Source organism: Flavobacterium psychrolimnae, assembly GCF_003312425.1.
GTDB lineage: Bacteria > Bacteroidota > Bacteroidia > Flavobacteriales > Flavobacteriaceae > Flavobacterium > Flavobacterium psychrolimnae.
In genome coordinates this window covers 115,343-173,013 of record NZ_QNUX01000005.1, presented here as the reverse complement: position 1 = coordinate 173,013, position 57,671 = coordinate 115,343, and the positions used below count along the sequence as shown (strand labels likewise).

At 33.5% G+C, this 57,671-nt stretch carries 61 protein-coding genes (2 of these 61 running past the window's edge); 33 read left to right on the top strand and 28 right to left on the bottom strand.

Annotated features, from left to right (window positions below; genetic code table 11):
* The 6 genes from DR980_RS07295 to DR980_RS07270 form a co-directional block, all read left to right on the top strand.
* Positions 1–481, top strand: partial view of a glucoamylase family protein gene (locus tag DR980_RS07295; protein ID WP_113634567.1) — the end only. It extends 902 nt beyond the left edge of the window; 481 of the gene's 1,383 nt are visible here — the last part of the coding sequence; its start codon lies off the left edge, out of view; the stop codon is at positions 479–481.
* Positions 482–536: 55 nt separating this feature from the next.
* Positions 537–1,523, top strand: a complete 987-nt coding sequence (locus tag DR980_RS07290) for a LamG domain-containing protein (RefSeq protein WP_146779226.1) — start codon at positions 537–539, stop codon at positions 1,521–1,523.
* Positions 1,524–1,587: 64 nt separating this feature from the next.
* On the top strand, positions 1,588–2,301 hold the full coding sequence (locus tag DR980_RS07285) for a carboxylesterase family protein (protein ID WP_113634565.1): 714 nt from the start codon (positions 1,588–1,590) through the stop codon (positions 2,299–2,301).
* A complete protein-coding gene (gene bglX / locus DR980_RS07280; protein WP_113634564.1) occupies positions 2,291–4,591 on the top strand; it encodes a beta-glucosidase BglX in 2,301 nt (766 codons plus the stop codon). Before DR980_RS07285 ends, bglX begins: the two co-directional genes overlap by 11 nt.
* A gap of 144 nt (positions 4,592–4,735) precedes the next feature.
* The gene (locus DR980_RS07275; RefSeq protein ID WP_113634563.1) at positions 4,736–6,832 is read left to right on the top strand and encodes a glycoside hydrolase family 97 protein; all 2,097 of its coding nucleotides are present in this window, start codon (positions 4,736–4,738) and stop codon (positions 6,830–6,832) included.
* Positions 6,833–6,973: 141 nt separating this feature from the next.
* The gene (locus tag DR980_RS07270) at positions 6,974–8,353 is read left to right on the top strand and encodes a M28 family peptidase (RefSeq protein WP_113634632.1); all 1,380 of its coding nucleotides are present in this window, start codon (positions 6,974–6,976) and stop codon (positions 8,351–8,353) included.
* Positions 8,354–8,384: 31 nt separating this feature from the next.
* On the opposite strand, the gene DR980_RS07265 is transcribed toward DR980_RS07270, so the two are convergent.
* The 4 genes from DR980_RS07265 to DR980_RS07250 all read right to left on the bottom strand — a co-directional run bounded on the left by DR980_RS07265 (position 8,385) and on the right by DR980_RS07250 (position 12,037).
* Positions 8,385–9,479, bottom strand: a complete 1,095-nt coding sequence (locus DR980_RS07265) for a PAS domain-containing sensor histidine kinase (protein WP_113634562.1) — start codon at positions 9,477–9,479, stop codon at positions 8,385–8,387.
* Between the two features lie 214 nt (positions 9,480–9,693).
* The gene (locus tag DR980_RS07260; RefSeq protein ID WP_113634561.1) at positions 9,694–10,539 is read right to left on the bottom strand and encodes a hypothetical protein; all 846 of its coding nucleotides are present in this window, start codon (positions 10,537–10,539) and stop codon (positions 9,694–9,696) included.
* Positions 10,540–10,557: 18 nt separating this feature from the next.
* A complete protein-coding gene (gene kdsA, locus DR980_RS07255; protein ID WP_113634560.1) occupies positions 10,558–11,376 on the bottom strand; it encodes a 3-deoxy-8-phosphooctulonate synthase in 819 nt (272 codons plus the stop codon).
* Positions 11,377–11,587: 211 nt separating this feature from the next.
* Positions 11,588–12,037 carry a 2-dehydro-3-deoxyphosphooctonate aldolase gene (locus DR980_RS07250; protein WP_113634559.1) on the bottom strand — a complete coding sequence of 150 codons (450 nt, stop codon included), beginning with the start codon at positions 12,035–12,037 and terminating at the stop codon, positions 11,588–11,590.
* A gap of 439 nt (positions 12,038–12,476) precedes the next feature.
* Here DR980_RS07250 and DR980_RS07245 point away from each other — a divergent pair, with 439 nt between their 5' ends.
* Both DR980_RS07245 and DR980_RS07240 read left to right on the top strand, forming a co-directional pair.
* Entirely contained in the window at positions 12,477–13,037 is a 561-nt protein-coding gene (locus tag DR980_RS07245) for a YeeE/YedE family protein (protein ID WP_113634630.1), read from the top strand.
* Positions 13,038–13,073: 36 nt separating this feature from the next.
* Entirely contained in the window at positions 13,074–13,490 is a 417-nt protein-coding gene (locus DR980_RS07240) for a DUF6691 family protein (protein ID WP_113634558.1), read from the top strand.
* 44 nt (positions 13,491–13,534) lie between these two features.
* Here the strand turns inward: DR980_RS07240 and DR980_RS07235 are convergent, their stop codons facing one another.
* From DR980_RS07235 to prmA, 4 genes are all read right to left on the bottom strand, one after another.
* Positions 13,535–14,206 carry a lysoplasmalogenase gene (locus DR980_RS07235; protein ID WP_113634557.1) on the bottom strand — a complete coding sequence of 224 codons (672 nt, stop codon included), beginning with the start codon at positions 14,204–14,206 and terminating at the stop codon, positions 13,535–13,537.
* Between the two features lie 9 nt (positions 14,207–14,215).
* Positions 14,216–15,487 carry a sterol desaturase family protein gene (locus DR980_RS07230; RefSeq protein ID WP_113634556.1) on the bottom strand — a complete coding sequence of 424 codons (1,272 nt, stop codon included), beginning with the start codon at positions 15,485–15,487 and terminating at the stop codon, positions 14,216–14,218.
* Between the two features lie 92 nt (positions 15,488–15,579).
* Positions 15,580–15,855, bottom strand: a complete 276-nt coding sequence (locus tag DR980_RS07225; RefSeq protein ID WP_113634555.1) for an ATP-dependent Clp protease adaptor ClpS — start codon at positions 15,853–15,855, stop codon at positions 15,580–15,582.
* A 44-nt stretch (positions 15,856–15,899) separates the two neighbouring features.
* Positions 15,900–16,733, bottom strand: a complete 834-nt coding sequence (gene prmA / locus DR980_RS07220) for a 50S ribosomal protein L11 methyltransferase (protein WP_113634554.1) — start codon at positions 16,731–16,733, stop codon at positions 15,900–15,902.
* Between the two features lie 95 nt (positions 16,734–16,828).
* Between prmA and DR980_RS07215 the strand changes: the two genes are divergently transcribed.
* Complete coding sequence (locus DR980_RS07215; protein WP_113634553.1) at positions 16,829–18,052, top strand: porin; 1,224 nt, start codon at positions 16,829–16,831, stop codon at positions 18,050–18,052.
* A gap of 55 nt (positions 18,053–18,107) precedes the next feature.
* On the opposite strand, the gene tpiA is transcribed toward DR980_RS07215, so the two are convergent.
* The 4 genes from tpiA to DR980_RS07195 form a co-directional block, all read right to left on the bottom strand.
* Positions 18,108–18,860, bottom strand: coding sequence for a triose-phosphate isomerase (gene tpiA / locus DR980_RS07210; protein ID WP_113634552.1), 753 nt, complete (start codon positions 18,858–18,860; stop codon positions 18,108–18,110).
* A 68-nt stretch (positions 18,861–18,928) separates the two neighbouring features.
* Complete coding sequence (locus tag DR980_RS07205) at positions 18,929–19,426, bottom strand: TlpA family protein disulfide reductase (protein WP_113634551.1); 498 nt, start codon at positions 19,424–19,426, stop codon at positions 18,929–18,931.
* A 230-nt stretch (positions 19,427–19,656) separates the two neighbouring features.
* Positions 19,657–20,757, bottom strand: a complete 1,101-nt coding sequence (locus DR980_RS07200; protein WP_113634550.1) for a BT_3928 family protein — start codon at positions 20,755–20,757, stop codon at positions 19,657–19,659.
* Positions 20,758–20,775: 18 nt separating this feature from the next.
* The gene (locus DR980_RS07195) at positions 20,776–21,321 is read right to left on the bottom strand and encodes a DUF1599 domain-containing protein (RefSeq protein WP_113634628.1); all 546 of its coding nucleotides are present in this window, start codon (positions 21,319–21,321) and stop codon (positions 20,776–20,778) included.
* A 168-nt stretch (positions 21,322–21,489) separates the two neighbouring features.
* On the opposite strand from DR980_RS07195, the gene folP reads away from it, so the two are divergent.
* The gene (folP, locus tag DR980_RS07190; RefSeq protein ID WP_113634549.1) at positions 21,490–22,314 is read left to right on the top strand and encodes a dihydropteroate synthase; all 825 of its coding nucleotides are present in this window, start codon (positions 21,490–21,492) and stop codon (positions 22,312–22,314) included.
* 2 nt (positions 22,315–22,316) lie between these two features.
* Positions 22,317–22,949 (top strand): hypothetical protein, encoded by a 633-nt coding sequence (locus DR980_RS07185; RefSeq protein ID WP_113634548.1) that lies wholly within the window; start codon positions 22,317–22,319, stop codon positions 22,947–22,949.
* A 43-nt stretch (positions 22,950–22,992) separates the two neighbouring features.
* Here DR980_RS07185 and rlmH read toward each other — a convergent pair whose 3' ends face one another.
* The 5 genes from rlmH to DR980_RS07160 form a co-directional block, all read right to left on the bottom strand.
* Complete coding sequence (gene rlmH / locus DR980_RS07180; RefSeq protein ID WP_113634547.1) at positions 22,993–23,466, bottom strand: 23S rRNA (pseudouridine(1915)-N(3))-methyltransferase RlmH; 474 nt, start codon at positions 23,464–23,466, stop codon at positions 22,993–22,995.
* A 94-nt stretch (positions 23,467–23,560) separates the two neighbouring features.
* Positions 23,561–23,881, bottom strand: coding sequence for a type II toxin-antitoxin system PemK/MazF family toxin (locus DR980_RS07175; RefSeq protein WP_113634546.1), 321 nt, complete (start codon positions 23,879–23,881; stop codon positions 23,561–23,563).
* Positions 23,881–24,105: a hypothetical protein gene (locus DR980_RS07170; RefSeq protein WP_113634545.1), complete on the bottom strand. Its 225-nt coding sequence runs from the start codon at positions 24,103–24,105 to the stop codon at positions 23,881–23,883. The genes DR980_RS07175 and DR980_RS07170 overlap by 1 nt, the downstream gene beginning before the upstream one ends.
* 101 nt (positions 24,106–24,206) lie before the next feature.
* Positions 24,207–24,698, bottom strand: coding sequence for a CIA30 family protein (locus DR980_RS07165; RefSeq protein ID WP_113634544.1), 492 nt, complete (start codon positions 24,696–24,698; stop codon positions 24,207–24,209).
* A 153-nt stretch (positions 24,699–24,851) separates the two neighbouring features.
* Positions 24,852–25,283, bottom strand: coding sequence for a hypothetical protein (locus DR980_RS07160; protein ID WP_113634543.1), 432 nt, complete (start codon positions 25,281–25,283; stop codon positions 24,852–24,854).
* Between the two features lie 285 nt (positions 25,284–25,568).
* Here DR980_RS07160 and nadC point away from each other — a divergent pair, with 285 nt between their 5' ends.
* The 4 genes from nadC (at position 25,569) to priA (ending at position 30,431) form a co-directional block, all read left to right on the top strand.
* The gene (gene nadC, locus DR980_RS07155) at positions 25,569–26,426 is read left to right on the top strand and encodes a carboxylating nicotinate-nucleotide diphosphorylase (protein WP_113634542.1); all 858 of its coding nucleotides are present in this window, start codon (positions 25,569–25,571) and stop codon (positions 26,424–26,426) included.
* Positions 26,423–27,331, top strand: coding sequence for a YihY/virulence factor BrkB family protein (locus tag DR980_RS07150; RefSeq protein WP_113634541.1), 909 nt, complete (start codon positions 26,423–26,425; stop codon positions 27,329–27,331). The genes nadC and DR980_RS07150 overlap by 4 nt, the downstream gene beginning before the upstream one ends.
* Before the next feature lie 120 nt (positions 27,332–27,451).
* Positions 27,452–27,880, top strand: a complete 429-nt coding sequence (locus tag DR980_RS07145; protein WP_113634540.1) for a DUF2147 domain-containing protein — start codon at positions 27,452–27,454, stop codon at positions 27,878–27,880.
* An 85-nt stretch (positions 27,881–27,965) separates the two neighbouring features.
* On the top strand, positions 27,966–30,431 hold the full coding sequence (priA, locus tag DR980_RS07140; RefSeq protein WP_113634539.1) for a replication restart helicase PriA: 2,466 nt from the start codon (positions 27,966–27,968) through the stop codon (positions 30,429–30,431).
* A 7-nt stretch (positions 30,432–30,438) separates the two neighbouring features.
* Here priA and DR980_RS07135 read toward each other — a convergent pair whose 3' ends face one another.
* Entirely contained in the window at positions 30,439–31,134 is a 696-nt protein-coding gene (locus tag DR980_RS07135; RefSeq protein ID WP_113634538.1) for a LytR/AlgR family response regulator transcription factor, read from the bottom strand.
* A gap of 165 nt (positions 31,135–31,299) precedes the next feature.
* Between DR980_RS07135 and rpsF the strand changes: the two genes are divergently transcribed.
* From rpsF to DR980_RS16325, 6 genes are all read left to right on the top strand, one after another.
* Complete coding sequence (gene rpsF, locus DR980_RS07130) at positions 31,300–31,641, top strand: 30S ribosomal protein S6 (protein WP_035671622.1); 342 nt, start codon at positions 31,300–31,302, stop codon at positions 31,639–31,641.
* A 5-nt stretch (positions 31,642–31,646) separates the two neighbouring features.
* Positions 31,647–31,943, top strand: a complete 297-nt coding sequence (gene rpsR, locus DR980_RS07125) for a 30S ribosomal protein S18 (RefSeq protein WP_007138295.1) — start codon at positions 31,647–31,649, stop codon at positions 31,941–31,943.
* A gap of 65 nt (positions 31,944–32,008) precedes the next feature.
* Positions 32,009–32,452 carry a 50S ribosomal protein L9 gene (gene rplI, locus DR980_RS07120; protein WP_113634537.1) on the top strand — a complete coding sequence of 148 codons (444 nt, stop codon included), beginning with the start codon at positions 32,009–32,011 and terminating at the stop codon, positions 32,450–32,452.
* Positions 32,453–32,588: 136 nt separating this feature from the next.
* Positions 32,589–33,062 carry a DUF6495 family protein gene (locus DR980_RS07115; RefSeq protein WP_113634536.1) on the top strand — a complete coding sequence of 158 codons (474 nt, stop codon included), beginning with the start codon at positions 32,589–32,591 and terminating at the stop codon, positions 33,060–33,062.
* Between the two features lie 75 nt (positions 33,063–33,137).
* The gene (gene ligA / locus DR980_RS07110) at positions 33,138–35,156 is read left to right on the top strand and encodes an NAD-dependent DNA ligase LigA (protein ID WP_113634535.1); all 2,019 of its coding nucleotides are present in this window, start codon (positions 33,138–33,140) and stop codon (positions 35,154–35,156) included.
* Positions 35,157–35,577: 421 nt separating this feature from the next.
* The gene (locus DR980_RS16325; protein ID WP_167400543.1) at positions 35,578–35,865 is read left to right on the top strand and encodes a hypothetical protein; all 288 of its coding nucleotides are present in this window, start codon (positions 35,578–35,580) and stop codon (positions 35,863–35,865) included.
* Between the two features lie 32 nt (positions 35,866–35,897).
* On the opposite strand, the gene DR980_RS07100 is transcribed toward DR980_RS16325, so the two are convergent.
* Both DR980_RS07100 and DR980_RS07095 read right to left on the bottom strand, forming a co-directional pair.
* Complete coding sequence (locus tag DR980_RS07100) at positions 35,898–36,809, bottom strand: bifunctional metallophosphatase/5'-nucleotidase (protein WP_113634533.1); 912 nt, start codon at positions 36,807–36,809, stop codon at positions 35,898–35,900.
* 140 nt (positions 36,810–36,949) lie between these two features.
* Positions 36,950–37,729, bottom strand: coding sequence for a 5'-nucleotidase C-terminal domain-containing protein (locus DR980_RS07095; RefSeq protein WP_113634532.1), 780 nt, complete (start codon positions 37,727–37,729; stop codon positions 36,950–36,952).
* Positions 37,730–37,776: 47 nt separating this feature from the next.
* On the opposite strand from DR980_RS07095, the gene DR980_RS07090 reads away from it, so the two are divergent.
* From DR980_RS07090 to DR980_RS07035, 12 genes are all read left to right on the top strand, one after another.
* A complete protein-coding gene (locus DR980_RS07090) occupies positions 37,777–38,295 on the top strand; it encodes a DUF6913 domain-containing protein (protein ID WP_113634531.1) in 519 nt (172 codons plus the stop codon).
* A gap of 7 nt (positions 38,296–38,302) precedes the next feature.
* A complete protein-coding gene (dapA, locus tag DR980_RS07085) occupies positions 38,303–39,190 on the top strand; it encodes a 4-hydroxy-tetrahydrodipicolinate synthase (RefSeq protein ID WP_113634530.1) in 888 nt (295 codons plus the stop codon).
* Between the two features lie 128 nt (positions 39,191–39,318).
* Positions 39,319–40,113, top strand: a complete 795-nt coding sequence (locus tag DR980_RS07080) for an outer membrane protein assembly factor BamD (RefSeq protein ID WP_113634626.1) — start codon at positions 39,319–39,321, stop codon at positions 40,111–40,113.
* A gap of 8 nt (positions 40,114–40,121) precedes the next feature.
* The gene (locus DR980_RS07075; protein ID WP_035671643.1) at positions 40,122–40,439 is read left to right on the top strand and encodes a DNA-directed RNA polymerase subunit omega; all 318 of its coding nucleotides are present in this window, start codon (positions 40,122–40,124) and stop codon (positions 40,437–40,439) included.
* A gap of 8 nt (positions 40,440–40,447) precedes the next feature.
* Positions 40,448–41,665: a bifunctional phosphopantothenoylcysteine decarboxylase/phosphopantothenate--cysteine ligase CoaBC gene (gene coaBC / locus DR980_RS07070; RefSeq protein ID WP_113634529.1), complete on the top strand. Its 1,218-nt coding sequence runs from the start codon at positions 40,448–40,450 to the stop codon at positions 41,663–41,665.
* A 63-nt stretch (positions 41,666–41,728) separates the two neighbouring features.
* On the top strand, positions 41,729–42,613 hold the full coding sequence (porD, locus tag DR980_RS07065) for a type IX secretion system protein PorD (protein ID WP_113634528.1): 885 nt from the start codon (positions 41,729–41,731) through the stop codon (positions 42,611–42,613).
* Positions 42,614–42,666: 53 nt separating this feature from the next.
* Positions 42,667–44,319 (top strand): DNA repair protein RecN, encoded by a 1,653-nt coding sequence (recN, locus tag DR980_RS07060; RefSeq protein ID WP_113634527.1) that lies wholly within the window; start codon positions 42,667–42,669, stop codon positions 44,317–44,319.
* Between the two features lie 95 nt (positions 44,320–44,414).
* On the top strand, positions 44,415–45,605 hold the full coding sequence (gene fabV, locus DR980_RS07055) for an enoyl-ACP reductase FabV (RefSeq protein WP_113634526.1): 1,191 nt from the start codon (positions 44,415–44,417) through the stop codon (positions 45,603–45,605).
* Between the two features lie 127 nt (positions 45,606–45,732).
* On the top strand, positions 45,733–46,734 hold the full coding sequence (locus DR980_RS07050; protein ID WP_113634525.1) for a glycosyltransferase: 1,002 nt from the start codon (positions 45,733–45,735) through the stop codon (positions 46,732–46,734).
* Position 46,735: 1 nt separating this feature from the next.
* The gene (gene coaE, locus DR980_RS07045) at positions 46,736–47,332 is read left to right on the top strand and encodes a dephospho-CoA kinase (RefSeq protein WP_113634524.1); all 597 of its coding nucleotides are present in this window, start codon (positions 46,736–46,738) and stop codon (positions 47,330–47,332) included.
* 59 nt (positions 47,333–47,391) lie between these two features.
* Complete coding sequence (locus DR980_RS07040) at positions 47,392–48,975, top strand: sensor histidine kinase (RefSeq protein WP_113634523.1); 1,584 nt, start codon at positions 47,392–47,394, stop codon at positions 48,973–48,975.
* 3 nt (positions 48,976–48,978) lie between these two features.
* Entirely contained in the window at positions 48,979–49,695 is a 717-nt protein-coding gene (locus tag DR980_RS07035; protein WP_113634522.1) for a response regulator transcription factor, read from the top strand.
* A 57-nt stretch (positions 49,696–49,752) separates the two neighbouring features.
* Here the strand turns inward: DR980_RS07035 and DR980_RS07030 are convergent, their stop codons facing one another.
* The 8 genes from DR980_RS07030 to DR980_RS06995 all read right to left on the bottom strand — a co-directional run.
* Positions 49,753–50,493 (bottom strand): acyl-[acyl-carrier-protein] thioesterase, encoded by a 741-nt coding sequence (locus tag DR980_RS07030; RefSeq protein ID WP_113634521.1) that lies wholly within the window; start codon positions 50,491–50,493, stop codon positions 49,753–49,755.
* 58 nt (positions 50,494–50,551) lie between these two features.
* Positions 50,552–51,469 carry a tRNA (adenosine(37)-N6)-dimethylallyltransferase MiaA gene (gene miaA, locus DR980_RS07025; protein ID WP_113634520.1) on the bottom strand — a complete coding sequence of 306 codons (918 nt, stop codon included), beginning with the start codon at positions 51,467–51,469 and terminating at the stop codon, positions 50,552–50,554.
* A gap of 161 nt (positions 51,470–51,630) precedes the next feature.
* Positions 51,631–52,461 carry an ion transporter gene (locus DR980_RS07020; RefSeq protein WP_113634519.1) on the bottom strand — a complete coding sequence of 277 codons (831 nt, stop codon included), beginning with the start codon at positions 52,459–52,461 and terminating at the stop codon, positions 51,631–51,633.
* A 24-nt stretch (positions 52,462–52,485) separates the two neighbouring features.
* Positions 52,486–53,847 carry an exonuclease domain-containing protein gene (locus DR980_RS07015; RefSeq protein ID WP_113634518.1) on the bottom strand — a complete coding sequence of 454 codons (1,362 nt, stop codon included), beginning with the start codon at positions 53,845–53,847 and terminating at the stop codon, positions 52,486–52,488.
* A 93-nt stretch (positions 53,848–53,940) separates the two neighbouring features.
* Positions 53,941–54,603, bottom strand: coding sequence for a YggS family pyridoxal phosphate-dependent enzyme (locus tag DR980_RS07010; protein ID WP_113634517.1), 663 nt, complete (start codon positions 54,601–54,603; stop codon positions 53,941–53,943).
* A 23-nt stretch (positions 54,604–54,626) separates the two neighbouring features.
* A complete protein-coding gene (locus tag DR980_RS07005) occupies positions 54,627–55,847 on the bottom strand; it encodes a DUF1015 domain-containing protein (RefSeq protein WP_113634516.1) in 1,221 nt (406 codons plus the stop codon).
* A gap of 73 nt (positions 55,848–55,920) precedes the next feature.
* Complete coding sequence (locus tag DR980_RS07000) at positions 55,921–56,808, bottom strand: 3-hydroxyacyl-CoA dehydrogenase family protein (RefSeq protein WP_113634515.1); 888 nt, start codon at positions 56,806–56,808, stop codon at positions 55,921–55,923.
* Between the two features lie 82 nt (positions 56,809–56,890).
* Positions 56,891–57,671, bottom strand: partial view of a Gfo/Idh/MocA family protein gene (locus DR980_RS06995; RefSeq protein WP_113634514.1) — the 3' portion only. It continues 185 nt past the right edge of the window; 781 of the gene's 966 nt are visible here — the last part of the coding sequence; its start codon lies beyond the right edge, outside the window — the gene reads right to left on this strand; its stop codon occupies positions 56,891–56,893.

Genomic DNA, 57,671 nt, shown 5'->3' with positions numbered 1-57,671 from the left:
TGCTAATTATTGGGAGTTGAATTCCAATCATACTAAAATCAATTACTTATATGCTGTGGCTAATCCAAAAAGTTTCAAAGGATATGGTGCTAATTATTGGGGATTGACAGCTTCGTATTCTCGTAATGGCGATGGCTCTATAGGTTATGATGCGCACATGCCAAGCAATGATAAAGGCGTTATTTCACCAACGGCTGCGATAAGCTCGATAGTGTATACTCCACTGGAAAGTAAAGCATTCATCCGTAATTTATATGAAAATTATAAAACGGAAACTTGGGGTGTAGCGGGATTTTATGACGCACACAGTCAGCATTATCAATGGACAGCACAACGTTATTTGGCGATAGACCAAGGACCAGAAATGGTTATGTTGGAGAATTATCGTACAGGTTTATTGTGGCAGTTGTTCATGAATGCTCCGGAGGTAAAACAAGGTTTGATTAATCTTGGTTTTCATTCTGGTAAATATGGTTTTTAACCAAATTCATCCAAAGAAATACTAATAATTATTTGTAATTAATAAAATATAAAACATGAAAAATAGTATAAAAATATTTTGTCTGACTACTGTGTTTTCAATGCAGTTATTGACAAGTTGCTCAGATAATGTCGACAGTAATGAGCCATTAGAATATCCTCCAATAGGTTCTTACAATACATCTGATGATGTAAATGCAGAAAATTTAGTTGCAAAATGGAGTTTCGACAATAGCATTGCTGATACAAAAGGCGGACTTACCGGAACTGGAAAAAATGTAGCTTATACCGAAGGGATTAAAGGACAGGCTTTTCAAGGGTCTAACGCACAGGAACGTTATGCAGTTTACAATAATGCAACTGCTGTGGGTGCGTTAAGTAGTTTTAGTTTCAGTTTTTGGATGAAATCCGGACAAACCGTTCCTGATGGTGGTGCTCCGGGACAAGGAAAAGGGATTCAAGGAATATTTTCTTTAGTAAATCCAGCGGGTTTTTGGGGAGGATTAAACTTGTTTCTGGAAAATCCTGATAATGCAAGACCTAATACTCTTCGTTTGAAAATGGGAATTGAAAATAAAAGAGTGGCTTGGGGAGGACAAGGTCCAATTTTTAATATTGACGGAGCAATTGATACTTGGATTCAAGTAGTTTTAACCTATGATGCTGTAACTTCGAGATACACCGTTTATAAAAACGGAGAAAAAGGAACAACCAGTATTTACGGAACACCTTATGGTCCTTTTACTGATGTAACTGGTTCTTGTGTTCTTTACGGCGATAATCCTGGTGGTCCTGACGGAAGCAATGGAAATCCTAACAACGCTCCTTTATACGGTGCATTGGTTTTTGCAACTCCAAATTTATCACAAGTAGTGATTGGATCTAATCAATTTAGTACTTCACCATCGTTAACAACTACACACGGAGACGAAGGTTGGGCTACTGATTATGCCGGATTGCTGGACGAAATGAGAATTTATAAATCAGCTTTAAACGCAAGCGAAGTAGTTGCTCTTTATAAATTGGAAAAAACAAACAGATAATAATTCATAAAGTAAAACAGATTGCTCCTTTTTAAAAGCAATCTGTTTTTTTAATTCTTTTCTAATGAATCCAAAGCTTATTTTTCTTTTCCTGATGGCAACCCAATTTTCGTTTTCACAAAATGATGTAATTGGTACCTTAAAAACCGAAATCGTTCAAAAACTTGAATTAGCGTACGCTTTACATATTCCGAAGATTACAAAAGATAAAAAGCCACTGATTGTTTTTCTTCATGGTTCTGGTGAAAAAGGAACCGATATCGAAAAAGTAAAAGAGCATGGGCCCTTCAAGTATTTAAAGAATCACGAATTAGACGCGTATGTTTTGGCACCGCAATGTCCGGAAAATGAATATTGGAATGAGGAAGTATTGTATCGTTTGATTTTAAAAATCCAGAAAGAAAATAACATAGACAGTAATAGAATTTATCTCACAGGTCTCAGTATGGGAGCTTGGGGCGCTTGGAATCTAGTTGTTGCACATCCTGAAACCTTTGCTGCTTTGGTGCCTATTGCAGGATATGTAGATAGAATTCCAATGATTGAAAATTGTAAAATCGCAACCATTCCAACTCGGATTTTTCATGGATTACTGGACGATGTCGTAAATGTAGAGTATTCGATTGCGATGTATAAAAAATTAAAAACCTGTAATACTAATGTGGCGTTGACAATTTTTGATGATGCCAATCACGACAGTTGGTCACGAGTATATGACAACCAAGAAATTTATGATTGGATGTTCAAACAAATAAAAAACAGACAAAATGAAAATTAAATTGATCATACTACTTTTTGGAATTTCGCTTTTTGGCTACAGTCAAAAAAAGACATCTAAAAAGGAGGTTAAAATTAAACCGAAAACAGAATTCGTAGCAGAGTTACTTTCGAAAATGACTTTGGAAGAGAAAATTGGACAATTAAATTTACCAACTTCAGGTGATATTACTACCGGTGCTGCCAGTAGTTCGAATGTGGCTAAGAATATCGAAGATGGTAAAGTAGGTGGTTTATTCAATATTAAATCAGTTCAGAAAATAAAAGAAGTACAGAAAATTGCTGTTGAAAAAAGCCGATTGAAAATTCCGTTACTTTTCGGTATGGATGTCATTCACGGTTACGAAACGACTTTTCCTATTCCACTGGGATTGTCAGCTACTTGGGACATGAAACTAATTGAACGCTCTGCCCAAATCGCCGCCAAAGAAGCAAGTGCCGATGGAATCAACTGGACGTTTTCGCCGATGGTGGATATTTCTCGTGATCCACGTTGGGGAAGAGTTTCTGAAGGTTCAGGTGAAGATCCGTTTTTGGGAAGCGAAATTGCAAAAGCAATGGTGAATGGCTACCAGCAAAATGATTTGTCAAAAAACAATACCATTTTATCGTGTGTAAAACATTTTGCTTTGTATGGCGCGCCAGAAGCTGGACGTGATTATAATACGGTAGATATGAGCCGAATAAAAATGTATAACGATTATTTTCCGCCTTACAAAGCGGCTATCGATGCAGGAGTGGGTTCAGTAATGGCGTCTTTCAATGAAATTGATGGAATTCCCGCTACTGGAAATAAATGGTTAATGACCGATGTTTTAAGAAAACAATGGGGATTTAAAGGTTTTGTCGTAACTGATTTTACCGGAATTCCGGAAATGATTGAACACGGAATGGGCGATTTGCAAACCGTTTCTGCATTGGCTTTGAATGCCGGAATTGAAATGGATATGGTGGGCGAGGGTTTCTTAACAACGTTAAAAAAATCAGTAGAAGAAGGTAAGGTAACTATTGAACAAATCGATAATGCAACCCGTCTTATTTTGAATGCGAAATATGATTTGGGATTGTTCCATGATCCGTACAAATATTGTGATGAAAATAGAGCGAAAACAGAAATTTTCACAAAAAACCACAGAGCCGAAGCACGAGCAATTGCAGCACAATCGTTAGTATTGTTAAAAAATAACAATCAGTTACTTCCTTTGAAAAAATCAGGGACGATTGCTTTAATCGGACCATTGGCTGATGCCAAAGAAAATATGGCAGGAACTTGGAGTGTGGCTACTAATATGGATAAATCCATTTCATTAGTAGCAGGAATCCAAGAAGTGGCTGGGAAGGATACGAAAGTGCTTTACGCCAAAGGGAGCAATTTGGATTATGATGCTGCTTTCGAAGAAAAAGCAACTATGTTTGGGAAAACCTTACACCGTGATACCAGAACTTCGGAAGAATTATTGGCAGAAGCCTTAAAAATTGCTAATCAATCGGATGTTATTGTAGCAGCTCTAGGTGAATCAGCAGAGATGTCTGGAGAAAGCAGCAGCAGAACGAACTTAGAGATTCCGCAAGCACAAAAAGACTTGTTACAAGCCTTATTAAAAACAGGAAAACCGGTTGTGTTAGTTTTATTTACAGGACGTCCGTTGGTTTTGGTGCAAGAAAACGAAACAGTTCCGGCTATTTTGAATACTTGGTTTGCAGGAAGTGAAGCGGGAAGTGCTATTGCTGATGTTTTGTTTGGAAATGAAAATCCTTCCGGAAAATTAACGGCTACGTTCCCAAGAAGCGTTGGTCAAGTACCTATTTATTACAATCAAAAAAATACGGGAAGACCGTTAGGGAATAAAGAAGGTAAGTTCGAAAAATTCAGATCTAATTATATCGACGAAAGAAATGAACCTTTATATCCGTTTGGTTTTGGATTGAGTTACACCACATTCGATTACTCGAATTTGAAAATTTCATCTGATAAAATGAACTTCAATGAAAAAGTAAAAGTAACAGTTGATATAACCAATACTGGGAATTATGAAGGTAAAGAAGTAGTTCAGTTGTACATAAGAGATGTAGTGGGTTCCGTTACAAGACCGCTAAAAGAGTTGAAAGGATTTCAGAAAATTGCCCTTAAAAAAGGAGAAAAACAAACGGTTACTTTTGAAATTTCTGTCGAAGAATTAAAATTTTATAATTCGGATTTACAGTTTATCGCAGAACCTGGTACTTTTCAGGTTTTTGTAGGTACGGATTCGAACACGGACACAAAAGTTAGTTTTGATTTGATTAAATAGATTTGGTTTGTTTATTTATGATCGGCCCTTCAGTATTTTTACTGAAGGGTTTTTTTTTAACAAAAAAACGGTATTTGTTAAAACTCATACAGTCTAAAACAGCTATTTTATTTACTTTTATCAATTCAAAAAAATCATCTAAAAATGAAGTATTTATTTTCTCTTTTTCTGCTCTTTCTTTTCAATTTTGGCAATGCCCAAAGTGTTCAGTCGCCATCGGGTAAAATTGCCTTAAATTTCAAATTAGGAACAAATGGTCAACCTTTTTATTCCGTAAATTACAAAAACAAAGCGGTCGTTTTAGAAAGTGCTTTAGGTATTAAGTTAAAGGAAAAACCAGCTTTAGATGCAAATTTTGAAATACTGACTTCAAAAACTTCAAGATTCAACGAATCTTGGAAACCAGTTTTAGGAGAACAAGCTAGTATTTTAAATCACTATAATGAACTTAATGTTTCGCTTATCAACAAGGAAACTAAGGTGAAAATGAATGTCATTTTTAGAGTTTTTGATGAAGGAGTTGCTTTCAGATATGATTTTCCAAAACAAGCGGAGTTGAATTATTTTATCATTTCTGATGAGGTTACCCAATTCAATTTAACTGAAAACAACAAAGTATTCTGGATTCCCGGAGATTTCGATAGCAATGAATACGAATACAACGAAACTAAATTTTCTGAAATTGATAATAGCAAAATCAATATGAACAACGGAATTGGAGTAAAATCGATTCCAGGGAAATACATGGTTCAAACACCTTTAATGATGAAAGCGCCATCAGGTTTGTATCTCAATATTTTTGAAGCTGCGGTTGTCAATTATCCAGTAATGCATTTGAATGCTGATGTTACAAATTATAAATTAAAAGCCGAATTAGTTCCGAATGCTATTGGTGACAAAGCCTATTTGCAAACGCCTTGCGTATCGCCTTGGAGAACCATAATGATTAGCGATGATGCGCGAGATATTGTGGCTTCTAAAATGATTTTGAACCTAAACGAACCGTCAAAATTAGAAGATACTTCTTGGATAAAACCCATGAAATATGTTGGAATTTGGTGGGAAATGCACGTAGGGAAATCTACTTGGGATTATGCCGGTTCTCAAAACGCCACTAATTTTGCTGATGCTCCAAAAGCGTCTGGAAAACACGGTGCTACTACCGAAAATACCAAACGATACATTGATTTTGCCGCAAAAAACGGTTTTGATGGTGTATTGGTAGAAGGTTGGAATGTAGGTTGGGAAGATTGGAATGGAAACTGGAAAGAGGAAGTTTTTGATTTTACAACGCCGTATCCGGATTTTGATATTGCTGCTCTTTCGGCTTACGCCAAAGAAAAAAACGTTAAAATGATTATGCATCATGAAACATCTGGTTCTGTTAGTAATTATGAAAGACATTTAGATCGCGCTTTTGATTTGATGAAAAAATACGAATATCCAGCAGTAAAATCTGGATATGTGGGTAAAATTATTCCGCGTGGCGAGTTTCATGATGGACAATCGATGGTGAATCATTTCAATTTTATAGTAAAACGCGCTGCGGATTATAAGATCATGATTAACTCTCATGAATCGTCAAGACTAACCGGTTTTGGAAGAACGTATCCTAATTATATCGCTGCCGAAGCGGCTCGTGGGAATGAATTCAATGCCTGGAGCGTTGGAAATCCACCAGCCCACGAAACCATTTTGCCTTTTACCAGACAATTGGGTGGACCTATGGATTACACGCCGGGAATTTTTGAAGTAAAGATGAGTTATTACGACAAAAACAAAACAGAACAGGTTCACACTACTCTTGCTAAACAATTGGCTTTGTATGTAACCATGTATTCGCCGTTGCAAATGGCGGCTGATTTATTAGAAAATTATGAAAAATACCCAGATGCTTTTCAATTTATCAAAGACGTTGAAATGGATTGGGATGAAAGTAAATATTTAGAAGCGGAACCAGGTGATTATGTTACAGTTGCCCGAAAAACAAAAGGAAAAGAAACTTGGTTTTTAGGAGCAATCACAGATGAGAATGCCAGAACATCAGAAATAAAGTTAGAATTTTTAACCAAAGGAAAAAAATACAAAGCTATCATTTATGAAGATGCTAAAAATGCTGATTGGAAAAACAATCCAATTGCTTATAAAATAAGAACGATGACGGTGACCAGCAAATCAAAAATTAAGTTGAATTTGGCTCCGGGTGGAGGAACGGCAATCAGTTTTGAACCGATAAAATAATAAGGATGTCCTGCAAGAACTTTAAACTTGCAGGATTTTTTTTTGAATCTAATATAAATTATTCGTTTGGAATTACGAAATTGCGACAGCAACCAAAACCAAAATTATAAAGAAGAATACCAAAAAAAGCCCAAATTTATTATGAAAAAATCATTTGTTTTAGCCGCACTTTTATTTGGTGGAATCACCGTATTTGCGCAAACTAAAGACGAACAAACTTTAAAGGAAATTTACAAATCTTCCTTAACTAATGCCAAATGTTATCCTTGGCTGGGTCATTTATCAAATACCATTGGTTCCCGATTATCAGGTTCTACAGGAGCAGAAAAAGCTGTTTTGTATACTAAAGCACAATTAGAAACGCTGGGGTTAGACAAAGTGTATCTTCAGGAAGTAATGGTGCCAAAATGGGTTCGTGGCGAAAAGGAAATCGGGTATTTACAATTGGGTAAACAAAAGATTGCTTTCCCAATTTGTGCCTTAGGAGGTTCTGTAGCAACGCCAAAAGCTGGATTGAATGCCAATGTGATAGAAGTAAAAAGTTTAGAAGAATTAGCCGCACTTGGTGAAGCAAAAGTAAAAGGAAAAATAGTTTTTTTTAACAGACCAATGAATCCTGAGTTTGTAGAAACATTTAAGGCCTACAGTGGTTGCGTGGACCAGAGATCATCAGGAGCTAGAGAGGCAGGAAAATTAGGTGCTTTGGCTGTGATTGTTCGTTCAATGAACTTAAGATTAGATGATTTTCCGCATACAGGTGCAACTAATTATGAAGACATTTCTAAAGAGCAACGCATTCCAGCAACTGCTATTAGTACCAACGGTGCCGAACTTTTGAGTAAAAGTTTGAAAGCCAATCCCAATGCAACTTTTTACTTGAAACAATCTTGTGAAACATTTGCTGATGTTTTATCCTATAACGTTGTTGGTGAAATGACTGGTTCTGAACATCCTGAAAGAATAATGGTTGTTGGAGGTCACCTTGATTCTTGGGATCTTGGAGATGGTTCTCATGACGATGGCGCTGGATGTGTCCAAAGTATGGAAGTATTGAATATATTCAAAAATATTGGATACAAGCCTAAAAACACATTGCGTGTGGTATTGTTTATGAACGAAGAAAATGGTGTTCGAGGCGGAAAAGAATATGAAACACAGTCCAGTAAAAAGAACGAAAACCATATTTTTGCTTTAGAAAGTGATTCGGGAGGGTTTTCTCCAAGAGGTTTTTCAATTGAAGCTGATGAAGCTAATTTCAACAAAATCAGTAGTTGGGCAACGTTATTCGAACCTTATTTAATTCATAAATTTGTAAAAGGACATTCCGGTGTTGACATTGGTCCATTGCAATCCAATCACATTGTAAAGGTAGGATTACAGCCAGATTCTCAGCGTTATTTTGATTATCATCATGCTGCCAATGACACTTTTGATGCTGTCAATAAAAGAGAGTTGGAACTAGGAGCGGCAGCAATGGCTTCTTTACTTTATTTGATAGATCAAAACGGTATTGCAAAATAAAAACATACTTATTCTTGAAGGTGCTAAATTCTCAATATTTAAAAGAAATTGTGAATGTAGCGCCTTCATTTATTTTACTCTCCACGGCGATTCTTCCGCCTAAACTAGTGATGTGATTGTAAACTAAATACAATCCAATACCATTGCTGTCTATGTTATTATGGAATTTTTCATACAGTCCAAAAATCTTATCTCGAACTATATCCATGTCAAAACCGAGTCCATTATCCGAAAAAATTAATTGATTTACTCCGTTGACTTTTCTGGATCGGATGGTAATAATGGGTGCTTGATGTGGTTTTGAATATTTAATGGAATTAGTGAGTAAATTCAAAAAAATACTTTTGATATACGCTTTGTTAAAAGTAACATTATCAAATGCAGAGAAGTCAATATTAATAACTGCTTTTGAATCGCGGACTAAAGAATTTATTGAAGTAAGCACTTCATTAAGGGATTGATTCAAATTTATTTCTTCAATTTGAGTGTTAATACTCTCGTTTTCTACTAATTGATCAATAGAATCATTTAAAGTTTGTTTTAAATTTTCACTGGTTAATTTAAGAATTTCTACTAACTCTAACGTTTCCGGATCATTGATTTTTGAAACATCAATAAGGTTGAAAACAGAAAGCATATTGTTTATGGGAGACTTTAAATCATGAGATGTTTTATGAGATAAAACAGTTAATTCTTTGTTGATTTGCGTCAAATTTGCAATGAGCAAATTACGCTCTTCTTCTATTCTTTTTTTATGGGTGATGTTTTTGGCAATTGCATACACTAATTTCTCCGACTCAACAGGCATTGATGTCCATGATAACCAGACAATTTCCCCGCTTTTAGTTAAATAGCGGTTTTCAAAATTCAAAAGCGGTTTGTTTTTATAAACTTGTTCTCTGGTTTCTATGGTAATTTGGAGGTCAGGTGTATAAACAAAGCTGCTGATTGGTCGAGAATATAATTCCTCTTCCGTAAAACCTAATAATTTTGAAACAGCCGGATTTATTCTTTTAAAAAAGCCATCAAATCCTGCAATACATATAAAATCAGCTGAGATATTAAAAAAATTATCAAAGTGATAGTCTGTTTTTAAAGAAGATATAGTGGTGTTGTTTTTGGTCATTTATAATTTTAAGGAATTATATTGTATTAAAATTAAGTAATTTGAAACAAGTAAATTCGATGGATAAATTTAACTAATTAAAATTTAAAAAAAAGGAAAAAAATCAAATAATCAAACAGTTGTTAATTTTATAGAATTTGATTTTTTTTAAAATCAAATTCACAAAAAAAGCTATCATAAATGACAGCTTATTTAATTTTTGATAGAGGATAAATTAAATTCTAAAAATTCCTCCGAAGGCAATTATTCTCTGAAAAAAGAAAAAATCTTGTGAGGCACTATCTTCGGTACTTTGTGTAGTTCGTATATCTTGCATGTTGATATAACCTCCTTTAAGTTCTCCTTGAATATAAAAGTGTTTGAAAAAAGTAACATTCAGTCCAGCTTTCAAAGAAGTTCCAAAACCGGAAACATGAAAATCATCATGACGTTCTTTTCCTAACAAGGTTGTGTTCGTTTTTGGATACAAAAGACCAAAACCAACTCCCTCAGTTAAATTGACTTGAATTTTATCAGTATTTTCAATTTTGAATAATGACGATATATCATCATGTCTTGAAAACTCAGTATTCACATAATTCAAACCATCGGTATGCTCATATTTCAGAAACTCTTCAGTCAAAAGCACTTGATTATTGGCTAATAGCTCATCGTAAGATCCAGGATTTGGATAATAGCCATTGATGTCCACAGCTTTGTTTTGAGCCATGACATATTTCATGTGATCCACACCAATAGCCACACTATAATGATCGCTTACAAAATATCCCATTCTAAAATTAGTTTGAGGAATAGTCATTCTGGATGGATTAATATAATCAACATGCCAACCTTTTGGTTTGTCATGCGCTGGAACATTTTCTAAGGTAAAGTTGTAATCTTTACCTCGAAAAGTGATGTCTGATTTGGAGTAACTGTCTCTGTTTCCTCCCCATGAAATAAAAAATTTCCCTTTGTTATGAGTGGTATATTTATTTTGAATTTCTGTAGTTTCCTGTGCAATTGTGTTATTGGTAAATAAAATAATAAGGAATGCGGAATATAATAAAAAATGTTTCAATGAATTTGGGGCCTAAATTTAAAATGTATTAATTGTTTTTCTAATGGCAACTAAATTAGTCATTAAGGATTCGAAATAATCTAAATGCAACATATTTGCACCATCGCTTTTTGCATTTGCAGGATCAAAATGGGTTTCAATAAAAATTCCATCTACGCCTACAGCAATACCAGCTTTGGCAATAGTTTCAATCATATCTGGTCTTCCTCCAGTTACACCAGCCGTTTGGTTGGGTTGTTGCAGCGAGTGCGTAACATCAAGAATAGTGGTAGCATATTGTTGCATGGTAGGTATTCCTCTAAAATCAACAATCATATCTTGGTAGCCAAACATCGTTCCTCTATCCGTAACCATCACGTTTTCATTGTGACAATCCAATACTTTTTGAACTGCATGTTTCATACTTTCCGGACTCATAAATTGTCCTTTTTTCAAGTTGACCACTTTTCCGGTGTTGGCAGCAGCCACGACTAAATCAGTTTGGCGCACTAAAAAAGCAGGGATTTGCAACACATCAACATATTGAGCAGCCATATCAGCATCTTCATTCGTATGAATATCCGTAACAGTTGGAACGTGAAAAGTCTCTGAAACTTTTCTTAAAATTTTCAATGCTTTTTCATCTCCAATTCCTGAAAAACTGTCAATTCTAGAGCGATTTGCTTTCTTGAACGAACCCTTAAAAACGAAAGGGATTTGTAAATTATCAGTAATACCAACTAGTTTTTCGGCAATTCGCATTGCCATTTCTTCCCCTTCAATGGCGCACGGCCCAGCTAGCAGAAAGAAATTACCACTATCAGTATATTTAATTTGTGGAATATGTTGTAGGTTCATAGTATGATTTTTTAAAGGTGCAAAGGTAGTTATGATTTACGATTTACGATTTACGATTTCCAAATAATTTGAGGCATTAACTTTTTTTTAGGAGCTGTTTCCTGTCTCGTCATTAGGACGAGATTACAATCTCCCTGAAAAACGGGAGGATTTCCACTTCCATCGGGGCTAGGGAATTGGTAAACATGGATGTTATGGGATTTTAAAGTGATTATTTTTTCAATGTAAGTCCCACTGGAACCATCAAAACTCCTTTTTCATAGATGTTTAAGTAGAGTAGTACTGGCTTTTTTTGCCCAGCCCACTTTATTTCAAATACCTCTAAAAATCCAGCGCCAAGTTCACTTCTTTTTGTTGGAAACGGACAACAGCTTTCTAATTTGGTAAACGTAATTTTTTCACCATTAGGTCCCGCCAACGCATTCAAAAACCGACCTTGATTGATTGTTTCGTTTTTAGTGTTGTTAAAGAAAATATTGATTGGATAATCTTTATCGTAACCATATTTTTTGTCTTTACTGTATTCAGTAATCACAAAAGTATTGTCTTTTGAAAGAGTAAGATTTGGCGCTTTATCATCTGTGTTTTTCAGAGTAGATTGTGTACTGGAGCAAGAAGCCATACTAATTAGTAAAGCAATAAAAAGGATCGATTTTTTCATATTTAAAATAAATTTATAAGGTCAAAATTCACTTAATTCTACAAATAACTGTATTTAATTGAATACATTTTTTTAAACATGTAAGACATATAAGTTTTTAATTTGAATAAAATCAAGTATAGTCAGTAGTTCATTTAAGCAAAGTCATTCAATCTTACAAAGAATATTTTTAACTTATATTGCTTTTAACTCTAATTTGACAAACAACCTTTTTAGCTTAAATGACTTATATGTTTAAAATTAAATACTTTTCATTTTAGAATATAGCGGTATAATTCAGATTGCAATTACAATACCAAGTAATTACAGAGGTACAAATATATACAGAAGTTTAGACCTAATGCGAGTTTCAGCAGTAATTTGGAGCCGTTTTTTACTGATTTTATAATTTCTCTTACTATCTCATAAAATGCTTCTTATCTTTGCACAAAAAAACAATATGGATATTATTTTTCAAACATGGTCTTGGTACGTTTCAGGTTTTTTAATCGGCTTGATTATGTTAGCACTTATATATTTTGGAAAGTCTTTCGGGATGTCTTCTAATTTGCGTTCGCTTTGTTCGATGGCCGGTTTAGGAAAACGAGTCGCTTTTTTTGATTTTGACTGGAAAGCGCAACGTTGGAATTTAGTAGTCGTTCTTGGTGCTATGCTTGGTGGTTTTGTTGCTGTTCATTTTATGAGTGATGCTTCAAATGTGGACATTAATCCTGAAACAATTGAGCAATTAACGACACTGGGTATTGATGCTCCAAACGGAAAATTAATGCCGGATGCTCTTTTTGGAACAGCTATTTTAGAATCTCCAAAAAGTATTTTAATACTGCTTATTGGCGGTGTTTTGATTGGTTTTGGCTCTCGTTATGCTGGTGGTTGTACTTCTGGACATGCCATTTCTGGGTTGAGTAATTTACAAATTCCTTCTTTGAAAGCGGTAATTGGATTCTTCATCGGTGGACTGATTATGGCGCATTTTTTATTGCCATTAATTGTAAATTAGGCAAGCAATCATCATTTAAAATTTAAAATAAAAAGCATGAAAAATATACTAAAATATCTATTGGTTGGATTTGTTTTCGGAATTGTCTTGACCAAATCAGAGGCCGTTTCTTGGTATCGCATTTATGAAATGTTCCAATTTCAGTCGTTTCACATGTACGGAATTATTTCTGTGGCTATCTTGACAGGAATTATTGGGATTCAAATCATAAAAAGAAATAAAATCAAAGACATCAAAGGAGAATCTATAGAAATTCCGGATAAAGAAAAAGGATCTGCACGTTACTGGATTGGCGGATTGTTTTTTGGTTTAGGTTGGGCATTGGTTGGTTCTTGTCCGGGACCAATATTCATCTTACTTGGTGCAGGTTTTTGGACTATTATTATAGTGCTTTTCGGAGCTCTTTTGGGAACTTATTTATATGGGTTATTGAAAAATAAATTACCTCATTAATCGAAAAACATCTGATCTCAATGTAGCATTTTCTCATGGAAATGCTACTTTTTTTTGTTTAATTTCAAAATACCAATAACAATCAAATATTGCGCAAGTAAATAAGTTGCCATAATCAGGAAGGAACTGTATTGCAACAGTGCATAAAATTTATCAAAGGCCAAAATACTGTCAGATGCTACAAAAACGATAGCGCCAATTAAAATGTATATGCTGGCAGGTTTATGCCAATTCATAAAGCCTTTCAATGCAAATAACAACATAATTGAAATTGTCAGCGCGTAAACAAAAACCGGAATTTTTAGGTCACCCAAACTTGGTAACAAAATCAGCATCATTACAATTAAATAAAAGGCAATTGCTGTAACTCCTATCCAGAAAATGATTTTACTTTTCTTTAAATAAATCTTTAATTGTTTGCTAAAAAGTATGATATAAAAAATATGCGAAAGTAAAAAAGCAATCAATCCTGCAATAAAATATAATTCTCCTTTATCAGTAAACATCAAAATAATATCACCAATCCACGACAAAGTCAAAGCTGTCAAAAGAACTTTTTTGGTGATGAATCTTTCATGTACATAAACTGCCAGAATTAAAAACGGCAATAAAAACGGTTTCAGAAACCAGGCGATTTCTTCTTTTCCAAAAAGAATTATCAAAAGATAGACTAGACTAAACCCGATGAAACTCTTTAATATTATGTTGCTTTTCATTTTTTATTTTTAAGATTGAGCTACAATCATTGTTTCTTTTTCAAAATTAATGGTGACAAAATATACCGTTACAGCCAACGATAACAGGAGATAACCGCCTATAATATAACTCGCAAAAGGAAAGAGTTGATTCATCCCAAACCAATCTCCAAAATAGAAAATTAGCCCAATTCCAAATACAAACCGGATACTTTCCCAAAACACAGAAATTTTTCGGGTGTCCATCAGTTCAGTGTAACTGTAAACGGTCAGGAAGATGAATGCTCCGTAAATAAAAACATTTGGCAAACCTATTAACGCGATTGAATTGTAAAGGTAACTAATAAGTAATAACGTAATTATTGCTTGAAATAAAGACCAGTACATCAGTTTTTTAGAATGTTGGACGCCGTATTTTTCAAAATCATAAACATTGGTGATTTTTGTAACGGGATATCTTTCTTCAAAATTTTCTGGACGCCAGCCTGTTGGTTTAAACCAAATAGTAAATTTGTCTTTCCAGTTTTCGGCACGCCAAGCATCTGTAATCAGCAGCCATAAATGTTGAAAATTAATCCGAATTGGATTCCAGGTTCTTGCTGGTCTTGTGATTCCAAAAACAGGAGGAACAGCTTCTAATTCCGCTTGAAAAGTGCCAAACAATTTATCCCAAATAATGAATATTTGTGAATGATTTTTGTCCATGTATTCAGGATTTATGGCATGATGAACCCTATGATGGGAGGGAGAAACGAGTATGTGTTCCAGAAAACCAATTTTCTTAATGTGCTTGGTATGATACCAGAATTGGAGGAATAAATGAATAGGAAGTGTTATTGCAATCACTTTGGAGGGAACTCCTAAAAGAGCTGCTGGAATCAATAAAAAGGTAAACAGATTGACAAAACTGGAAACGGGTTGGCGTAGGGCACAGGCCAAATTGAATTCCTCACTACTGTGATGAATCGCGTGTTTGTTCCATAAAAAATTAATTTGATGCGACAAACGATGACTCCAGTAGCCATAAAAATCTATCGCGATAAATCCAATAAAGTAGGTGAAAAAAGTAGCTTCAAGATCAAATAAAGCTATTTTAGAGGCAATCCAATCGTAAGAAACAAGCGTGATGCTAAGTCCTAAAACATCTTTTAGGGAATTTACCATTCCAGAACTTACGCTGGAAACAGAATCCATATTAGGTGAAGTATCTTCCCCTTTGTAATGCCCATATATTTTCTCGATGATAATCAATATCAAAAATATGGGCATTGCAAAAACTAAAAGTTTACCGTATTCTTCCATAAAAACACTTTTTATTATTCAAATATAGAATAAAAGAGAATGTTTTTGAATTATTCACAGTAATTTATTTCTAGTGGAAGTTTTTACTGTACTTAAATTATCTCCGCATTTAATCCTGCTTGTAATAATTGAGTGCATTGCGGTTTTAATTTATCATAAGGACCCGTTTTTACGGTACACTTTCCGTTGTAATGTACAATTAATGAACATTGTTCTGCTTGTTCCGGAGTGTGATCACAAACGCGAATGAAAGTTTCAATGACATGGTCAAAAGTGTTTACATCATCGTTGTAAACGACTATTTCATTGTCTAAACTAATTGATTCTTTTACACTTACTCTTTCTCTTACTTTTTCTTTAGTACTCATTTTGTAGGTTTTTGTACTTTCGTAATTAATAAAAAATAGTACTACTAATTTACATATTTTAAAGACACCCAATTGTTTCTTTCAAATTTTTTAACATACGTTAATCCTTTTTCAGTACAAGAAGCATCTATAAAAGGGATGTCTTCCTGATAGAAACCGCTTAAAAGTAGCGTTCCATTAGGATTTAAACTGTCTACATAACTTTGCATATCGTTCAACAAAATGTTTCTGTTTATGTTGGCAATAATCAAATCGTATTTTTTGCCTTCTAATAATGCTGCTTCACCTTCATAAACTGTTATGTGTTTACAATTATTGCGTTGTGCATTTTCAATTGAATTCAAATAACACCAGTTATCAATATCAATGGCGTCAATTGGTTGGGCTCCTTTCATCTCGGCAAGTATTGCTAAAATGGCAGTTCCGCAGCCCATATCCAGTGTTTTCATTCCGGTAACATCTATTTCTAATAAATGCTGAATCATCATGTGGGTTGTCTCGTGGTGACCTGTTCCAAAACTCATTTTTGGTTCGATGACAATATCAAATTCGGCATCTGTTTTTGGGTGAAAAGGGGCGCGTACATGACAATTTCCATCTACATCGATTGCTTCAAAATTCTTTTCCCATTCTTCATTCCAGTTTACCTGTTCGATTTCTTCAAATGTATAATCGATAGTAAATTCATCTGATTGTAAAATATGAATGTCATCAAGAATCATTTCATCCCATAAATCCTTTTGTACAAAAGCTGAAATCCCAGTTTCAGTTTCCGTAAAACTCTCAAATGCTCTTTCTCCCAGTTCTGCGATTAATATTTCAGAACCTAGTTCTTTAGGCTCAATAGTAAAATGGTACCCAATATATATGTTTGACATGCTTATTTTTTTTGCAAAGGTAACAATCACTATTTAAACGGCATTTGTAAATCAAATTTTATTTTACATTTGTAGCACTAACACACAACTACACAATGAAAAAAATCATTTTATTTTTTGTTTTTCTGCTCAGTATTGCCGGTAATGCTCAAGTTACTATAAAGCAAAATAAACAAGATAATGACTTAAAATTATCTGCACTTCCTTATTACAGTTTTGGTAAAGGGATTGGAATTACTTCTCCAGACAGTTTATACCAATTAAATATTCGGTTTCGAATGCAAAACAGAGTTACTTATACTGAAAATGAAGGTGAAGATGGCGTTTATGATGGACAAATCAGACGTTTGCGTTTGCGATTTGACGGATATGTGGGTTCACCAAAATTTTTATATGCAGTCCAATTATCATTTGCCCCGGGCGATGTGGGAGAAATTCAAGAAGGAGAAAATATTAATATTATTCGTGATGCGGTTGTTTTTTACAGACCTAATAAACATTGGAATATCAGTTTTGGGCAAACAAAATTACCAGGAAACCGTCAACGTGTAAATTCTTCAGGTGGTCTTCAATTAACGGATCGCTCAATTAATAACGCCAGATTTACAATTGATAGGGATTTTGGTTTCCAAGTTCATAATATGAATGAATTTCAAGATAAATTCTCCTATAATTTCAAAACGGCTGTTTCAACAGGTGAAGGACGTAATATAACAGGAAATGCTGATGCAGGAGTTGCTGTAACCGGAAAAGTGGAGTTATTACCCTTTGGAGCTTTTTCTAGGGACGGGACTTATTTTGAAGGTGATATTGTAAGAGAAAAAAAACCAAAACTACTGCTTTCCGGAGCTTTTCAGCAAAATAATCATGCCAAGAGAACGCAAGGACAATTAGGAAATGATTTGTTTGAGGAGCGAACTATGAAATCAGTGATGCTGGATGCTATGTTGAAATACAACGGATGGGCTGCCATGTCAAGTTACATGTCAAGAACTACTTCCAGGAATGCTGTTACCATTAATCCAGATGACATTACACAATCTAATTATGCTTATGTAGGTAACGGATTTGATCATCAGTTGAGTTATAACTTTCCTTCAAATTATGAGATTATAGGAAGGTATTCTACTCAAAAAGTAGGAGAAGATATTAGGACTTTGGCTCCAAATTCTAAACAATACACTGTTGGTTTAACCAAATATATTTGGGAACATACTTTTAAGCTGCAAAGCGAATTGACTTTTGATACTTTAAATTATTTCGACGGAAGTACTAAGAATAATTGGTATTTACGTTTTCAGGTAGAAATAGGTATTTAAAAAAAAAGCGGTGAAAATAAATCACCGCTTTTTTTATACTATCTGAAAATGAAATTTATATTGCATTTATAATTGCTACAAAATCATCAGCTTTTAATGCAGCACCACCAATAAGACCACCGTCTACATCAGGTTTCGAGAATATTTCTTTTGCATTATCAGGCTTCACGCTTCCTCCATAAAGAATAGATACGTTATCAGCAATATCGCCTCCAAAAGCTTTACGAACAGTTTCTCTAATAAATTCATGCATTTCTTGTGCTTGTTCCGGAGAAGCTGTTTCTCCAGTTCCTATTGCCCAAACTGGCTCATAAGCTAAAACAATATTATCCCAGTCCTTTGCTTCAATATGAAATAATCCATCTCGCAATTGGTTTTCTACCACATTAAAATGATTTTTTGTTTGGCGATCTTTTAATTCTTCTCCAAAACAAAAAATAACTCTCATATCATGTTCCAAAGCTGTATTTACCTTGCTAGCAATCAAAGCATCTGTTTCATGAAATATCGATCTGCGCTCTGAATGTCCTAAAATTACGATATCTACACCAACACTTTTTAACATATCTGCTGAGATTTCACCAGTGAAAGCGCCACCTTCGGCTTGATGAACGTTTTGTGCAGCAACATCAATATTAGTAAACTCTAAATGATCTACAGCAGACGCTAAGTTCACAAAAGTAGGAGCTACAATAACCTGCACAGTAGTGTCTGTTGGTATTTTTGCTATTAGTTCATTTAATAAATCTTCAGTTTGTTCTGCATTTTTATGCATTTTCCAATTTCCTGCAACAATCTTCTTTCTCATTTTCGTTGTGTTATATTTAGTTTTTGGTTTTAATTTTATAATGGTTTGAAAAATAATAGTTAAAATAATTATCTCAAACTTAGTAAGGTTTCATTAATTTTCTCAAAATCTGTTTCAATAGCGCGGTACAATACTATTTTTCCAGTTTTGTCTACGATGATGTATCTTGGAATCCAATCCACATCTACAGCTTTTGCAAATACACCTTTCATTTGGTCATTTGCCATGAAATGTCCACCATTTAATTGATGTTTTTCAATTCCAGCTTTCCATTTATCAGCAGTTTTATCCATTGAAATAAACAAGTAAGCAACATCAGGATGGTTAGCCTGTAATTCTTTTAGTTTAGGCATTGCTTTTACACAATCACCACACCAAGAAGCCCAAACTTCAATTACTAATGTTTTTCCTTTGTACTGTTTCAAAATATCCTTAAAAGCAACTTGACTTCCATCAGTGGCTAAAAGGGTTTCTGATAAAGCTTCTTTTGAGAATTTAGTTTTTTGTGCATTTGATGTGCAAGAGAATGTTGCAAACGCAATTAATAAAGCAAATATTTTTTTCATTTTAGTATTGTTTTTAACAAAGTTAATCAAACAATTTGAATGCGTTATACAGAATAAGAAATTTTGAAAGCATTATCCGAAAATGATAAAGCAATATCGTTATAGTTTAAAAATAATCTAATGATTTTGACTTAGTGATTTTTCGGAATAGAACTTGCCATTCTTTTAAACAAAAAAGCCGTAAAGTTTCCTGTTTCGGACTCTACGACTTTATAGTTTTTATAGTTTATTTAGAATTTTAAATCTGCAATATCATTGTGATGAACTTTTTGTTTTATTGTTCCTTTTTCAATCAAAACAATACTTGGATTGGCTCTTTCGATGGTTTTTACGGTTATGGCATCGCAAAAATAGAAGTCAAATGTTAAACCAAATTGTTTTTTTGCAGCAGCTATTTCTTCGGGTGAAGAGGCTGTCATTGCAATCACTTGATATCCTTTTGCTTTAGCTTCTTGATTCAGTTTTTCTAATTTTGCCATTCCACTGTGATCCGCTTTTGTTAAATCGTAAGCGGTTATCAACATCAATTTTGGTGCTTCTAAAAATTCTTCTTTATAATCAGATCCGTCTTTTTCCATTGTAAAATCATGAATAGGAGGAACGTAACCTTCTGTGATCACTTTGTCTTTTCGGTCAACAAATACAGCGCCTTCAGGAATTGCCATCAAATCTTTTTCGGTAAATTCTTTATCGACACCGCCAACTTTGTAAATAAAGACCATTTCTACCACAGATTTTTCTGCTCCGTCAGGAATTCGCATTCCTTTTTGAATATTGTTTCCTACTTTATAAGGTCTGAAATCGATTATTGGCAAATGGTTTAAAACCCAAACTCCCATTAATGATGACAAAACGATACTGGCGTAAATGACTATGTTTTGTACGTTGTTGCTAAACAACGGTTTTACCAATTTTTGATTGAAAAATAATATCAGAATAAAGAAGAGTAAAACGATATCCTTAGTAAACGATTGCCATGGTGTTAGTTTCAAAGCGTCTCCAAAACAACCACAGTCTTTTACCACATTAAAATAAGCAGAATAAAAAGTTAGAAAAGTAAACAATACAATCAGGATTAGTAAACTCCAAATAGTGAATTTGGTCTTGTAACCAATGAGTAACATAATACCTAGAACTACTTCAAGAATTACTAAAAACAAAGCGATTCCTAATGCAAACGGAACAAAAAATGGCATGTTGAAAACAGGTTCGCTGAAATATTCCGCTAATTTATAAGAGAACCCAATTGGGTCATTCAGCTTGATTAATCCGGAAATAATGAATAGGATTCCAACGAAAATTCTAGAAAATTGAGTAATTATATTTTTCATTTTTAGTTATTGCTTTTATTATTTATTTCCAAAACCCATTAGAATCAACGCAAAAACGGAGTAATTTATCATATCCTGATAATTAGCGTCGATTCCTTCAGAAACTAATGTTTTTCCTTTATTGTCTTCAATTTGTTTGACACGAAGTAGTTTTTGTAAAATTAAATCGGTCAGTGAACTCACACGCATTTCGCGCCAAGCTTCCCCATAATCATGATTTTTATCTTCCATTAAATCTTTGGTGAGTTTGACTTTGGCATCGTATAATTCAGTGGCTTTTACAACGTCTAAATCAGGTTGATCCACTACTCCTAATTCCAATTGAATTAATGCCATGATAGAATAATTGATAATTCCGATGAATTCTCCTGTTTCATCTTCATCAATTTTACGAACTTCATTTTCCTGCAGGCTTCTAATTCTTTGGGCTTTTATGTAGATTTGATCCGTCAATGAAGGCAATCTTAAAATGCGCCAAGCACATCCGTAATCTTTCATTTTGTTGATAAACAGTGCACGACAAGTCGCAATCACCGTATCATATTCCTTTGAAGTATTCTTCATTATTGGTGTATATTTGTCTTGAAATTTTTTCAAAAGTAAAGAATTAAGATTGAAGTACAAAGTACAAAGACTCTTAACCACAAACAGAATATAATGTTTGAATGCAGAATGCAGTGGTTTTGATAATTGTTGTCTGAAACTGAACACTGAACACTGAATACTAAAAAAATGACTATTAACTGCAAAGGATTACTTGTTGACTTATCAACTCCCAAAGTAATGGGGATTTTGAATGTGACACCCAACTCTTTTTTTGATGGTGGAAAGTATAAAAATGAAATAGAAATACTTTCTCAAGTTGAAAAAATGCTCCTTGATGGTGCAACTTTTATAGATATTGGCGCTTATTCCAGTAAACCAAATGCAGAATTTGTCTCGGAACAAGAAGAAATTTCGAGAATTGTTCCAGTTGTAGATTTGATTTTAAAACATTTTCCAGAAACGATAATTTCGATTGACACCTTTAGAAGTGAAGTAGCTAAAGCTTCAATTGAAAGCGGCGCGGCTATCATCAACGATATTGCAGCCGGAAATTTAGACGAAAAAATGTTTGAGATAATTGCAAAATATAATGTTCCTTATATTATGATGCACATGCGAGGAAACCCGCAAACGATGCAAACGCTAACGGAGTATGATGATATTGTAAAAGAAATGTTATTCTATTTTTCGGAGAAAGTGGCTAAGGCTCGAAGTTTTGGGATCAATGATTTAATAATCGATCCGGGCTTTGGCTTTGCCAAAACAATAAATCAAAATTACGAAGTTTTTAAAAAAATGGAATTATTTAACATACTGGAATTACCACTTCTTGTTGGGATTTCCAGAAAATCCATGATTTATAAAACGCTAGAAACCACAATTGAAAATGCGTTAAATGGAACTACGGTTTTGAATACTTTGGCATTGACAAAAGGAGCAAAAATCCTTCGTGTTCATGATGTAAAAGAAACCATGGAATGCATTAAATTATTCAATAAAATCAATTTATAAAGATGAAATATTTTACTCTGATTGTTCTTTTTACTCTGTTTTCTTGTGGAAACAAGGAAGATATTTTACTGCCAAAAGCCAACACTACAATTGTCAAAAGTGTAGATGATCTTTCGCCAATTTATATTTTTTTCAGAACAAAAGGAAAAGATACCTTAGCAGAAGTAAACCGTAAAAACAGTATTATTTCAACCAATTGGATTCTAAGTATTGACAAACGTTTGCCATTACGACTTGCAATTCCGGAAATCATGAAGTTGCAACAAAAGAAGCGGGAAGAAAAAGCACACAAGAATGAAAAGGCCGAAAATTATTATTCCTACGCTGATACGATTGGGAAAAACTTAGCCTTTATTCCTTTTACTAATGTGTATTACAAACTAGAAAAACCAAAGTCAGGAGTTGTTGTATTTTTTACCAAAAATAATGAAGTTTTAGTGGATGATATTATAGTAAAACAAGAAGAGTTGCAAACCTATTTGGATAAAATACCAAATGATAAAGCTGTCCAATATGTTTTTTGCTTTGATAAAAACACAACTTTTGGAAGTTACATTCAAAACAAAATTTTCATTAATAGTTTAAAGTTGCCATCGTTGGAATTTAATGTAAAACAGGAAGAGTTTATTTTTTAATCAAATTAACTGAAAACTGAGACTGATTTCCGAATACTTAATTTTATTGGTGATGATAAGGTTCGTTTCTTAAAATCGTAAAGCCACGATACAACTGTTCGATAAAAAATAATCGTACCATTTGATGCGAAAAAGTCATTAGAGATAACGATATTTTTCCTTGTGCCTTGCTATAGACCGTTTCAGAAAATCCGTAAGGACCGCCAATAACGAAAACTAAAGTCTTCACTCCGGAGTTCATTTTCTTTTGTAATTCTTCTGAAAAACCTACACTGGAAAAGTTTTTTCCGTTTTCGTCCAACAAAATAAGCTGGTCTGTCGGTGTAATTTTTGCCAAAATCAATTCGCCTTCTTTCTCTTTTTGTTGACTTTCAGATAAGTTTTTTACGTTCTTGATATCAGGGATTATATCCAAATCGAACTTGATATAAAAAGACAAACGTTTGGTATAATCGTCTATTAAAGATTGTAAGGCTTTGTTATCGGTTTTACCGATAGCAATTAATTTAATATTCATTTTTGTTGGATTTCAGAGGCTCAAAGATAGAAAAATTAACAGTTTCAATTTGTCTTTTTCTTTGAATGGGATTGTACAAAAAACAAATTTCCTTTTATTCAAGCTGAAAGATTATTTTCAGTTTATTGTTTAAATCAATTATCTCGTTCTGATGAAGTTCGCCTAATTTTCCAATTGCTAATGATCGGTCAATAGTTGCAATTTTGGATAATCGAATCAAAGAAGACATTTTGATACCATTTAAATTAGTAGGTAAAAGTTCAAGATCAGTATTCTCCTTCCATTTTAGTTGTGTAGTTATAAAACTAACTGTAAGATCATAATCCGTTGCTATCAAAATTACAGCCGGATGTAATTTTTTACCTGATAAGTCTGTGAAAGGAAATGGAATCAGAATGATATTGCCTTTTTTCATTAGTATCGTTCTTTCAAATCCGATACTGAATAAATGCTATCTTCTTCATTTAAAAAATTAAAAGCTTCACTCTCAACTACAACTTTTTGAATGTTGTCTGTTAATAATTGTTCTTCGTATTTTTTGATAATAAAATCAGCAAAATCAGCTATTTCCAGCGCTTTATCTTCTGGGAGTTGATTAATGATTTGAATGGTTCGTTCTATTATCGCTTCTCGTATCATTGTGAAATTATTTATTAACAAATTTACAATTTATTTTAAAACGTATTTCTAAATAATTGATTTTCAGTTATTTTTTTTGCTTTTATTTTAAAATTCGTGATTTATTTGACCTCAATGCTATCAATTAGCAATCGAAACGTTTCCTCTTTTTTATTGCCTATCAAGAATGTAATTTCTTCTAAATTAGATCCGTCATAATTAGGCTGATTTAATTTTTGCCCTCGAAAAGCTGGATACAATTCCGTTATTGGAATTTCAATCGTTTGCCAATCTGTGGTAGTTTGAAAAGGAAACACATATGAATGGGAATCAGTTCGATGGGTCTTTACTCTGAATTGATATTGTTTATCGTCTCCTTTAATCCGAATGCAAAAATGTGTAGCATCTTTTAAAATTAGCAGCTCAAAATTATATTTTACGGCGCAAAATCCTCCATTATTTTCTAAAGAAACTTTGCCTTCAAAAGTTCCCTCTCCATTTGGATTCAGATAGAATTTGCTTTCTGACATTCCGCCCATCACAGCATCATTTACAATTTTCCAATTGAGTAAATCACTTTTTAAATTAAAATCAAAAATTAAAAATGGTTTCATAATGTTGGTTTTGAGTTTGTTGTTTCCGAAAATAGGTGAAACGATGTGTTTTATTTCATTTGGCTAAACGAAAAATTGGGTAACTATAAATACTAAAACTGGCATGAACTTATGATGGTTTACGCCAGTTTTATTTTGGGAAATTTTCAACACCTATTTTGGTAACGGAGCACCAACAGCAATATCACAGCGGTGATTCGTTTGTCCGTGTGGTGGATTCATTCCTTCCGCAGTAGGTGTAGTTTCTGCTGGTGCGGTCGTTACTGTATTAGCAGGAACCGCAGTGTTTTGTTGAGAAGTTGCTGGAGCTGTTGCGGCAACAGGAGAATTTAAAGGCGCTCCAACAGCGATATCACAACGATGACCGGGCTGACCATGAGCTGGATTTGCACCAGCGGCAGTGGTTGTTGGCTGTGCAGTTGAATTTTGTGGCTGGATTGCTGTAGCAGCTTCAGTTTTCATTTGTCTGCCAACTTCCGTAAAAGGAACAACGTTTGTTGGAGTGGTATTTTGGGTTTCTGCTTCCTTTTTACAAGAGGTTAAAAGCAGCGAGGTTACAAAAAGTAAACTTAAAAAAGATTTCATAAACAGTGTTTTAATTACTAAATCCAAATATAAGATTTTAAATAGGATTGCACTAAAAAAAAATAGGATTCTAAAGTTTGAATTGAATATCTGCACAATACTGAATTTTTTAATGCGTTGATTATAAAATTCAAGGTTGCAACTGCATACAATTACTCTGCTAAGCAGGGTATATTTTATAGAAGTAGCAGATTCAATTGTATCTTTTTTCTAAAGAACCCGACCTACAAATTTTCAATTCCACAAAATATACATTACTTTAGCATTCTATAAATTTCCTATAAAATGATTAGCGATATACAGTTTAAAAACGAGTTAGACATACTAATACAAAATGCCATTCGGGAGGATGTGGGGCCTGGCGATTACAGTTCATTAGCTTGTATTCCGGCTACAGCAACTGGAAAAGCAAAATTATTGGTCAAAGAAGATGGCATTATTGCCGGCGTAGCTTTTGCTAAAATGGTTTTTGAATATGTAGATCCTAATTTGCAAATTGAAACTTTTATTCAGGACGGAACTCCGGTAAAAAAAGGGGACATCGTATTTCATGTATCAGGAAGTTCGCAATCTATTTTGAAATCAGAACGCGTAGTTTTGAATTCAATGCAAAGAATGTCAGCTATTGCAACTAAAACCAAGGAATATGTTCGTTTATTAGAGGGAACAACTACTAAAATTCTTGACACCCGTAAAACAACTCCAGGTTTTCGAGCATGTGAGAAATGGGCTGTCAAAATTGGCGGTGGCGAAAACCATCGTTTTGCGTTGTATGACATGATAATGCTTAAGGATAACCACAATGATTTTGCGGGTGGAATCACTTTGGCTATAGCCAAAACAAAAGCATATCTTAAAGAAAATAATCTGGATCTAAAAATTATTGTTGAAGCCAGAAATTTGGATGAAATCAAAGAAATTCTGCAGAGCGAGGGTGTTTTCAGGATTTTAATAGACAACTTCAATTTTGAGGATACCAGAAAAGCAGTAGCTTTAATTGGAGATAAATGCCAAACAGAGTCTTCCGGGAATATTAATGAAAACACGATTCGTAATTATGCGGAATGTGGTGTAGATTATATTTCTTCGGGCGCATTGACACATTCCGTTTATAACATGGATTTGAGCTTGAAAGCATTATGAGTAAAGAAATTGAATTGAAACTACGAAGAATTCCAATTGTACGGAATCTTATGTTTGGTTTAAAAAAGATAAAACTTCCTTGGTTAGAAGGCTTGTCTTTGTATGATTTAATGGAAATATATGGCTTAGGAATAGTCGAAAGTGCGCTAACGTACCATGCCAGTGCCATTGCATTTAGTTTTTTTATGGCATTATTTCCTTTTGCACTTTTTATATTAAATCTAATTCCATTTATTCCTATTGTAGGTTTTCAGGAAGATTTTTTGATGTTTGTCAAGGACGGAGTGCCGCCAAATACCTACGATGCTATTTACAAAATCATCAGCGATATTCTGAATAATAGTGATTCCGGACTGTTGTCTTCCGGTTTTATATTGTCTATTTTTCTTATGGCAAATGGATTAAATGGCATTCTTGGAGGCTTTGAAACCTCTCGCCACGTCCTTATAAAAAGGGGTTTTATTCGGCAATATTTAGTCGCATTGGGAATGTCATTATTATTGTCGTTATTGTTATTAGTGACCGTTGCAATAATCGTTGTTTTTGAAGTTTTGATACAGAAAACAGTATTTAGTGACCAGATTCAACTGATTGTTATCGGACGATATGCTTTTGTTATTTTGATGATTTTGATGACTACATCCATACTTTTCAAGTTTGGTACAAAACACGACAAAAACAGAGCTTTCATCTCTATAGGATCCGTTTTTACTACTATTTTGATTATTTTGGACTCGTATTTTTTTGGAATCTGGGTCACAAAATTTTCACAATACAATGAATTATACGGTTCAATAGGAACTTTATTGATCTTGATGTTTTATATTTGGATCAACTGTATGATATTATTGTTGGGTTTTGAATTGAATGCAACAGTAAATAAATTAAAAGCTAAAAAAGAGTAAATTATTAAATCTAAATGGTTTCAAAATTAGAAGCTATTTCCTGCTATTCGTTACAATCTTTTCTTTTTTAAAGAAAAAAAGAAAAGGATTTCCACTACTATCAGGGCTAAATAAAAAAAAATGAGAAATACAATTACGAGTCTGGCATTATTAGTTTCAATGACTTTTTATGCACAATCCAATAGCGTTATTGGGAAATGGAAAACTATCGATGACGAAACTGGAAAAGCTAAATCAATCGTAGAAATCTACGAGCGTTCTGGTAAAATTTATGGAAAAATCGTTGATATCATTGATGTCGAAAAGAAAAAAAGCTTGTGTACGGCATGTTCTGGTGAAGAAAAAAACAAACCGGTTATGGGACTTGTTATCATCAAAGGATTAAAAAAAGATGGTAAAGAGTACAATTCAGGAAAAATTCTAGATCCTACTTCTGGTAAATTATACAAATGCTTTATGGCTTTGGATGGGAATGATAAGCTGAATGTTCGAGGGTATATTGGTGTAGCTTTATTTGGAAGAACCCAAACCTGGAATAGAGTAAAATAATTAAAATAATTAAAATATTAAGAGTTATGAGTTCCAAGTAATACATATACATAACTCAAAACTCATAACTCTTAATTGATAATACATGTATTTTGTAGAAGTAATTTTACCACTTTCCCTAGCCAAAACCTTTACTTATAGTGTTTCCGAAGCTGAGTTTCACTACATCAAAAAAGGGATGCGGGTGGCAGTTCCTTTCGGAAAAAGCAAAATATATACGGCTTTAGTTATTGAAATTCATCAAAACAAACCCACATTATACGAAGCCAAGGAAATTCACCAAATTCTGGACGAATTGCCTATTGTAACAGAAATCCAAATTGCACATTGGCAATGGATTGCTTCCTATTATATGTGTGCCATTGGGGATGTGTATCGTGGTGCTATGCCAAGCGCACTTTTGTTGGAAAGCGAAACCCTTATTTCTCAAAAAACCGATTCGTTTATTGATACCAGCCTTCTTTCTGATGATGAGTTTCTGGTTTATGAAGCCTTGCAGCAGCAAAGTTCATTAAAAGTCCAAGATATTATCGCTATTTTAAACAAGAAAAATATTTTTCCTGTTATCCAAAAACTGGTTGATAAGAATATATTGGTACTTCAGGAGGAAATTCAAGAAAGCTATAAACCTAAGTTAGTTCGATACTTACGTTTACATCCTAAATATGAATCTAATCAAGGCTTGGGTGAGTTATTGGAAACATTGAAAAATGCCAACAAACAAAAGGGAATCGTGATGCGTTACTTTCAATTGTATGCAACTGAAAAGACTCAAGTCGTAGTTAAACCCATAACCGTAAAAAAACTAATTGAGGAAGCTAATTCTTCTGCTGCGATTGTAAAAGCATTAATCGAAAAAGAAATATTCGAGGATTATTTTCTTCAAGAAGACCGAGTAAATTTCAATGGAAAAATTAACGAAGGCGAACTGCGATTAAGTGTGGATCAGCAAACTGCTTTTGAGGAAATTAAACAAAGTTTTACTCAAAAAGAAGTGTGTTTGTTTCATGGCGTAACTTCCAGCGGAAAGACCGAGATTTACATCAAACTCATCGAAGAGTATTTGGTAACCGGGAAACACATCCTTTATTTATTGCCGGAAATTGCTTTGACGACTCAATTAGTGGGGCGTTTAAGAGCGTATTTCGGAAATAAAGTGGCTATTTTTCATTCGAAATACAACAATAATGAGCGCATTGAAGTTTGGAATCAAGTCTTACAAAAATCGGAGAAAGCGCAAGTAGTGATAGGAGCGAGGTCGGCTTTGTTTTTACCATTTCATGATTTGGGATTCATAATTGTAGACGAGGAGCACGAACAAACTTTCAAGCAAGTAGATCCGGCTCCAAGATATCATGCACGAGATGCTGCTATAGTTTTGGCACATTCGCACAAGGCAAAAGTACTTTTAGGTTCAGCTACGCCAAGTATAGAAACGTATTTTAATGCCAAATCAGATAAATTTGGTCTGGTCGAAATTACGAAACGATTTGGAAATGTAATGATGCCCAATATCGAATTGGTGGATTTGAAAGACAAATACTTTCGTAAAAAAATGACCGGACATTTCAGCGATGTTTTAATCGAAGAAATTACAAACGCACTGTCATTAGGAGAACAGGTAATTTTATTTCAAAACCGTAGAGGATATTCACCAGTTGTAGAATGTATCACTTGCGGTCACGTACCACAATGCCAGCAATGTGATGTGAGTTTGACGTATCACAAACATAAAAATCAGTTGCGTTGTCATTATTGTGGGTACACTATGGCAAAACCTACGCATTGTCACGCGTGTTCGAGCGTTGATTTGACTACTAAAGGCTTTGGAACGGAACAAATCGAACAAGAACTGATTTCTATTTTTCCAAATTCAAAAATAGGGAGAATGGATCAGGATACTACCAGAGGAAAATTTGGTTTCGAAAAAATCATTGATAGTTTCAAGAATAGAGAAATGGATATTCTAGTAGGAACTCAAATGCTCGCTAAAGGATTGGATTTTGATAACGTTAGTTTAGTGGGAATCATGAATGCGGATAATATGTTGTACCATCCTGATTTCAGGGCTTTTGAGAGAAGTTTCCAAATGATGACTCAAGTTGCAGGTAGAGCGGGGCGTTCAGAAAAACAAGGAAAAGTAATCATACAAACCTATAATCCGAATCACAATACCATACAACAAGTTACTAATAATAATTATTTGGCAATGTATAATGAACAGTTGTACGACCGTCAAATATATAAATACCCTCCGTATTTCAGAATCATAAAGCTGACTTTGAAACAGCGTGATTATGATAAGTTGAAGGAAGGTTCCATGTGGTTGTACCAAGTGATGAGCCAGAACTTGAATATGCCGGTTTTAGGACCTGAAGAACCGGCAATCAGCAGAATCAGAAATGAATATATCCGTACGATTATCATCAAAATTCCTCAAAATGTATCTATCGGAAACACAAAAAAAACTATTCAGAAAATGCTGAATAGTTTTGAAGCTGTTGCTCAGTACAGAGCTATAAAAGTTACTCTGAATGTAGATTTCTATTGATGAGATATTAAGAAAATGATAATGCCCGAACTAAATCTTCTTTTTTGTGACGGCTCAACGGAATTTTTGTCATTCCAATTTCAGCATATTTACTGTTAAAACGTTCTACTTTATCTATGTTGATAATGTAGGATTTGTGCACTCTTACAAATTTTTCTTTCGACAAATCATTTTCAAAAGATTTCATTGTAGAAAGCACTAAATTGCTGTCTTCCTCAGTTACTACTCTCACATAATCGCCAAATGCCTCAATCCATTTTATTTTTGAAGTGAAAATTTTCAATTTTTTCAAGTTGCTTTTTATGAAAATGTGTTCACCTTCTTCTTCTTTATTCTCTTTTTTAAGCAAATGAAAATCAATAGCTCTTTTTACCGATGCGTTAAATCGATCGATTGCTATTGGTTTTTGAAGGTAATCGGTAGCGTCATAATCAAAAGCTTTCATGGCATATTCAGCCTTGGAAGTGATGAAAATAATTTGCGGTTTTACTTTTAATCCATCCAAGAAATCAAAGCCACTAATTACAGGCATCTCGATATCAAGAAAAATTAAATCCACATTATGAATAGACATGCAACTTCTTGCTTCGATAGCATTAGAAAAATCACCAATTAAGTGTAAATTTTGATGATTATTAACTAACTTAGCGATAATCATTCTTTGGATAGAACTATCATCCACCACGACACAGTTTAGTTTCATAATTTTGTATTTTAGATTTGGCTACGTAAACATACTACTTTTTTATTAAAAAAAAATTAATAGAGCCGATTTTTTTTACCATACATCGAATAAAATGAAATAACTCTTGTTTGCTAAGAATTATTGATTACTTTTGCACCCAAAATAACAAATAAATATATATTTATGAATCATTATGAAACTGTTTTCATTTTAAATCCCGTTTTATCTGAAGTTCAGGTAAAGGAAACAGTAAGCAAATTTGAAGATTTTCTTACTAGTAGAGGAGCAGAAATGGTGTCGAAAGAAGACTGGGGCCTTAAAAAAATGGCTTACGAAATTCAAAACAAAAAAAGTGGTTTTTACCACCTTTTCGAATTCAAAGTAGCTGGAGAAGTTCTTATTGCTTTTGAAACTGAATTTAGACGTGACGAAAGAGTTATGCGTTTCTTGACTGTAAGTCTTGACAAACACGCTATTTCTTGGGCTGAAAGAAGAAGAACTAAATTAAAATCTACAAAAGCTTAATTATCATGGCAACATTACAACAATCGGCTTCAGGAAAAAAAGACGGAGATATCAGATATCTTACGCCTTTGAACATAGAAACAAACAAAACTAAAAAGTATTGTCGTTTCAAAAAATCAGGTATCAAATATATTGATTATAAAGATGCTGATTTCTTATTGAAATTCGTAAATGAGCAAGGAAAAATTCTTCCTCGTCGTTTAACAGGAACTTCATTAAAATACCAAAGAAAAGTTTCAGTTGCTGTGAAAAGAGCACGTCACTTAGCTTTAATGCCATACGTGGCTGATTTACTAAAATAATAATTTAACTCAGTTGTTGGTTTTCTGAAACATGAAACCTAACTTCTATAACAAAGGACAACAACATGGAACTTATATTAAGACAAGACGTTCAAAATTTAGGCTTTAAAGATGATATTGTAACGGTAAAAAACGGTTACGGTCGTAACTTTTTGATCCCACAAGGTCATGCACATTTAGCTACTTCTTCTGCAAAGAAAGTATTAGCTGAAAACCTAAAACAAAGAGCGCACAAAGAAGCTAAAGTGGTAGCAGATGCAAAAGCATTAGCTGAAGCTTTGAAAGCTATTGAAATTAAAATCTTTGCAAAAGCAGGTGGTGAAAAATTATTCGGTTCAATTACCAATATTGATATCGCTGAAGCTTTAGCTAAAGGTGGACAACAAATCGAAAGAAAATTCATCACAAGCGGAATCGTTAAACGTACTGGTAAATATAATGCTAGTGTTCGTTTACACAGAGATGTTATCGTTGAATTAGATTACGAAATTGTTGCTGAAAAAGCATAAATTTTTTAAATTTATATAATTAAATCCCGATGGAAGTCGGGATTTTTTTTGTTTAATCTGAACCTGTTTCAGATTCGTTAATTCATAAATTAAAGAGCATTTTAAATAATTAGATGCTGAAATAAATTCGTCACAAATGAAATACTCAAGATTAACAAAAGAGCAATTTGAGGAATTGAACCAAGAATTCAGTACTTTTTTAGCAACTCAAGCGATTGATAAAGCAGAGTGGGATAAAATAAAAGCTGAAAAACCAGAAGTTGCCGAACAAGAATTAGATGTGTTTTCAGATTTGATTTGGGAAGGTGTACTTTCGAAAGCAACTTATTTAGAACATTTTTCTAAAAACCATATTTTCCTTTTTCATTGTTTTGACACTTATGTTCAATCGATAGTTTTAAAATCGTTAGTTCCTGAAGTTGATTTTTTAACAAAGGACGGATTGCAATGGCTTAGTGATAATATGTTTACGGATACTATTGAAATGAAAGTTGGGAAAAAAGAGTTTACCGAAGAGCGTAATGCTTCGATTTTTGAATTGATACAACAAGGTTCGTTTTTAAGCGACGGCCTTTTATACCAGCAAATAAATACTATTATAGCGTCATAATTGTATTGCTATTTATTTTTAATTGGTTATTTTAGTACACTTTTTCAAAACTAAAATAGCCAATTTTTATTTTCTATGGATATTCAAAATACGATTCAAAAACTAAGGGAAGAATTAAATCAACACAACTATAATTATTATGTGTTAGATACACCCACAATTTCTGATTTTGAATTTGATTTAAAATTAAAAGAACTTCAGGATTTAGAAAATAAATACCCGGAATACTTTGACGAAAATTCCCCTTCTCAAAGAGTAGGAGGTGCAATTACCAAAAATTTCCAAACTGTACCGCATGAATACCGAATGTATTCTCTTGATAATTCCTATTCCAAAGAAGAATTAATCGATTGGGAAAAACGCATTCAGAAAGTTCTAGGCGATGTTCCATTAGAATATACTTGTGAATTAAAATATGATGGAGCTTCTATCAGTATTACCTATGAAAACGGAAAACTAAAGCGTGCTGTTACGCGAGGAGATGGTTTTCAAGGTGATGATGTTACGAACAATATCAAAACTATAAAATCAATTCCTTTAGAGTTGAAAGGAAATTTTCCTTCTAAATTTGATGTTCGAGGTGAAATCATTTTGCCTTTTGCAGGTTTTGAAAAAATGAATCAGGAATTAATTGAAATTGGAGAAACGCCTTATTCGAATCCCAGAAATACAGCTTCAGGAAGTTTGAAATTACAAGATAGCGCTGAAGTGGCAAAACGACCGCTAGATTGCTTGTTGTATTTTTTAATTGGAAATAATCTGCCTTTTAAATCTCAATTTGAAGGCTTGGAAACTGCTAGACAATGGGGTTTTAAAGCACCTAAAGAAGCAAAACTGGCGCACAACTTAGAAGAAGTTTTTCAATACATCGATTATTGGGATACGCATAGGCACAATCTTCCTTATGAAACGGATGGTGTCGTGGTAAAAGTAAATTCTTTTCATTATCAGGATGAGTTGGGCTTTACTGCTAAATCGCCTCGTTGGGCAATTGCCTACAAGTTCAAATCAGAACAGGTTTCTACAAAATTAAATTCTATTTCATACCAAGTTGGACGAACGGGTTCTATAACTCCTGTGGCTAACTTAGAGCCGGTGCAATTAGCCGGAACTATTGTAAAACGTGCTTCTTTGCACAATGCAGATCAAATTGAGAAACTCGATATTCGGGTTGGTGATACTGTTTTTGTAGAAAAAGGAGGAGAGATAATCCCTAAGATTATCGCTGTTGATTTAAGCAAACGTCCAGAAAATACAGAGCCAACAAAATACATTAATCACTGTCCGGAATGCAATACAGAATTGATAAGAGGAGAAGGGGAAGCGAACCATTATTGTCCTAATTTTTATGGTTGTCCTCCACAGATTATCGGGAGAATCCAGCATTTTATTTCAAGAAAAGCAATGGATATTGAAGGTCTTGGAGGCGAAACAGTAGCTTTGCTTTTTAATAACGGTTTGGTTCATAATTATGCTGATTTATATGAATTAAAAGTAGACCAAATTCTTCCTTTGGAGCGAATGGCTCAAAAATCTGCTGAAAATTTAGTAAACGGTGTCGCTAATTCGAAAAATATTCCTTTTGAACGCGTTCTGTTTGCACTTGGAATCAGATTTGTAGGGGAAACAGTTGCTAAAAAACTAGCCAAACATTATAAAAGTATTGATGCATTGAGTCAGGCTACATTGATGGATTTAATTTTAGTGGACGAAATTGGAGAAAGAATTGCGCAAAGCGTTCTTGATTTTTTTGAAAATCAGGAAAATCGAACTATTATTAAGAGACTTAAAGAACATGGAATACAATTTGAAATTATTGAAAAAATAAATCCAAATGCAACCAATAAACTTTCCGGAAAAACCTTTGTAGTTTCAGGAGTATTTGAGAAATTTTCAAGAGATGATTTGAAAAAAGCAATTGAAGATAATGGGGGAAAAGTAGGGAGTTCTATTTCGGCAAAAACGGATTATCTTATAGCGGGCGATAATATGGGACCTGCTAAATTAGAAAAAGCCAATAAACTCAATATTTCCATAATCTCTGAAGATGATTTTATGAATTTAATAAATCAAACGGATGCAGCTACTGACTAAAAAGTATAATTTCATACAAGAAAATACAATAGTATGTTTTTTGTTTTCTTTTGCAATTGTAGAAGTTCTAGCAGAATTGTTTTCATTTAAAATGATTTTGTTTGCATTTAGACCCTTAGTTGCCGCACTGCTAATCTATCTTTATTGGATTACCTCCAAGGAACGAAATGTGTTATTTTTTATAACTACTTTTTTTTTGTTGCTTACCAGTATTTTTATTATTCCGGAATCACAATTTTTTTTAATGTTGGGGTTAGCCGGAATTATAATTCATAGAACATTACTAATTGTTTACATTATAAAGTTAAATAAGGTCAAAGATTTTATACCAATACTAATAGCAATAATTCCTTTTATATTTATTTTTTCATATTTGCTTTCTATTTCGGACGAAATACCTGTGGGAAGTTATTATCCCTTAATGATTCAAAATATTTTAGTGTCTGTTCTTGGAGGAGTTATCTTGGCGAATTATTTTATGAATGAAACTGCAAATACACCTTGGCTATCTATTTTTGGGGTACTATCTACAGCATTGTATTTTACAGTTTTTATCGAGAAATGTTTTTTATATAATTTGCCGACAACCTACTTTAGGCCATTAGGAATGGTTTTGTATGTAACGAGTTATTACTCTTTTTATAAATTCGTAATTGATACTGAAAGGTTGAATGTCAATGAAAAGGAAAGTATCGAACAAATTAGCTAATTTTTTTTCAGCATAAAAAAAATCGATTATAGTTAAACTATAATCGATTTTCCTTCAAAAGCTTTAGCTTTATTATTGTCAACATAAAAATCTATTCTTCCTAAGTTAATACCGTAGCAACCCACTTGATTTACTAAAACCTCTTTGCCTACAAGATTTTTTGTGACAGTTGGTTTGTCTAAGAACGTGTGCGTATGACCACCTATAATCAAATCTATATCTTGAGTCAGTTCGGCTAGTTTTAAGTCACAAATTTTAGTAGGCTCGTCTCTGTATTTGTACCCTAAATGCGACAGACAAATAACGATATCACATTGCTGCTCTTTCTTTAAAATTCGGACCATATCTTGAGCCGTTTCAACAGGATCATTGTACACGGTTTCCTTGTACATTCCTTTGTCAACCAATCCTGCAAGCTCTATTCCAAGCCCAAAAACACCAACTTTTATTCCGTTTTTATGGAATATTTTATACGGTTTTACAAAACCATCCATTACGGTATTTTTAAAATCGTAATTGGCGGAAATAAACTCAAATTTAGCGTGCGGCATTTGTGCATGCAAACCTTCAACACCGTTATCAAAATCATGATTTCCTATTGTAGAAGCATCATATTGCATCATACTCATCAATTTGAATTCTAATTCTCCACCGTAATAATTAAAATAAGGCGTTCCCTGAAAAATATCACCGGCATCCAACAGTAATACGTTTGGATTTTCTTTCCGAATCGTTTCAATTAAGGCTGCTCTTCTTGCCACACCACCCATATTTGCATTTCTGGGATGATCCGCTGGAAAAGGATCAATATAACTGTGTACATCATTCGTATGTAAAACAGTCAATTGTCTGGTCTTTGATGACTCAAAACTGCTCAATGACACACCTAAACCTATTAATGCTGAACCAGCAGCTGTTTTCTCTATAAATTCTCTTCTCTTCATTTTATATTTTTTTGGAGCTATTTCCCGCTTTTCGTTGCAATCTTTTTTATCGTTAAAAAACGATAAAAAGGATTTTCACTTCAATCAGGGCTAGGGCTTTCCGTTTTCTAAAACTATTTTGTTCTCTAAATTCGAATTACTTATTCAACCGTAATTCTAACATCTTTTATCACAGGAATGGTATCCACTTCTTTAAAATAATCAATAAGGATATTTCGTAGTTTGTATTCTAAATCAAATTTCTGAACTCCTTTTTTGAAGAAATTCATATTATCTCCACCATTAGACAAATAATCATTAGTTCCCACATAATAAATGATCTCTTTTTGAACAGGTTTCCCTTGAACTAAAATATTTTTGGCAACATTATTTTTATCAATAGTAAAGGTTACACCTGATAATGGATGTGGTTTTTTTTCTGCGATAAAAAAGTCGACCATTTCAAAAATTTGTTCTCCTTTTAAAGCGATTACTACTAAGCTGTTTTCAAAAGGCATGATTTCAAAAGCGGTTCTGGCTGTTACATTCCCTTTTGGAAGTATAGAACGAATTCCGCCGCTATTGAGCAAACAAATATCAATATTCTTTTTTTCTCTGGCCTGGAATACAAGATTCCCTCTCATTAAGGTAACATCAGCCATCAAATTACCAATTGTAGTTTGCCATTTACCCGTGCTTTTATCTAATGTTTCAGGACAATACGCCAGAACGCTATCTAAATCTTTGTTGATATGTTCCCGATACGGTTTTATGAAATTTTCAATTGCAGGAACTTGATTTTCCTTTTCAGTAATAGGAATCCGTTTACCTTCAATTTTAGTAACGTAGTAATTTTGTTTGCTGCAAGAGGCAACAAATAAAAATGTTAAGAATATAACAAAAAGTTTAGAAACGTCGTTATACTTTTTTAGATTTACCATTTTAAATGCGACTTAATTAATTAATTTTGTAATCAAGTAAAAGTACTATGTTTTTAAATTATATAAAGAATTTTTTTCTAAAAAAAACATTAAAAAACAGCTTACAAAATTTGAAAAATAATGTCACTGCTGATTCGGTTAAATCAATTGGTTTAGTGGTTGATGCCTCTGATTTTAATAATACAAAATCGCTGATTAAAGAATTATTATCGTGGGGAATTCTTCCGGAAAATATAAAAACGATTGTTTATTACGAGAAATTAAAAAAAAGTGACGGAGAAATTCACCCTACATTTAGTGACAAACATCTCAATTGGAACGGAGAATTTTCTTCAGCTGATGTAAATGATTTTGTTAATGAAAAATTCGATTTGTTAATCAGTTATTACGATTTAGAAAAAGCAATTCTAATGCAAATTACTAATAATTCAAAAGCACATTTCAAAGTAGGTTTTTCATCCATAGACAAAAGATTAAATCATTTCATGATTAAAACTGAGGTCAATAATTACAGTATTTTTACAAGTGAGTTATTCAAATATTTAAAATTATTAAACAAAATATAAATATAATATGCAATCATTAATAGGAACTGGTGTTGCTCTTGTAACCCCTTTTAAACAAGATTTTTCAGTTGACACCGAGGCATTAAAAAGTATCGTAAATTTTTCTGTCGATGGAGGAATTGAATATCTGGTAGTTTTAGGTACCACTGCAGAAAATGCAACTTTGTCTCCAGAGGAAAAAGAATTGGTTATCCGTACCGTAATAGAGGCTAATAATGGTGCGTTACCATTAGTGTTGGGAGTTGGAGGTAATAATACATTAAAAGTTGTTGAAGAGTTAAAGACTAGAGATTTATCAGCGTTTGCGGCGGTACTTTCTGTTTCACCATATTATAACAAACCTACACAGGAAGGGATTTACCAACATTTTAAAGCAGTTGCTGAAGCTTCTCCAATTCCGGTAATACTATATAATGTACCAGGAAGAACGGCGAGTAACATGTTGCCATCAACAGTTATTAGATTGGCTAATGATTTTGAAAATGTTGTAGCTATAAAAGAAGCGGCAGGAGATCTTGTTCAAGCGATGCAATTATTGAAAAATAAACCTAAAGATTTTCTGGTGATTTCCGGCGATGACTTGATTGCATTGCCAATGGTTTTAGCAGGTGGAGCAGGCGTAATTTCAGTTATTGGGCAAGGTTTTCCAAAAGAATTTTCTGAAATGATCCGTTTAGGGTTAAACAGAAAAGTGGATGAAGCTTTCAAAACGCAATACCTTTTAGCGGATTGTATTGATATGATTTTTGAGCAGGGAAATCCAGCCGGAATCAAACAAGTGTTTCTATCACTGGTAATTTCAGAAAATACTGTGCGTTTGCCATTGGTAAAAGTAGATGATTCTCTGGCTACCAGGATTGATGAGTTTGTCAAAAAAATCAATAAGCAAGGGTAAAGAAAGGGTCTTTTTTTAAACCAAAAATATATTTTGAAGTCGCTAAATTAATAACTAAATTTGCCACCGAAACTTCGGTATGATTTTATAGGTTGTTTCAACCAAGAAATCATAAAAAAAGTAAAAAAATGAAAAAAATATTATCTCTATTGCTTCTTTTAGTTGTGTTCAGTTCTTGTAACGAATACCAAAAAGCATTAAAAACCGAAGATGTTGCTGTTAAATTTGAGATGGCAACTAAATTATACGATTCTGGGAAATATGCAAAAGCGATTCGTATTTTTGAACAGATTGCTCCTGCTTATAGAGGGAAACCTCAAGCGGAAAAATTGTTCTACATGTTTGCTCAATCGTATTACAAAACAAAACAATATTATTTAGCTGGATACCAGTTTGAAAGTTTTGTTTCCAGTTATCCTAAAAGTGAAAAATTGCAGGAATCGGCATATTTGGGTGCTAAAAGTTACTCAATGTTGTCACCGGTTTATAGTTTAGATCAAACTGATACTACAAAAGCGTTAGATAAATTACAATCATTTATTGACAGTTATCCAAACTCGGAATATTTAACAGAAGCCAATGCTGCAGTTAATGTATTGAGTGAAAAAATTGAGAAAAAAGTATTTGAAAATGCAAAAGGATATAATACCATATCTGATTTCAAATCAGCTATTGTTGCTTTAGATAATTTTGTTGCTGATTATCCTGGAACTCCATACAAAGAAGATGCTTTGTTTTATAAATTAGATTCAGCCTATCAATTGGCCATCAATAGTGTTCCTGCAAAAATGGAAGAGCGATTAAATGTTGCCAAAGTTGCTCAATCAAATTTGATAAAATTTAATGCGGAAACTAAATACAAAAAAGTAGCTGACGAAATGTTAGCTCGAATAGATAAAGATTTACAAAAATTTACTAAATAAATAAAGTCATGGATTTAAAAAAGACGAATGCTCCAGTAAATACAATAACATACAATAAAAATGTTATTGAAGAACCTACTGGTAATGTGTATGAAGCGATAACCATTATGGCTAAAAGAGCAAACCAAATCAATTCTGAAATTAAAAAAGAATTGACAGAGAAATTGGAAGAATTTGCTACATATAATGACAGTCTTGAAGAAGTTTTTGAAAACAAAGAGCAAATTGAGGTTTCAAAATTTTACGAAAAATTGCCTAAGCCACACGCTTTAGCAGTTCAAGAATGGTTAGACGGTAAAATCTACCACAGAGATTCAAATAAATAATAGGTTCTATGTCAGTTTTAAGCGGTAAGAAAATTTTACTAGGAATTTCTGGTGGAATTGCAGCCTATAAAACAGCCTCATTAGTACGACTTTTCATAAAAGCAGGTGCACATGTCCAAGTGATAATGACACCTGCTTCTAAGGATTTTGTAACTCCTCTTACGTTATCTACGTTATCTAAAAATCCTGTACACTCCAGTTTTTACAATCAAGACGATGAGAATGAAAAATGGAATAATCATGTTGAATTAGCGCTTTGGGCTGATTTGATGGTTATTGCTCCCGCAACAGCAAATACTCTGTCTAAAATGACAAATGGTACTTGCGACAATCTTTTGATAGCAGCATATTTATCGGCAAAATGTCCGGTATATTTCGCGCCGGCAATGGATTTAGACATGTACAAACATCCGTCAACGATAGCTAATTTTTCCTTTCTTACACAATTTGGGAATACAATCATTCCAGCCGAAAGCGGTGAACTGGCAAGCGGATTATCCGGTGAAGGCAGAATGGCTGAACCTGAAAATATAGTGGCTTTTATTGAAGATGATTTAAACAGTAAATTGCCGCTTAAAGGAAAAAAAATATTAATCACAGCAGGTCCTACCTACGAAGCAATAGATCCGGTGCGTTTTATAGGAAATCATTCTTCTGGAAAAATGGGTTTTGATATCGCGATTAGTGCAGCAAATCTGGGAGCTTCGGTGATTTTGGTTTCCGGACCTACAAATTGTAAGGTTTCAAATCCATTGATTAATGTTATTCCTGTAGTTTCTGCAGAAGAAATGTATATTGCTTGTCATCAATTTTATGGCGATACAGATGTAGCTATTGCTGCTGCAGCCGTTGCAGATTACAAGCCTAAAAACGTTTCGGCACAAAAAATAAAGAAAGCTGCTGATAATTTTGTAATAGAACTCGAAAAAACGAAAGATATTTTGGCTTCATTGGGAGTTCAAAAGAAAAACCAGTTTCTTATTGGTTTTGCTTTGGAAACAGAAAATGAAATTGAAAATGCAAAGCTAAAAATTCAGAAAAAAAACTTAGATTTGATAGTTTTAAATTCGCTGCAAGATCAAGGCGCTGGTTTTGGTAAACCAACCAATAAGGTTACTTTTATTGATAAATTTTTCCATATTGAACCTATGGAATTAAAATCGAAAGAAGCTGTTGCAGATGATATCCTAAACAAAGTAATGACACATTTTGGGATTCAGCGATAATAATTGTAATCGCATTCTCAAATAGTTGTATTTATACAAAACCGATAAAATAGAAATCTACAGATGAATAGAATACTTACTTTTTTGCTGCTTTTTATTTTTGGTTTTGCCCAAGCGCAACAATTAAATTGTGTCGTGACCGTAGATTCGCAAAGATTGAGCGCCACAAATCAGCAAGTTTTTAAAACATTAGAAACCTCAATAAGCGAGTTTTTAAATAAAACAGATTGGACAGGTCAGGCACTTAAACAAAGTGAAAAGATTAATTGTTCCATGTATATCACTGTTTCTTCAAATAGTTCGGATCAATTTACAGCCACAATCCAAGTACAATCTTCCAGGCCGGTTTTTAATTCGTCATATGCGTCACCGGTATTAAATTATAATGACAAAGATTTTAATTTCAGATACATAGAATTTGAAAATTTGATTTTTAATCCAACTACGTTCGATTCTAATTTAGTTTCTGTTCTTGCGTTTTACAGTTATATGATTTTAGCAATGGATGCAGACACATTTGTTGCTGAGTCCGGAACGCCAAATTTTGAAATCGCTCAAAATATTGCGAACGTTGCGCAGCAAGGAGGATCAAAAGGATGGAGTCAAGCTGATGGAAATCAAAATCGCTATTTTTTGATAAATGATATTTTATCTCCTACATTCAAACAAGTCAGACAAACCATGTTTGATTACCATACTGGATTAGACTTGATGAGTCAGGATTTGAAAGCTTCGAAAGAAAAAATAAAAGGATCTTTGGTTAATTTGGCGAAATTAAATCTAACCAGACCTAATGCCTTTTTGACACGTGTTTTTTTTGATGCTAAATCAGACGAAATAGTCTCTATTTTTTCTGGTGGTCCAAGTATCACTATCTCAGATTTAGTCGATAATCTGAATAAAATTTCTCCTTTGAACTCAAGTAAATGGGTTTCTATTAAATATTAATTGGTCTTCAATTTTAGTTTAATTTAAATTCTTCCAAAAAAATAATATAGTAAATGATAACGTCACTTTCGATAAAAAACTATGCTTTAATAGAAAAATTGAGTATCGATTTTTCAAAAGGTTTTTCAACAATTACTGGAGAAACGGGTGCTGGTAAATCAATAATTTTAGGTGCATTAGGATTGGTTTTAGGAAAACGAGCCGATTTAACTTCTTTGAAAAACAAGGAAGAAAAGTGTGTCATCGAAGCTCATTTTGAAATCTCTAAATATAATTTGTTGCCTTTCTTTGAGGAAAATGATCTGGATTATGAAAATGATACCATTATTAGAAGAGAAATCCTGCCTTCTGGAAAATCTAGGGCTTTTATAAATGACAGTCCAGTAAATCTTCAAGAGCTGCAGGAATTGAGTTTGTTTTTAATCGATATTCATTCGCAACAGCAAACACAAGAACTTTCAGATGAAAATGTGCAGTTCAATATTATAGATGCTATTGCAGCCAATAAAGAGACGATTCTAGGATATCAATCGGTTTTGAAGAGTTATAAATCAGACAAATCTAAATTGAATTCGTTGCTGAAAAGACAGAGCGAATCAAAGAAAGAGCAGGAATACAATACTTTTTTGCTGGATGAATTGGTGGTAGCGCAATTAAAATCAGGTGAACAAGAAGTTTTGGAAGCTGATTTTGAGAAGTTGAATAATGTAGAGATTATCAAGGAGTCTATCGATAGATCTTTGGCTATAGCCAATGAAGAACAAATAGGAGTTCTGCATAATTTGAATGAAATTAAGGTTTCATTACAAAAAATCGCTCCTTTTTCAGATGAATATCAGTCTTTACTGGAACGAATTACAAGCATAACTATCGAGTTTGATGATATTTCAAATGAAATGAATCGTTGTTCTGAAAAATTGATTAATGATCCGGAACAATTGGACTTAATCAGTCAAAAGCTTCAGGTTATTTTTAATTTGCAAAAGAAACATCAGGTTTTATCTGTGGATGAATTACTGGAAATTCAAGCTAAACTGGAAAATTCAGTTTTAGAATTGGGTAATATGGAAGAGGAAATTTCGGCATTGACTGTTGCTATCGAACAAAAAACAGTTGAGTTAGATACTTTTTCGGAAACAATCCACAACAATAGGGTGGAAGCTGTTCCAGTTTTATCTCAGAAATTGATTGCCATTTTAGAAACGTTGGGAATGCCAAATATACGTTTCAATATTGCTATAAATAGTACTGAAACCTATTTTCAAAACGGAAAAGATGAACTTCAGTTTTTATTTTCAGCGAATAAAGGAACTGATTTCGGATTGTTGAAAAAAGTGGCTTCCGGCGGCGAAATGTCAAGGATTATGTTAGCTGTGAAGGCGATATTGGCACAATACTCAAAATTACCAACCTTAATTTTTGATGAGATTGACACAGGTGTTTCCGGAGAAATTGCCATCAGAATGGGCGAAATTATGAAGGAAATGAGTCAAGAGATGCAAATTTTTGCCATTACGCATTTACCGCAAATCGCGGCAAAAGGAAATGCCCATTTCAAAGTGTTCAAATCTACGGTTGGTGAGGATACGCAATCCGAATTGAAGCTTTTAAATCAAGAGGAAAGAATAGTTGAAATAGCGCAAATGTTATCAGGAACAATCGTTTCTGATTCTGCCTTAAATCATGCGAAAGACTTGTTGAACTAATATTTTACTTTATATTTGTTTCCTCATAAAAGCAAGATATTTGCATCAGCAATAAAACGATTACACGAATAAATAAAAAACGAATAACCAAGAGTATGATTATAGAACCAAGAATGAGAGGATTTATTTGTACGACATCACACCCAAAAGGATGCGAACAAAATGTTAAAAATCAAATCGAATACATAAAATCAAAAGGAGCTATTGACGGTGCAAAGAAAGTATTAGTAATAGGTGCTTCAACCGGTTTTGGTTTGGCTTCACGTATTACAAGTGCTTTTGGTTCAGATGCAGCTACAATTGGTGTATTTTTTGAAAAAGCGCCTTCTGAAGGAAAAACAGCTTCTCCAGGTTGGTATAATTCCGCTGCTTTTGAAAATGAAGCGCACAACGCAGGATTATATGCCAAAAGTATCAATGGCGATGCATTTTCGAATGAAATAAAGCAACAAACATTAGATCTTATAAAAGCTGATTTAGGTCAAGTAGACTTGGTAATCTACAGTTTAGCATCACCTGTACGTATGCATCCAGTTACGGGAGTTTTGCATCGTTCTACACTGAAACCAATCGGAAGTACTTTTACGAATAAAACCGTTGATTTTCATTCCGGTAAAGTATCAGAAATTTCAATTGAGCCTTGTAGTGGTGACGATATTGAAAATACAGTTGCCGTTATGGGCGGTGAAGATTGGGCAATGTGGATTGATGCATTGAAAGCTCAAAACCTGTTGGCTCCTGGCGCTACAACGGTTGCTTATTCTTATATTGGGCCATCATTGACTGAAGCGGTTTATAGAAAAGGAACTATTGGTCGTGCCAAAGATCATCTTGAAGCTACTGCCTTTGCCATTACTGATAGCCTTGCGGCGATTAACGGAAAAGCATTTGTTTCAGTAAACAAAGCATTAGTAACACAAGCAAGTTCTGCAATTCCGGTTATTCCATTGTACATTTCACTATTGTACAGAATAATGAAAGAGGAAGGAATTCACGAAGGTTGTATCGAACAAATTCAACGTTTGTATCAAGAAAGATTGTATACTGGAAATGAAGTTCCGGTTGATGAAAAAGGAAGAATCCGTATTGATGATTTAGAAATGCGTCCTGACGTTCAGGAAAAAGTGGCTAAATTATGGGTGGAAGCTGTTACTGAAAATTTAGCTGAAATAGGAGATTTAGAAGGTTATAGAAAAGATTTTTATAATTTATTTGGTTTTGACGTGGATGGAGTAGATTACAAAGCCGAAACAAACGAAGTGGTAAACATCGAAAGTATTGGCTAATCAAATTACTGAATAAAATATTTTCAAAACCATCAATTAATAGTTGATGGTTTTTTTATGGATAAAGATTACATTTGTTAAAATTTTTTAAGTCTAAAAATACACGTTAATACCACACTTTATATTTATGTTTTTTTCCCTCATTATACCCGTTTATAATCGTCCTGACGAAGTTGACGAGCTTTTAGAAAGTTTGTCTCACACTACATATAAAGAAATTTTTGAAATTGTATTAGTAGAAGATGGGTCCACTTTAGTTTGTAAAGATATTGCTCAGAAATATGGAGACCGACTTGATATTTCATATCACTACAAAGAAAATTCAGGACCTGGCGCTTCCAGGAATTATGGAATGCAAAAAGCCAGAGGTGATTATTTCATCATTTTTGATTCGGATTGTATTATTCCAACGCAGTATTTATTGGAAGTTGACAACGCTTTAAAACAGAATTATGTGGATTGTTTTGGGGGTCCTGATAAAGCTTTGGATAGTTTTTCGGATATTCAGAAAGCGATTAATTTTGCAATGACTTCTTTTTTAACAACTGGTGGAATCCGCGGTGGTTCTGAAAAAATTGATAAGTTTCAGCCCAGAAGTTTTAATATGGGATTGTCACGAAAAGCTTTTGAAGCCTCGAAAGGTTTCGGAAATATCCATCCCGGAGAAGATCCTGATTTGTCCATTCGCTTGTGGAATTTAGGTTTTGAAACCAAACTTTTCCCAAATGCTTATGTTTATCACAAGAGAAGAATCGATTGGGATAAGTTTTCAATTCAGGTGAATAAATTTGGAAAAGCACGACCAATTTTAAATAGTTGGTATCCAAAATACAATAAACTAACTTTTTTCTTTCCTTCGGTTTTCATAATTGGACTTTTCTTTTCAATAATATTGCTGTTGATTTTTAATTTTGATTATTTGCTTCAGTTGTATTTTATTTACTTTTTGGTACTGTTTTTGGTGTCTTCATACCAGAATAAGAGCGTTAAAATTGGCTATTTATCGTTAATAGCAGTTTGGAAACAGTTTTACGGGTACGGTTTAGGTTTTATAAAATCCTATTGTAAAATTATCATTTTAAAACAAAAACCTCAAGAAGCTTTTCCTGAATTATTCTTTAAAGTGTAATATGACAAAAATAATAGGTTTAACTGGCGGTATCGGAAGTGGAAAAACTACGATTGCAAAGTATTTTCAATCCTTTGGGATTCCAGTTTATATTGCTGATGATGAAGCTAGAAAAATCATGCAATCTCCAGAAATAATAAACGCTATTAAAAACACGTTTGAGGAGGATATTTTTGAAAATGGGATACTGAATCGAGAAAAACTAGCCAAAATCGTATTTAACGATCCCGAAAAACTAGAAAAACTAAACAATATTGTTCATCCTGCCGTAAAAAAACATTTTGAACTCTGGCTTTTAGAAAATAAAACAGTTCCTTACATTATTTATGAAGCGGCTATTTTATTTGAAAGTGGACGATATAAAGAATGCGATATAATCATAACAGTCACAGCTCCAATAGAAACAAGGCTGAAGCGTGTTCTAGAGCGTGACAAAACTACTCGCGAACTTGTTTTGAAAAAAATGGAAGCGCAATGGCCCGATGAAAAACGAATTGCAAAAAGTGATTTTGTCGTTGAAAATATTTCTCTAGATACTGCAAAACGAGAAGTTGATCAAATTCTTAAAATTTTAAAGATTAAACAAAAACATACTTAGGTGTTAATGTTTGGTTAATCTATTATTTAATATATTGTTAAAATGCTAAATTTGTTTCGATGAATAAACTTTTTTTTAGATTACTTGTTTTATTAATGAGCTTGTCCCTAATTGGGATTATTCTTGTTCAGGTGTATTGGTTTAATACGTCTTTTAAAAATAATGATGAGCAATTTAAATTCCATGTTAAGCAAGTGATTGGTAATGTGGCAGATAAGGTTCAAAAGCAGGAAGCGTACAATTTTTATGATAAAATAAATCATTACAAAGACAGTACAGGAAAAGTACCCAAAAAGGATGATATATTAGAATTTTATTATGTTCAAAAAAATCCGAGAACTAATAAAACAATTATATATTCAAACAGTATAATTTCTGAAGATTATAATATTTCGCCAACGTTCTTTGATAAAAAATTTGATAGTGAGAAATTCAAGAGCTTCAGTTCTAAACGCGTCACAGAAGTTTATAACAATAATTCTATTGATAAATCAGGGGTAACACAAAGTTTAATTCCTGATATTAGAGTTGAAAAAACAGGGAATTTAGATGTTTTAGATAACGCTTCATTTGAAATATTTTACAAAGATTTCGCCTCTGTTCTACCTATTCAAGAACGAGTTTCTAAAGAAACATTGAATAAACTTATCAAAAAAGAATTAGAAGAATCTGGTGTAAATACAAAATTCGAATTTAGTATTTACAATAATAATTTGGCGACTGCTGTAAAATCGAACGAATTTAAATACAATAAAGAAGCTACGTATTCTATTCCGATATTTACTGATAATGAAGGGAACAGTAAATACCAATTACTTGTTACATTTCCTCACAAAAAGAAATTTTTGTTGTCAGAGCTGGTAAGTATAACAGTGCTTTCGATCATATTTACGCTAATTATTCTTATTGCATATTCAAGTGCTTTGAATCAATTAATTCGTCAAAGACAAATTTCTGAAATCAAGAATGATTTTATAAATAACATGACACACGAGTTCAAAACACCTATTGCTACCATTAATTTAGCTTTGGATGCCATCAGAAATCCAAAAATAATTGATGATAAAGAAAAGGTTTTGCGATACCTTCAAATGATTAAGGATGAAAACAAACGAATGCACGCCCAAGTAGAAAATGTACTTCGTATTTCTAAATTAGAAAAGAAAGAATTAAATATTATCAAAGAATCACATAATATCCATGAGATTATAAACGATGCAATTGAGCATGTAAATCTAATCTTGGAAGATAGAGAAGGTACAATTAAAAGCCATTTTAATGCTGTGCGTACTACAGTTTTAATTAATGATGTTCATTTTACCAATGTGATTGTGAATATCCTGGAGAATGCAATCAAATATTCTCCAAACGTTCCAGAGATTGAAATTTTTACTGAGAATATCAAAGACATGATTATTATTAAAGTAAAAGATAAAGGTTTGGGAATGAGTAAAATTGCTCAGAAAAGAATTTTTGAAAAGTTTTACAGAGAGCATACCGGTGATATCCATAATGTGAAAGGACATGGATTAGGTTTAGCATATGTAAAAAGAATTGTTGACGACCACAACGGTCAAGTTTATGTAGAAAGTGAAAAGGGAAAAGGGAGTACCTTCATTATAAAATTACCATTAATAAATTAGAATATGGAAAATGTAAATAAAAAAATACTTTTAGTCGAAGATGACCTTAATTTTGGTGCGGTTTTAAAGGATTATTTAATGCTTAATGATTTTGACGTCACTTTGGCGAAAAATGGAATGGAAGGATTTGAAAAATTCAAGAAAGACACTTTTGATTTATGTATTCTGGATGTTATGATGCCTTATAAAGATGGATATACGTTAGCAAAAGAAATCAGAGAAAAAAATAATGAAGTGCCTATTATTTTCTTGACAGCAAAATCTATGAAAGAAGATGTGCTGAAAGGTTATAAAGCTGGCGCTGATGATTACTTGAACAAACCTTTTGATTCTGAAGTATTGTTGATGAAAATTAAAGCAATTATTCAAAGAAAATCATCGGATACAAAAGCTGAACAAGTACAGTTTGAATTTAATATTGGAAAATTCCATTTGAATTCGAAGCTTCGTTTTTTAACTTTTAATAATGAAGAGCCAATAAAATTATCTCCAAAAGAGAATGAATTATTGAAAATGTTGATTCTTCACGAAAATGATTTGATGCCAAGAGAATTAGCCTTGACAAAAATCTGGAGAGATGATAACTATTTTACTTCAAGAAGTATGGATGTGTACATCGCTAAATTGAGAAAGTATTTGAAACTTGATGAAGATGTAGAAATTTTGAACATCCACGGAGAAGGATTCAGATTAGTAGTTAAGAACAAAGTAGCAGAATAAATAGATTTAAGCCTCAAGAAATTGAGGCTTTTTTTTTTTGGAGCAAAATAGTGTGTTTTATTTCCAGTTCAATTGTAAAGCAAAACTCGTTTTATCTTCTTTAGTAATGCTAAAAACAGTTTCTTTTTCTGAAATACTTTCGTGAATGATGACTTTATCTTTTAGTGATAATTCTTTTAAGAAATTCATTTCTAAACTTTCAATTTTTTGATTGAGAATTAATTTTTCATCAACTAAGTCCAAACACCATTCTAAATATTTTACATTATTGACATGATTTACAATATCTAAATCAGATAAAAAGACGCTTTTTTCAAAAACAATTTCTTTCTCACTACTGAAATTTATTTTAGAAAAACCTTCAAGAGTAGCTCTTTTTTCGGGATATAATTCAAAATGTTCAAACGGTAAAGCCAATCCTTCCGGCCGACGCTTTTTAGTATTAAAAACTGCCCAAAAAGTCTCAGAACCCACAATTTTTTCGCCATTTATGTGCATTTCCAGCGCCCGAACGGAACGGGAGTTTTCCAGGGAATTAATCCATGTTTTTACAGTTACAGTATCACCCCATTTTGGCAACTTGGTTATTTCAACACGCATTCTGCTCAAAACCCAAGCTTGGTCAAATTCCTGCATGTCCGAAAAACTGATTCCACCAACTTCTGAATGTGCAGCAGCCGTTAATTGCAGCATATTACATAAATCAGTATATTTTAAAAAACCGTTTGGTGCGCATTGTGTAAAATTGATTTCCCAATCTTTGCTTAATATGGAAGTGAAATTTGGAGAGATAGGCATATAAATAATTATGAATTATGAATTATGAATTTCTATTTTAGAAATATTGATTTTTGGTTTACTTTTTTGAATTGATGTACTCCACAATAGTTCCATACGGAGTTTCAAAATCAAACCATTTTGTGTTTTCATTTCTTTTGAACCAGGTCAATTGGCGTTTTGAGAATCGTCGGGTATTTTTCTTTATTTCTTCGATGGCAAATTCCAATGAAATTTCTCGGTCAAAGTAGCTAAATAATTCTCTGTAACCCACAGTTTGCAAAGCATTCAATTCTTTATTTGGAAATAACGTTTTGGCTTCTGCTAGTAAACCTTCGTTCATCATAATGTCAACGCGTTGATTGATTCGGTTGTAAATGACTTTTCTATCGGCTTCCAGTCCAATTAAAATAGGAGTGAAGGTGCGACTGTTTTGCTTTTGATTTAAAAAAGAAGAATATGGTTTTCCGGAACCCAAACAGACTTCTACAAAACGCATCATTCGTTGCGGGTTTTGCAAAGTTTGAGGATTTTCGACAGTTAAATTTTTGTAGTACTCAGGATCTAAAACTTCGAGTTTTTGCTGTAAATATCCGATTCCTAATTTTTCATAATTCGTATTTATTTCAGTACGAACTGAAGAGTCAATTTCCGGAAATTCATCAAAACCTTTTAGAATAGCATCAACGTACAATCCGGAACCGCCAACTAAAATGGTATAATCATTTGTCAAAAATAATTCTTCCAATTTTGCAATCGCTTCTTTTTCATAATCCCCAACGGTATAATTCTCGAATATAGATTTGTTTTGGATGAAATGGTGATTTGCTGCAGCTAGTTCCGATTCATTGGGAACTGCAGTTCCAATGGTCATTTCCTTGAAAAACTGTCGGCTATCGCAGGAAAGAATATCGCATTTGAAATAATTGGCTAAAACAATACTTAGGGAAGTTTTTCCGATAGCTGTAGGTCCGACAATAGTGATTAAGTATTTCATATTTTTTTTAGCCCAGATGGAAACGGAAACCCCGGAGTTATGGAAGTTAGTTTTTCTTGGTGTAAAAGAGCGACTGGAGGAAGCTCCTTTTATGCCTTAGAAAAACAACTAAAATAACGAGGAGTTGCAGTGTACAGCTGGAATTGCTTCCAATTAATAAATTATAGTTCAGCTCCGCAATGGAAACAGTATTTTGCATTAAATTCATGTCCCTCAGTACCGCATACATTACAAGGATTGATTCTCTCAGACCATGGTTTTTTGCGGTTGCTATTGGCAAACTCAGCTGAAACTATTCCTGTAGGAACGGCAATTATTCCGTAACCCATAATCATTACTACCGATGCGATGGCTTGTCCCAGTGGCGTTATAGGCGAAATATCTCCATATCCTACAGTTGTGAGCGTGACGATAGTCCAGTAAATACTGATTGGAATACTGGTGAAACCGCCTTCTTTTCCTTCGACTACATACATTACGGAGCCGATGATGATACTGCTGATAAGCATAAAATAAATGAAAATCAATATTTTTCCTTTGCTGGCAATCAACGCTTCTTTGAGGTGTGTAGATTGGCTGGAGAACTGCGGATGTTTTAAAATTTTGAATAATCGCAATAATCTCAGCGCTCTGACCACTGTTAATACACTGGTTCCAACAAAAAACAAAGAAAAATACATTGGTATTGTGGCAATCAAGTCAATTATCCCGTAGAAACTAAAGATGTATTTCCAGGGTTTTTGGATTGAAATGATGCGCAGAATGTATTCTAAAGTGAAAAATACGGTGATAACCCACTCTAAAATAATTAGTTCGTGATGGTATTTAATATCGAAACCTTTTACAGTTTCCAGCATGACAATTATAACGCTGAGTAAAATAACACCCAAAAGTACCAAATCAAATAATCGTCCGGAAGCTGTATTGGTTCCGTAAATTACGATATTCGTTTTTTGTCTGAAAGCGTCAAATTTCGACTTTATTCTTTGCATACTTTTTATTCGATTAACAATCGATTAGAATTTCAAGGTTTTTAGGGTCTTATTTTTTCGGATGTGGCCTTGGATGATATTTTTAGTATCACGATTATTTTGCATCGGAATAATGATGTTTCTCAGTATTTCGATGTTATTGATTTGATAGTTTAAATCATAAAAAGCATACCCTTTGTAAATTCCGTTTTCTATCAAAACTGCTGATCGCTCGCTGATGGTTCTTCCTTTATCAATTAAGACCATGTTTTGATTTTCGAAACTGTTTTTCTCGATAAAACTAAGCACTCTTGCATTGTATTCTTCAGGTGAAACCATACCAATACAAGCGCCGTCGCACTCTTTTATACTATATTGAAAACAATTTGTTTTAGTATGATACAAGCCGGTCAGTTTCTGACATAAATTGTAATGAGAAGTGATTCGGAACAGTGCATTTTTGCCTTCCTGCAGCGAAGTAAAAGAGGTAATTTCTTTTTTTCGACCATCTGCTTTTTGAAGTTTCAGATTGATGTAGCCATTTTTATCTTTTTCAGCATACAAAGCCAGTTGAAAAATACTTTTTCGCTGTGCTCTGTTATAGATGGGTTTATTGATTTTTATTTCTTCACTTTCTTTCAATAAAGCAATCAATTCACTTCCGGTTTCATCATACGTTACAGTGAAAACTTCGGCTTGAATCTTTTTACATTTCGTGGAAGTTCCTGTAAAATGCTGGTTGATGCGCTTTTTTATGTTTCGGCTTTTGCCAATGTAAACCAAATTCCCTTTTTCGTTGTGAATATAATAAACACCAGTTTTGGCAGGTAATTTCGCAACAATGTCCAGCAATTTTGGAGCAATTCCTTTTTCGATTTCTAGTTTTATAAAATCTTTTACAATTTCTTTTTCTAAATCTTTTTCTAAAAGTATTTTAAATAATTTGACTGTTGCTAATGCATCTCCGCTGGCTCTATGACGGTCTGCCATTGGGATTCCAAGGGCGCGAACCAGTTTTCCTAAACTATGGGATGGCTGCTCTGGCAATAGTTTTTTTGACAATTCGACCGTGCAAAGAGTTTGGGCTTCAAAATCGTATCCTAATCGGCGGAATTCTGTTCGAAGGATTCTGTAATCAAAAGAGGCGTTATGAGCAACGACAATACAATCTTTTGTCATTTCGATGATGCGTTTTGCAACTTCAAAAAACTTGGGTGCCGATTGTAACATGGCATTATTGATACCAGTGAGTTTGACCACAAAAGGCTGAATTGGAATTTCCGGATTGACCAAGCTGATGAATTGATCCACGATTTCATGACCATCAAATTTATAGATGGCGATTTCAGTGATTCCTTCCTCGTTGAATTGTCCTCCAGTGGTTTCTATGTCGAGTATTGCGTACAATTTTTTTGTTTAATGTTTAATGTTTCGTGTTAAGAAACAGCTGAAATTTTTCGCCAGTTCGCTATTGCTAGGTTAAAAAGCGTTAATCGAAAATCAATTTCGTCCCCCAAAGATACTACTTCCGATTCGAACCATAGTGCTTCCGCATTCAATTGCAAGTTGATAATCTCCGGACATTCCCATAGATATAGTTTCCAGTTGGCAGTTTTCAGTTTTTGGTTCTTTTGTCTTGTTGAAAATTGTTTTCAAATGCAAAAATTCTTTTTTGATTTGATCTTTATTGTCTGTAAAAGTAGCCATTCCCATTAATCCAACGATTCTAATATTTTTCATTTCATGAAATTCACTCGAGGATAGGAGTGAAGCAAGTTCTTCCTCGTCTAATCCAAATTTAGTTTCCTCTTCCGCAATATAAATTTGTAGTAAGCAATCTATAATTCTATTGTTTTTTAGTGCTTGTTTATTGATTTCCTGTAATAATTTCAAACTATCTACACCGTGAATCAAGCTCACAAATGGTGCCATAAATTTGACTTTATTCGTCTGAACGTGACCTATCATGTGCCATTGAATGTCTTTGGGCATTTGTTGCCATTTCTCAGCCATTTCTTGGATTTTGTTTTCTCCAAAAATGCGTTGACCAGCTTCATAGGCTTCCATTAAATCTGAAACAGGTTTAGTTTTTGAAACCGCAACTAAGGTTACGTGTTCCGGTAAAGTGGATTTTATTTGGAGTAAATTATTCGCTATTCCCATTTTGATGTTTTGATTTTAAGGTGTTAAAGCTCATAAACGACTAATCCGCTTCTAAACTTTGGTTCAATGTACGTACTTTTTGGAGGCATTATTAAATTGGCATCAGCCAAAGCTTTTATTTCTCCAATGTTTGATGGAAATAATATAAAACCGATTTCAAATTCTCCTTGATCAATTTTGTTTTTTACTTCTAAAAGGGATTGTTTTCCTGAAAGATATTCTATTCGTTCGTCATTTCGCAAATCTTCAATGGCAAGAATAGGCAGTAACACTTTTTTGTATAAAATTTGTGTGTCTAAACATTCCAAAACGGTATCGAAAACAGCACTTTCTTTACGTAAAATTAAGCTATAAAAGGCATTGTTAAGATACATTCCGAATTCATGTTTTTTGGAAGGCTGAAAAGGTTGCTGAAATTTATTTGTAACAATAAAATTCTTTTCTAATTCCTTTAAAAAATCTTCTTTGGTAAAACCGTTTAAATCTTTTACCAAGCGATTGAATTCATATATTTTGACGTTATTTTCAGAAATTAAATAGCTTAGAATATGATTTTTTGCTGTGTTTTCTGAATCATCATTTTCCTCAGACAATAATTTTAATGCTTCGGTACGATGGTGACCATCAGCAATATAAAGACTGTCTGTTTTTTCGAAAATGTTCTGAAGCCAATCGATTTCTAATGTATCTTCAATTTTCCACAGATAATGAATTTCTTTTTTTGTTGTTGAAAATTCAAAATCAGCTAATTTTTGGGTACAGTTAAAAATCCAGTTTTCAATCGTTTTATTGTCTGGATAAGTCATCAAAACAGGTTCGGTATTAAACTCAGAATATTTCATGTAATCTTTGAGTAATCGAACTCTGAAAGCGATAATATCTTCGTGTTTTTTGATGATATTATTGCAATAATCGGCTACACTTGTACCTGCAATAATCCCTGTGAAAGACTGTGTTTTAGTTACAATTTTATGAATATAAATTGCGGGTTTTTTGTCTTTTACAAGAATGATTTCATTTTTGAAATCCTCATATTTTTGATGCACTTGGCGGTATCTTTTTTCGAAAGACACAGTTTCCTGATTGGTGTAAGCAGGTTTTAGAATGTGCAAAAATGACAACGGATTGAAATCCAATTGTGCCGCCAATTCTGCGTTTACATATTCTTCATACGAACGGCAAGTAACAAGGCAAACCTTATCACGAGTAGGACGAACTGCTTTGAAAGGAACTATTTTGGCCATAATTATGTCAAAAGTCAAAAGTCGAGAGTTTAAAGTAATTGACTTTAGACTCTTGACTTTTAAACATTAGAGATTATATAAATTGTTTAGAAATTTTCTCTGCTTTTTTGTTTTCAGAATAATCGTAGAAACCTTCACCAGATTTTACACCCATTTTTCCTGCTCGAACCATATTTACAAGTAATGGACAAGGCGCATATTTTGGATTTTTGAAACCGTCGTACATAACATTTAAGATGGCTAAACATACATCTAGACCAATAAAATCAGCCAATTGCAAAGGTCCCATTGGGTGACCCATTCCAAGTTTCATCACCGTATCAATTTCATAAACGCCGGCCACTTTGTTGTATAAAGTTTCGATAGCTTCGTTTATCATGGGCATCAAAATTCTATTGGCAACAAAACCAGGATAATCGTTTACTTCAACTGGTGTTTTTCCTAATTTTTCCGAAAGATTCATTATTATTTTAGTCACTTCGTCGCTTGTGTTGTAGCCACGAATAATTTCTACTAATTTCATTATGGGTACTGGATTCATAAAATGCATTCCAATAACGCGTTCTGGATGCGCAACAACTGCTCCAATTTGAGTTATAGATATAGAAGAAGTATTAGTTGCCAAAATCGTATCGTGAGAACAAGCTTCATTCAATTGCTTGAAAATGTTTAGTTTTAATTCTACATTTTCTGTGGCAGCTTCTACTACTAAATCAACACCTACAACACCGTCTTTAATATCCGTATAAGTTATAATATTGGTGATTGTCTTCGCTTTATCTTCTTGGGTAATGCTTCCTTTTGCAATCATTCGGTCTAAATTTGCGGCGATTGTTGCCATTCCTTTATCCAAAGATTTCTCAGAAACATCTATTAATTTTACAGTGAAACCACTTTGTGCAAAAGTATGGGCGATTCCATTCCCCATTGTTCCTGCTCCGATTACGGCTATTGTCTTCATATTTTTAGTTTAAAGTTTAAAAGTTTAAAATCTAAAGTTCTCGAGAGCTACTTTAAACCTTAAACTTTAGATACATTTTTATTTATTTTTTAAAACAATCGATAATTTGGTACGCAACTCTTAAGGCTTCGGTTGCTTGTTCTAATGTCACTACAGGAGTAGTATTATTATCAATCGCATCTGCAAAAGATTCCAGTTCATCAAGAATGGCGTTATTTTGTTCTACGTCAGGATTAGAGAAATAGATCTGTTTTTTTACACCTTCAGCATTTTGTAAAATCATATCGAAATCTCCAGGTACTTCAGGAGCATCTTTCATTTTGACTACTTCACATTTCTTTTCTAAAAAATCTACGGAGATATACGCGTCTTTTTGGAAAAAACGAGATTTACGCATATTTTTCATCGAGATTCGGCTTGCTGTTAAATTGGCAACGCAACCATTTTCGAATTCTATTCTTGCATTAGCAATATCTGGTGTGTCACTAATTACTGAAACCCCGCTAGCACTAATATTTTTTACTTTTGATTTTACCACGCTCAAAATAGCGTCAATGTCATGAATCATCAAATCTAAAACTACGGGAACATCGGTTCCACGAGGATTGAATTCAGCGAGGCGATGTGCTTCAATAAACATAGGATTTTCAATCATGTTTTTGGTAGCGATGAATGCCGGATTGAAACGCTCCACATGCCCAACTTGACCTTTTACATTATATTCCTTTGCCAAAGCAATAATTTCTTCGGCTTCTTCTACCGTATTTGAAATGGGTTTTTCGATAAAAACATGCTTACCAGATTTAATGGCTACTTTGGCACATTTGTAGTGAGAAAGGGTAGGCGTTACAATATCAATTACA

Bases quoted from the DNA above. Each gene is read 5' to 3' on its own strand.
- DR980_RS07290 (WP_146779226.1), top strand. From the start codon at position 537: ATGAAAAATAGTATAAAAATATTTTGTCTGACTACTGTGTTTTCAATG.
- DR980_RS07285 (WP_113634565.1), top strand. From the start codon at position 1,588: ATGAATCCAAAGCTTATTTTTCTTTTCCTGATGGCAACCCAATTTTCG.
- bglX (WP_113634564.1), top strand. From the start codon at position 2,291: ATGAAAATTAAATTGATCATACTACTTTTTGGAATTTCGCTTTTTGGC.
- DR980_RS07275 (WP_113634563.1), top strand. From the start codon at position 4,736: ATGAAGTATTTATTTTCTCTTTTTCTGCTCTTTCTTTTCAATTTTGGC.
- DR980_RS07270 (WP_113634632.1), top strand. From the start codon at position 6,974: ATGAAAAAATCATTTGTTTTAGCCGCACTTTTATTTGGTGGAATCACC.
- DR980_RS07265 (WP_113634562.1), bottom strand. From the start codon at position 9,479: ATGACCAAAAACAACACCACTATATCTTCTTTAAAAACAGACTATCAC.
- kdsA (WP_113634560.1), bottom strand. From the start codon at position 11,376: ATGAACCTACAACATATTCCACAAATTAAATATACTGATAGTGGTAAT.
- DR980_RS07250 (WP_113634559.1), bottom strand. From the start codon at position 12,037: ATGAAAAAATCGATCCTTTTTATTGCTTTACTAATTAGTATGGCTTCT.
- DR980_RS07245 (WP_113634630.1), top strand. From the start codon at position 12,477: ATGGATATTATTTTTCAAACATGGTCTTGGTACGTTTCAGGTTTTTTA.
- DR980_RS07240 (WP_113634558.1), top strand. From the start codon at position 13,074: ATGAAAAATATACTAAAATATCTATTGGTTGGATTTGTTTTCGGAATT.
- DR980_RS07235 (WP_113634557.1), bottom strand. From the start codon at position 14,206: ATGAAAAGCAACATAATATTAAAGAGTTTCATCGGGTTTAGTCTAGTC.
- DR980_RS07230 (WP_113634556.1), bottom strand. From the start codon at position 15,487: ATGGAAGAATACGGTAAACTTTTAGTTTTTGCAATGCCCATATTTTTG.
- DR980_RS07225 (WP_113634555.1), bottom strand. From the start codon at position 15,855: ATGAGTACTAAAGAAAAAGTAAGAGAAAGAGTAAGTGTAAAAGAATCA.
- prmA (WP_113634554.1), bottom strand. From the start codon at position 16,733: ATGTCAAACATATATATTGGGTACCATTTTACTATTGAGCCTAAAGAA.
- DR980_RS07215 (WP_113634553.1), top strand. From the start codon at position 16,829: ATGAAAAAAATCATTTTATTTTTTGTTTTTCTGCTCAGTATTGCCGGT.
- tpiA (WP_113634552.1), bottom strand. From the start codon at position 18,860: ATGAGAAAGAAGATTGTTGCAGGAAATTGGAAAATGCATAAAAATGCA.
- DR980_RS07205 (WP_113634551.1), bottom strand. From the start codon at position 19,426: ATGAAAAAAATATTTGCTTTATTAATTGCGTTTGCAACATTCTCTTGC.
- DR980_RS07200 (WP_113634550.1), bottom strand. From the start codon at position 20,757: ATGAAAAATATAATTACTCAATTTTCTAGAATTTTCGTTGGAATCCTA.
- DR980_RS07195 (WP_113634628.1), bottom strand. From the start codon at position 21,321: ATGAAGAATACTTCAAAGGAATATGATACGGTGATTGCGACTTGTCGT.
- folP (WP_113634549.1), top strand. From the start codon at position 21,490: ATGACTATTAACTGCAAAGGATTACTTGTTGACTTATCAACTCCCAAA.
- DR980_RS07185 (WP_113634548.1), top strand. From the start codon at position 22,317: ATGAAATATTTTACTCTGATTGTTCTTTTTACTCTGTTTTCTTGTGGA.
- rlmH (WP_113634547.1), bottom strand. From the start codon at position 23,466: ATGAATATTAAATTAATTGCTATCGGTAAAACCGATAACAAAGCCTTA.
- DR980_RS07175 (WP_113634546.1), bottom strand. From the start codon at position 23,881: ATGAAAAAAGGCAATATCATTCTGATTCCATTTCCTTTCACAGACTTA.
- DR980_RS07170 (WP_113634545.1), bottom strand. From the start codon at position 24,105: ATGATACGAGAAGCGATAATAGAACGAACCATTCAAATCATTAATCAA.
- DR980_RS07165 (WP_113634544.1), bottom strand. From the start codon at position 24,698: ATGAAACCATTTTTAATTTTTGATTTTAATTTAAAAAGTGATTTACTC.
- DR980_RS07160 (WP_113634543.1), bottom strand. From the start codon at position 25,283: ATGAAATCTTTTTTAAGTTTACTTTTTGTAACCTCGCTGCTTTTAACC.
- nadC (WP_113634542.1), top strand. From the start codon at position 25,569: ATGATTAGCGATATACAGTTTAAAAACGAGTTAGACATACTAATACAA.
- DR980_RS07150 (WP_113634541.1), top strand. From the start codon at position 26,423: ATGAGTAAAGAAATTGAATTGAAACTACGAAGAATTCCAATTGTACGG.
- DR980_RS07145 (WP_113634540.1), top strand. From the start codon at position 27,452: ATGAGAAATACAATTACGAGTCTGGCATTATTAGTTTCAATGACTTTT.
- priA (WP_113634539.1), top strand. From the start codon at position 27,966: ATGTATTTTGTAGAAGTAATTTTACCACTTTCCCTAGCCAAAACCTTT.
- DR980_RS07135 (WP_113634538.1), bottom strand. From the start codon at position 31,134: ATGAAACTAAACTGTGTCGTGGTGGATGATAGTTCTATCCAAAGAATG.
- rpsF (WP_035671622.1), top strand. From the start codon at position 31,300: ATGAATCATTATGAAACTGTTTTCATTTTAAATCCCGTTTTATCTGAA.
- rpsR (WP_007138295.1), top strand. From the start codon at position 31,647: ATGGCAACATTACAACAATCGGCTTCAGGAAAAAAAGACGGAGATATC.
- rplI (WP_113634537.1), top strand. From the start codon at position 32,009: ATGGAACTTATATTAAGACAAGACGTTCAAAATTTAGGCTTTAAAGAT.
- DR980_RS07115 (WP_113634536.1), top strand. From the start codon at position 32,589: ATGAAATACTCAAGATTAACAAAAGAGCAATTTGAGGAATTGAACCAA.
- ligA (WP_113634535.1), top strand. From the start codon at position 33,138: ATGGATATTCAAAATACGATTCAAAAACTAAGGGAAGAATTAAATCAA.
- DR980_RS16325 (WP_167400543.1), top strand. From the start codon at position 35,578: ATGATTCAAAATATTTTAGTGTCTGTTCTTGGAGGAGTTATCTTGGCG.
- DR980_RS07100 (WP_113634533.1), bottom strand. From the start codon at position 36,809: ATGAAGAGAAGAGAATTTATAGAGAAAACAGCTGCTGGTTCAGCATTA.
- DR980_RS07095 (WP_113634532.1), bottom strand. From the start codon at position 37,729: ATGGTAAATCTAAAAAAGTATAACGACGTTTCTAAACTTTTTGTTATA.
- DR980_RS07090 (WP_113634531.1), top strand. From the start codon at position 37,777: ATGTTTTTAAATTATATAAAGAATTTTTTTCTAAAAAAAACATTAAAA.
- dapA (WP_113634530.1), top strand. From the start codon at position 38,303: ATGCAATCATTAATAGGAACTGGTGTTGCTCTTGTAACCCCTTTTAAA.
- DR980_RS07080 (WP_113634626.1), top strand. From the start codon at position 39,319: ATGAAAAAAATATTATCTCTATTGCTTCTTTTAGTTGTGTTCAGTTCT.
- DR980_RS07075 (WP_035671643.1), top strand. From the start codon at position 40,122: ATGGATTTAAAAAAGACGAATGCTCCAGTAAATACAATAACATACAAT.
- coaBC (WP_113634529.1), top strand. From the start codon at position 40,448: ATGTCAGTTTTAAGCGGTAAGAAAATTTTACTAGGAATTTCTGGTGGA.
- porD (WP_113634528.1), top strand. From the start codon at position 41,729: ATGAATAGAATACTTACTTTTTTGCTGCTTTTTATTTTTGGTTTTGCC.
- recN (WP_113634527.1), top strand. From the start codon at position 42,667: ATGATAACGTCACTTTCGATAAAAAACTATGCTTTAATAGAAAAATTG.
- fabV (WP_113634526.1), top strand. From the start codon at position 44,415: ATGATTATAGAACCAAGAATGAGAGGATTTATTTGTACGACATCACAC.
- DR980_RS07050 (WP_113634525.1), top strand. From the start codon at position 45,733: ATGTTTTTTTCCCTCATTATACCCGTTTATAATCGTCCTGACGAAGTT.
- coaE (WP_113634524.1), top strand. From the start codon at position 46,736: ATGACAAAAATAATAGGTTTAACTGGCGGTATCGGAAGTGGAAAAACT.
- DR980_RS07040 (WP_113634523.1), top strand. From the start codon at position 47,392: ATGAATAAACTTTTTTTTAGATTACTTGTTTTATTAATGAGCTTGTCC.
- DR980_RS07035 (WP_113634522.1), top strand. From the start codon at position 48,979: ATGGAAAATGTAAATAAAAAAATACTTTTAGTCGAAGATGACCTTAAT.
- DR980_RS07030 (WP_113634521.1), bottom strand. From the start codon at position 50,493: ATGCCTATCTCTCCAAATTTCACTTCCATATTAAGCAAAGATTGGGAA.
- miaA (WP_113634520.1), bottom strand. From the start codon at position 51,469: ATGAAATACTTAATCACTATTGTCGGACCTACAGCTATCGGAAAAACT.
- DR980_RS07020 (WP_113634519.1), bottom strand. From the start codon at position 52,461: ATGCAAAGAATAAAGTCGAAATTTGACGCTTTCAGACAAAAAACGAAT.
- DR980_RS07010 (WP_113634517.1), bottom strand. From the start codon at position 54,603: ATGGGAATAGCGAATAATTTACTCCAAATAAAATCCACTTTACCGGAA.
- DR980_RS07005 (WP_113634516.1), bottom strand. From the start codon at position 55,847: ATGGCCAAAATAGTTCCTTTCAAAGCAGTTCGTCCTACTCGTGATAAG.
- DR980_RS07000 (WP_113634515.1), bottom strand. From the start codon at position 56,808: ATGAAGACAATAGCCGTAATCGGAGCAGGAACAATGGGGAATGGAATC.